Annotated in this window: 46 protein-coding genes, 2 tRNA genes and 4 rRNA genes (1 of these 52 running past the window's edge); 30 read left to right on the top strand and 22 right to left on the bottom strand. The window is 59.5% G+C overall.

All coding sequences use genetic code 11. The annotated features are described in order from the left end of the window. Nucleotides 1-152: 152 nt before the first annotated feature. Genes HU773_RS01590 through HU773_RS01575 form a run of 4 tightly spaced genes read left to right on the top strand, consistent with a single transcriptional unit; the run spans nucleotide 153 to nucleotide 5,737 of the window. Nucleotides 153-923, top strand: coding sequence for a DUF3050 domain-containing protein (locus HU773_RS01590; RefSeq protein WP_057957929.1), 771 nt, complete (start codon nucleotides 153-155; stop codon nucleotides 921-923). Beyond that, on the top strand, nucleotides 920-1,867 hold the full coding sequence (locus HU773_RS01585) for a diiron oxygenase (RefSeq protein WP_120731171.1): 948 nt from the start codon (nucleotides 920-922) through the stop codon (nucleotides 1,865-1,867). Before HU773_RS01590 ends, HU773_RS01585 begins: the two co-directional genes overlap by 4 nt. Further along, nucleotides 1,864-5,253, top strand: a complete 3,390-nt coding sequence (locus tag HU773_RS01580) for an amino acid adenylation domain-containing protein (protein ID WP_186626322.1) — start codon at nucleotides 1,864-1,866, stop codon at nucleotides 5,251-5,253. Before HU773_RS01585 ends, HU773_RS01580 begins: the two co-directional genes overlap by 4 nt. 22 nt (nucleotides 5,254-5,275) lie before the next feature. Further along, entirely contained in the window at nucleotides 5,276-5,737 is a 462-nt protein-coding gene (locus HU773_RS01575; protein WP_057957926.1) for an SRPBCC family protein, read from the top strand. Nucleotides 5,738-5,788: 51 nt separating this feature from the next. On the opposite strand, the gene HU773_RS01570 is transcribed toward HU773_RS01575, so the two are convergent. The 9 genes from HU773_RS01570 to HU773_RS01530 all read right to left on the bottom strand — a co-directional run bounded on the left by HU773_RS01570 (nucleotide 5,789) and on the right by HU773_RS01530 (nucleotide 16,446). Beyond that, the gene (locus HU773_RS01570; protein ID WP_057441336.1) at nucleotides 5,789-7,669 is read right to left on the bottom strand and encodes a methyl-accepting chemotaxis protein; all 1,881 of its coding nucleotides are present in this window, start codon (nucleotides 7,667-7,669) and stop codon (nucleotides 5,789-5,791) included. A 263-nt stretch (nucleotides 7,670-7,932) separates the two neighbouring features. Continuing rightward, nucleotides 7,933-8,048, bottom strand: a 5S ribosomal RNA gene (gene rrf, locus HU773_RS01565). A 109-nt stretch (nucleotides 8,049-8,157) separates the two neighbouring features. Beyond that, nucleotides 8,158-8,273, bottom strand: a 5S ribosomal RNA gene (rrf, locus tag HU773_RS01560). Between the two features lie 172 nt (nucleotides 8,274-8,445). Further along, a 23S ribosomal RNA gene (locus HU773_RS01555) occupies nucleotides 8,446-11,339 on the bottom strand. A 238-nt stretch (nucleotides 11,340-11,577) separates the two neighbouring features. Then, nucleotides 11,578-11,653: transfer RNA gene (locus HU773_RS01550), tRNA-Ala, on the bottom strand. A gap of 10 nt (nucleotides 11,654-11,663) precedes the next feature. Next, nucleotides 11,664-11,740: transfer RNA gene (locus HU773_RS01545), tRNA-Ile, on the bottom strand. 122 nt (nucleotides 11,741-11,862) lie between these two features. Next, nucleotides 11,863-13,399: ribosomal RNA gene (locus tag HU773_RS01540) — 16S ribosomal RNA — on the bottom strand. The 16S, 23S and 5S rRNA genes sit together here with 2 tRNA genes alongside, the layout of an rRNA operon. A 631-nt stretch (nucleotides 13,400-14,030) precedes the next feature. Further along, a complete protein-coding gene (locus tag HU773_RS01535) occupies nucleotides 14,031-15,251 on the bottom strand; it encodes a CaiB/BaiF CoA transferase family protein (RefSeq protein ID WP_169960476.1) in 1,221 nt (406 codons plus the stop codon). A gap of 13 nt (nucleotides 15,252-15,264) precedes the next feature. Further along, complete coding sequence (locus tag HU773_RS01530; RefSeq protein WP_029290432.1) at nucleotides 15,265-16,446, bottom strand: acyl-CoA dehydrogenase; 1,182 nt, start codon at nucleotides 16,444-16,446, stop codon at nucleotides 15,265-15,267. A gap of 157 nt (nucleotides 16,447-16,603) precedes the next feature. Between HU773_RS01530 and HU773_RS01525 the strand changes: the two genes are divergently transcribed. The 19 genes from HU773_RS01525 to HU773_RS01435 all read left to right on the top strand — a co-directional run bounded on the left by HU773_RS01525 (nucleotide 16,604) and on the right by HU773_RS01435 (nucleotide 36,937). Then, nucleotides 16,604-17,503 carry a LysR family transcriptional regulator gene (locus HU773_RS01525; RefSeq protein ID WP_057442148.1) on the top strand — a complete coding sequence of 300 codons (900 nt, stop codon included), beginning with the start codon at nucleotides 16,604-16,606 and terminating at the stop codon, nucleotides 17,501-17,503. 449 nt (nucleotides 17,504-17,952) lie between these two features. Continuing rightward, nucleotides 17,953-19,074, top strand: coding sequence for a Re/Si-specific NAD(P)(+) transhydrogenase subunit alpha (locus HU773_RS01520; RefSeq protein WP_120731164.1), 1,122 nt, complete (start codon nucleotides 17,953-17,955; stop codon nucleotides 19,072-19,074). A gap of 15 nt (nucleotides 19,075-19,089) precedes the next feature. Next, nucleotides 19,090-19,410: an NAD(P) transhydrogenase subunit alpha part 2 gene (locus HU773_RS01515; RefSeq protein WP_003233786.1), complete on the top strand. Its 321-nt coding sequence runs from the start codon at nucleotides 19,090-19,092 to the stop codon at nucleotides 19,408-19,410. After that, a complete protein-coding gene (locus HU773_RS01510) occupies nucleotides 19,410-20,846 on the top strand; it encodes an NAD(P)(+) transhydrogenase (Re/Si-specific) subunit beta (RefSeq protein ID WP_057957922.1) in 1,437 nt (478 codons plus the stop codon). The genes HU773_RS01515 and HU773_RS01510 overlap by 1 nt, the downstream gene beginning before the upstream one ends. 180 nt (nucleotides 20,847-21,026) lie before the next feature. After that, nucleotides 21,027-22,520 carry a succinyl-CoA:acetate CoA-transferase ScpC gene (scpC, locus tag HU773_RS01505; RefSeq protein ID WP_057957921.1) on the top strand — a complete coding sequence of 498 codons (1,494 nt, stop codon included), beginning with the start codon at nucleotides 21,027-21,029 and terminating at the stop codon, nucleotides 22,518-22,520. Between the two features lie 317 nt (nucleotides 22,521-22,837). Further along, nucleotides 22,838-23,053: a DUF1127 domain-containing protein gene (locus HU773_RS01500; RefSeq protein WP_007911656.1), complete on the top strand. Its 216-nt coding sequence runs from the start codon at nucleotides 22,838-22,840 to the stop codon at nucleotides 23,051-23,053. Nucleotides 23,054-23,357: 304 nt separating this feature from the next. After that, nucleotides 23,358-23,678 (top strand): DUF2388 domain-containing protein, encoded by a 321-nt coding sequence (locus HU773_RS01495; protein ID WP_057442142.1) that lies wholly within the window; start codon nucleotides 23,358-23,360, stop codon nucleotides 23,676-23,678. A 113-nt stretch (nucleotides 23,679-23,791) separates the two neighbouring features. Beyond that, a complete protein-coding gene (locus tag HU773_RS01490; RefSeq protein ID WP_186625928.1) occupies nucleotides 23,792-24,100 on the top strand; it encodes a DUF2388 domain-containing protein in 309 nt (102 codons plus the stop codon). Nucleotides 24,101-24,126: 26 nt separating this feature from the next. Then, entirely contained in the window at nucleotides 24,127-24,447 is a 321-nt protein-coding gene (locus HU773_RS01485) for a DUF2388 domain-containing protein (protein WP_057442137.1), read from the top strand. Then, the gene (locus HU773_RS01480) at nucleotides 24,444-26,405 is read left to right on the top strand and encodes a DUF7844 domain-containing protein (RefSeq protein WP_186625927.1); all 1,962 of its coding nucleotides are present in this window, start codon (nucleotides 24,444-24,446) and stop codon (nucleotides 26,403-26,405) included. The genes HU773_RS01485 and HU773_RS01480 overlap by 4 nt, the downstream gene beginning before the upstream one ends. A 336-nt stretch (nucleotides 26,406-26,741) precedes the next feature. After that, nucleotides 26,742-28,049 carry a CitMHS family transporter gene (locus HU773_RS01475; protein WP_057442133.1) on the top strand — a complete coding sequence of 436 codons (1,308 nt, stop codon included), beginning with the start codon at nucleotides 26,742-26,744 and terminating at the stop codon, nucleotides 28,047-28,049. Nucleotides 28,050-28,114: 65 nt separating this feature from the next. Further along, on the top strand, nucleotides 28,115-28,882 hold the full coding sequence (locus tag HU773_RS01470) for a TerC family protein (protein ID WP_057442131.1): 768 nt from the start codon (nucleotides 28,115-28,117) through the stop codon (nucleotides 28,880-28,882). Between the two features lie 211 nt (nucleotides 28,883-29,093). Next, the gene (locus tag HU773_RS01465; protein WP_186625926.1) at nucleotides 29,094-30,752 is read left to right on the top strand and encodes a Na/Pi cotransporter family protein; all 1,659 of its coding nucleotides are present in this window, start codon (nucleotides 29,094-29,096) and stop codon (nucleotides 30,750-30,752) included. A 146-nt stretch (nucleotides 30,753-30,898) separates the two neighbouring features. Then, on the top strand, nucleotides 30,899-32,281 hold the full coding sequence (locus HU773_RS01460) for a M16 family metallopeptidase (protein WP_057957917.1): 1,383 nt from the start codon (nucleotides 30,899-30,901) through the stop codon (nucleotides 32,279-32,281). Between the two features lie 72 nt (nucleotides 32,282-32,353). After that, nucleotides 32,354-33,385: a DUF5924 family protein gene (locus tag HU773_RS01455; RefSeq protein WP_169989900.1), complete on the top strand. Its 1,032-nt coding sequence runs from the start codon at nucleotides 32,354-32,356 to the stop codon at nucleotides 33,383-33,385. Nucleotides 33,386-33,440: 55 nt separating this feature from the next. Beyond that, a complete protein-coding gene (locus tag HU773_RS01450) occupies nucleotides 33,441-34,589 on the top strand; it encodes an ABC transporter permease (protein ID WP_057957915.1) in 1,149 nt (382 codons plus the stop codon). Then, nucleotides 34,586-35,389 carry an ABC transporter ATP-binding protein gene (locus HU773_RS01445; protein ID WP_057439238.1) on the top strand — a complete coding sequence of 268 codons (804 nt, stop codon included), beginning with the start codon at nucleotides 34,586-34,588 and terminating at the stop codon, nucleotides 35,387-35,389. Before HU773_RS01450 ends, HU773_RS01445 begins: the two co-directional genes overlap by 4 nt. Before the next feature lies 1 nt (nucleotide 35,390). After that, nucleotides 35,391-36,329, top strand: coding sequence for an MlaD family protein (locus HU773_RS01440; protein ID WP_057439239.1), 939 nt, complete (start codon nucleotides 35,391-35,393; stop codon nucleotides 36,327-36,329). Further along, nucleotides 36,326-36,937 (top strand): ABC-type transport auxiliary lipoprotein family protein, encoded by a 612-nt coding sequence (locus tag HU773_RS01435; protein ID WP_057957913.1) that lies wholly within the window; start codon nucleotides 36,326-36,328, stop codon nucleotides 36,935-36,937. The genes HU773_RS01440 and HU773_RS01435 overlap by 4 nt, the downstream gene beginning before the upstream one ends. A gap of 92 nt (nucleotides 36,938-37,029) precedes the next feature. Here the strand turns inward: HU773_RS01435 and HU773_RS01430 are convergent, their stop codons facing one another. From HU773_RS01430 to HU773_RS01410, 5 genes are all read right to left on the bottom strand, one after another. After that, nucleotides 37,030-38,259 carry a nucleoside recognition domain-containing protein gene (locus tag HU773_RS01430; protein WP_057957912.1) on the bottom strand — a complete coding sequence of 410 codons (1,230 nt, stop codon included), beginning with the start codon at nucleotides 38,257-38,259 and terminating at the stop codon, nucleotides 37,030-37,032. Nucleotides 38,260-38,354: 95 nt separating this feature from the next. Further along, nucleotides 38,355-39,686, bottom strand: coding sequence for a glutamate/aspartate:proton symporter GltP (gene gltP / locus HU773_RS01425; protein WP_057957911.1), 1,332 nt, complete (start codon nucleotides 39,684-39,686; stop codon nucleotides 38,355-38,357). Nucleotides 39,687-40,394: 708 nt separating this feature from the next. Then, a complete protein-coding gene (locus tag HU773_RS01420; RefSeq protein ID WP_120731152.1) occupies nucleotides 40,395-40,862 on the bottom strand; it encodes an inhibitor of vertebrate lysozyme family protein in 468 nt (155 codons plus the stop codon). Nucleotides 40,863-40,864: 2 nt separating this feature from the next. Further along, nucleotides 40,865-41,029, bottom strand: a complete 165-nt coding sequence (locus tag HU773_RS01415; protein WP_003170804.1) for a DUF1328 domain-containing protein — start codon at nucleotides 41,027-41,029, stop codon at nucleotides 40,865-40,867. 80 nt (nucleotides 41,030-41,109) lie between these two features. Beyond that, entirely contained in the window at nucleotides 41,110-41,394 is a 285-nt protein-coding gene (locus HU773_RS01410; RefSeq protein WP_186625925.1) for a hypothetical protein, read from the bottom strand. 394 nt (nucleotides 41,395-41,788) lie between these two features. Here HU773_RS01410 and algB point away from each other — a divergent pair, with 394 nt between their 5' ends. Continuing rightward, nucleotides 41,789-43,135, top strand: a complete 1,347-nt coding sequence (gene algB, locus HU773_RS01405; RefSeq protein WP_032862658.1) for a sigma-54-dependent response regulator transcription factor AlgB — start codon at nucleotides 41,789-41,791, stop codon at nucleotides 43,133-43,135. A 10-nt stretch (nucleotides 43,136-43,145) separates the two neighbouring features. Further along, a complete protein-coding gene (locus HU773_RS01400; protein WP_057957908.1) occupies nucleotides 43,146-44,933 on the top strand; it encodes a KinB sensor domain-containing domain in 1,788 nt (595 codons plus the stop codon). Between the two features lie 90 nt (nucleotides 44,934-45,023). Here HU773_RS01400 and HU773_RS01395 read toward each other — a convergent pair whose 3' ends face one another. The 6 genes from HU773_RS01395 to HU773_RS01370 form a co-directional block, all read right to left on the bottom strand. Then, nucleotides 45,024-45,800, bottom strand: a complete 777-nt coding sequence (locus HU773_RS01395) for an N-acetylmuramoyl-L-alanine amidase (protein ID WP_057957907.1) — start codon at nucleotides 45,798-45,800, stop codon at nucleotides 45,024-45,026. A gap of 90 nt (nucleotides 45,801-45,890) precedes the next feature. Beyond that, on the bottom strand, nucleotides 45,891-47,966 hold the full coding sequence (locus HU773_RS01390) for a GGDEF domain-containing protein (protein WP_057957906.1): 2,076 nt from the start codon (nucleotides 47,964-47,966) through the stop codon (nucleotides 45,891-45,893). Then, a complete protein-coding gene (locus HU773_RS01385) occupies nucleotides 47,963-48,841 on the bottom strand; it encodes an endonuclease/exonuclease/phosphatase family protein (protein WP_057439246.1) in 879 nt (292 codons plus the stop codon). The genes HU773_RS01390 and HU773_RS01385 overlap by 4 nt, the downstream gene beginning before the upstream one ends. A 10-nt stretch (nucleotides 48,842-48,851) precedes the next feature. Continuing rightward, the gene (gene dsbA, locus HU773_RS01380) at nucleotides 48,852-49,487 is read right to left on the bottom strand and encodes a thiol:disulfide interchange protein DsbA (protein WP_057439247.1); all 636 of its coding nucleotides are present in this window, start codon (nucleotides 49,485-49,487) and stop codon (nucleotides 48,852-48,854) included. A gap of 189 nt (nucleotides 49,488-49,676) precedes the next feature. Then, nucleotides 49,677-50,291 (bottom strand): c-type cytochrome, encoded by a 615-nt coding sequence (locus HU773_RS01375; protein ID WP_057439248.1) that lies wholly within the window; start codon nucleotides 50,289-50,291, stop codon nucleotides 49,677-49,679. A 46-nt stretch (nucleotides 50,292-50,337) separates the two neighbouring features. Further along, nucleotides 50,338-50,628 carry a c-type cytochrome gene (locus HU773_RS01370; RefSeq protein ID WP_057439249.1) on the bottom strand — a complete coding sequence of 97 codons (291 nt, stop codon included), beginning with the start codon at nucleotides 50,626-50,628 and terminating at the stop codon, nucleotides 50,338-50,340. A 192-nt stretch (nucleotides 50,629-50,820) separates the two neighbouring features. Between HU773_RS01370 and yihA the strand changes: the two genes are divergently transcribed. Next, nucleotides 50,821-51,462 carry a ribosome biogenesis GTP-binding protein YihA/YsxC gene (yihA, locus tag HU773_RS01365; protein WP_032862650.1) on the top strand — a complete coding sequence of 214 codons (642 nt, stop codon included), beginning with the start codon at nucleotides 50,821-50,823 and terminating at the stop codon, nucleotides 51,460-51,462. Between the two features lie 267 nt (nucleotides 51,463-51,729). On the opposite strand, the gene polA is transcribed toward yihA, so the two are convergent. Continuing rightward, nucleotides 51,730-54,525 carry a DNA polymerase I gene (polA, locus tag HU773_RS01360; protein ID WP_057957905.1) on the bottom strand — a complete coding sequence of 932 codons (2,796 nt, stop codon included), beginning with the start codon at nucleotides 54,523-54,525 and terminating at the stop codon, nucleotides 51,730-51,732. Nucleotides 54,526-54,599: 74 nt separating this feature from the next. Here polA and HU773_RS01355 point away from each other — a divergent pair, with 74 nt between their 5' ends. Both HU773_RS01355 and HU773_RS01350 read left to right on the top strand, forming a co-directional pair. Next, the gene (locus HU773_RS01355; protein ID WP_169960467.1) at nucleotides 54,600-54,890 is read left to right on the top strand and encodes a DUF2782 domain-containing protein; all 291 of its coding nucleotides are present in this window, start codon (nucleotides 54,600-54,602) and stop codon (nucleotides 54,888-54,890) included. 56 nt (nucleotides 54,891-54,946) lie between these two features. Then, nucleotides 54,947-55,900 carry a homoserine kinase gene (locus HU773_RS01350; protein WP_057439250.1) on the top strand — a complete coding sequence of 318 codons (954 nt, stop codon included), beginning with the start codon at nucleotides 54,947-54,949 and terminating at the stop codon, nucleotides 55,898-55,900. 125 nt (nucleotides 55,901-56,025) lie between these two features. Here the strand turns inward: HU773_RS01350 and HU773_RS01345 are convergent, their stop codons facing one another. Then, a complete protein-coding gene (locus tag HU773_RS01345) occupies nucleotides 56,026-56,955 on the bottom strand; it encodes a zinc ABC transporter substrate-binding protein ZnuA (RefSeq protein ID WP_057439251.1) in 930 nt (309 codons plus the stop codon). A gap of 58 nt (nucleotides 56,956-57,013) precedes the next feature. Here HU773_RS01345 and zur point away from each other — a divergent pair, with 58 nt between their 5' ends. Together zur and znuC are read left to right on the top strand one after the other, a co-directional pair. Then, complete coding sequence (zur, locus tag HU773_RS01340) at nucleotides 57,014-57,496, top strand: zinc uptake transcriptional repressor Zur (protein ID WP_029290345.1); 483 nt, start codon at nucleotides 57,014-57,016, stop codon at nucleotides 57,494-57,496. Continuing rightward, a protein-coding gene (gene znuC, locus HU773_RS01335) for a zinc ABC transporter ATP-binding protein ZnuC (protein ID WP_057444838.1) crosses the window boundary here: on the top strand, nucleotides 57,496-57,671 show its beginning. The gene runs 610 nt beyond the window's last position; the window shows 176 of its 786 coding nt (coding positions 1-176); the start codon lies at nucleotides 57,496-57,498; its stop codon lies off the right edge, out of view. Before zur ends, znuC begins: the two co-directional genes overlap by 1 nt.

The raw sequence follows: 57,671 nt of genomic DNA, 5'->3' as shown, positions 1-57,671 counted from the left end.
GCATAGCTGTGGACGACGCGCGCTCCAACAAGAATAGGATGCTTTGTCACTACCTGTTGCTTGCCGGGCAACGAAGTACTCGCCAACAACCCACGCTTGGTTCTAAACAAACTTTTTATTTGAGTCGACATAACGACTTATAGGCATTAACCATGTTTCAACTACAAGAACTACTTAGACATAAAAAACAACAACTACATGAACATCCGATATTCCTGGAAATCAATTCTTTCCCGCAACTACAACACTTTATGCAAAACCATGTGTTCGCCGTCTGGGACTTCATGACCCTGACCAAACGCCTGCAACAGGACCTGACCTGCATCCGCCTGCCCTGGCTGCCGCCGACAGACCCACAGGCCGCGCGGCTGATCAACGAAATTGTCCTGGACGAGGAATCAGACCAGCGCCAGGGCGTCGGGCACAGCAGTCACTTCGAACTGTATCTGGAGGCCATGCGCGAGGTGGGAGCCTGCACCATCACCATCGAACGATTCATCGCGTTGCAGCGTGAGGGAGCAAGCGTCGACAGCGCCTTGGCACAGATCACCATTGATCCTGCGGTAGAGCGCTTTGTGCGGCACACCCTGGACGTCGCCTTGAACGCACCGACCCATTGTGTCGCCGCGACCTTCCTGCATGGCCGCGAAAGTGTCATCCCGGCGATGTTCAAGCGCCTCCTGGAAGGCTGCGATGTCGCTCATCGGCAAGCCCCCAGCTTGTGCTATTACCTGCAGCGGCACATCGAGCTGGACGCCCAGGGTCATGAACCGGCCGCAGAACACCTGCTACAGCGGCTGATCCAGGCAGATCCCCTGCGCGAACAACAGGCCTGGAATGCTGCCATCAGCGCCGTAGAGAGCCGCATCGCCCTGTGGGACGGCCTGCGCCGGCACGCAGGATGCCAGGAGGTGAGCCTGTGACCGCTGCCGACTACCGCTCATTCGCGACCGACTGGGAGCAGCAGGCGACCATCCGTACTCGCCCGCGTCGCCTGCTGGAAGATGACGACAAGTTGATCTATCCCCTATGTCGTCAACCGTTGGTGCTCAGTGCAGGCTTTCTGGAGCATTGTCCGCAGTGGCGCGAGTTTGTCCTGGTGCAGACGTTCTACAAATTCATCAACGACGTGGTGATCTTTGAAACCGAGATCGTCGATAAAACCGCGAGGAGCATCGCCAAGAATCGCTTTTCAATCCCCTTCCCTGTGGCCTGCCGCTACGCCGCCATGACCGTGGTGGTCGATGAGGATTACCACGCCCTCGTTGCCCTGGACTTCATGCAGCAAACGCAGGAGAAGACGGGTATTGCGCCGCTGGCGCTACCTGCGGCCATCGAGTTGAGCCGTGCCATACCCAGCGCGCAGGCCCGCGTACCGGCACATCTGCGTGATGCCGTGGAGCTGATCGGCGTGGCGATTGCCGAGAACACAGTCACCCATGACGTGGCGGCGTTTGCCAAGGATGACAGCGTCAAACAGTCGGTAAGGGGGTTGATGGCCGACCATCTGGCTGATGAGGGCCGCCACGCCAGCTTCTGGACCGGCCTGGTGCGGCTCTACTGGCAAACGGCAAGCGAAGCAGACCGCCACTGTCTCGCCCAGATGCTGCCGATCTTCCTGCAGCACTATTTGACCAGTGACCTGCAAAGGGACTTCGACCTGCTGTTGATCGACCATCTGGATATCAGTCCCTCCGTCCGCGAAGCTTTGCGGGTCGAGGTAAATGCCCTGGCCTTTCCCATCACCCGCCAGCACCCGCTGATCAGCAACATCATGGGTTTCCTGCGCCGCAGCGGGCTGCTGCAAACACCCTGCGTCGCCCAGGCGATGAGCGCGTATCTGCCCGTATCCGGGAGCCCGTCATGAGACGCCTAGGGATTAGGCCGGTCGGTACCAGTACGGCCTTGCACGAGCTGACGCAGGCACTGGAACCCTATGGTCATGACCTTGGTGCGCAGGAGCCGGCCATCGACTTGCTGATTGAAGACGGCACTCAGCCCGTCGCCCAGGATTCGCCCGGCATGGTCGTGATGAGCCTGCGCCTGGCCATCGGCCCCTTGAGCGAGTGCGGCCTGCCGGCCCTGCAAATACGCTGCTATGACCGCGTATCGCAACTGCTGGCCGTGCTGGATGTAGCACCGCCAGCCTGCGGCAACGGTCAACAACTGCGACGCCAGGCGGTGACACAGTTGGTCGAGTGGATTGTGCGGCAGGTCAGCGGCTTCGCGCGCAACCCCGGACATTTTGCCCAACGTGCGAGCGCCTCCCCCCTTCCAGAGCAAAGCCTGCAAGGCCTGGAGGGGCTGGCCTACCTGCATCGCCTTAACCGGACCGATGAGCCGGCGCTGCTGCAAAAAGCCCGGACGCCGCTGGTCAAACAGTTGGAGCACAGCTTGCGGGTCTTCGCCGATAGGCCGGCCCTGGAGATCGCCGGCCTCAGCCTGAGTTATCGACGCCTGTTGCGGCACAGCCTGGCGATCCAGCAGGTTTTGCGGCCGTTGCTCGGGCCTGGGCAGGTGCCCGTGGTCGGTATTTGCCTGGGCAAGTCGGTTGAGTTGTATGCCAGCATTCTGGCGATTCTTGGCTGCGGCGCGGTCTATCTGCCATTGGAGCCGGGCCATCCGCTGCCGCGCCAGCGGGCCATGCTGGAGAATGCAGGGGCCACGGTGTTGCTCGATGACGGCCAACATCCGTTGCGCGAGCATTTCACTGGGGTGGATGTCAGCGGCATAGACAGCCGGCACATGGACGAGCGCTGCCCCCTGGCCCTGACGTTACCCTCGATTGATAGCGCCAGCATGGTGCTCTACACCTCCGGCACCACCGGCCAGCCCAAGGGCGTTTTGCTCAGCCAGCAGAACCTGGCCCATTTCTCGGCGTGGTACAGCCAGTATGTCGAGCTCAGTGAGCACAGCCGCGTACTGCAATTTTCTTCCTTGAGTTTTGACTCTTCACTGATCGACCTTTTTCCGGCCCTGAGCCAGGGCGCGACCCTGATTGTTCCCAGCGAAGAACAGCGTCGCGACCCTCGCCAGTTGGTGGAACTGATCCGGCAACGGCGCATCACCCATGCCTTCCTGCCACCTGCGCTGTTGAGCCTGCTGCCGATGGATCGGCCGCTGGGCCTGGAGCACCTGCTGACCGGCGGTGATATCTGTGAGCCCCATGTCATTGAGCAAATGGCCGGGCAATGCGCCCTGCACAACCTGTATGGCCCGACAGAGGCCACGGTGCTGGTCAGCTGCCGGCGGATGCGGGCTGACGACAGCAATCTCAACCTCGGCATGCCCATCGCCAACAGTCAGGTGCTGATCCTCGACGAGCAGCGCCGACCGGTTGAGGATCAGGTGGTTGGCGAGCTGTACATCGCAGGCCCTGGAGTAAGCCTTGGGTATGTGAACCAGCCACGGCAGACCGCCGAGCACTTTGTGCACCTTGCGCTGCCTGATGGCCGAACCCTGCGCACCTATCGCACGGGAGACATGGCGAAATGGACTGCAGAGGGCATCGAACTGGTCGGGCGCCAGGACCAGCAGGTGAAGATCCGCGGTTTTCGGGTCGAACCCCAGGAGATTGAGCAGTGTTTGCGCGCCAGCCAGTTGTTTCGCCAGGTGGCGGTGGTGATTAACCGTGAGCGAAGAATTCTCGTGTTCGTGGCACACGCTGATCCCAGCTATTCGGGCGCGGCCCTGGCAGCGCTCAAGCAACACGCCAGGCAAACGCTGCCGGACTATATGCAGCCGACCGTATTCACTGAGTTGACGAGCCTGCCCTATGGCAGCAATGGCAAAGTTGATCGCCAGGCATTACAGGCACTGGTCGTGCAGGCCGTCTCGGATAACCCCCATTGCCTCCCCCAAACGCCGGTGGAAGCGCAATTGCTGGACCTGTGGAGTGAGCTGCTGGGGTTGCCGGTCAACGAGATCTCGACTGACGACAGTTTTTTCCATCTCGGCGGTCACTCCATTCTGCTTTCGACCATGCTCCTGCGGATTCGCGAGTTGTACGGACGCAGCCTGCCCCTCAACCGGTTTATCGAAGCGCCAACGGTGCAGACACTCGCGGCGTTGATGGGCGACAGCGCGCCGGGGACGGCGCCCACCGCCCGGGCGATAAGCGATGCACTACGCCCGCTGGATATCCCCGTGCTGCCAGGGGCGCGTGCCGGTGATCGCCACAAGGCTATCGTGACCGGCGCCAACAGCTTTTTGGGTATACATATCGTCGAAGCCTTGCTGGTGGCCGGAGCGACAGAAGTCGCCTGCCTGGTTCGCGAAAACCCAGGACAATCGGCCGCCATACGGTTTGCCGACGCCATGCGTGAATACCGCCTGGAACACCTGGACCTGAGCCGCGTACGGGTATACACCGCTGACCTGCGCCAACCTCGTTTAGGCCTGGAGGCACAGGTCTATGAACGCCTCGCCCGCCAGTTCGGGGTGCTGGTACACAGCGCGGCCCACGTCAATCACGTCATGGACTACGCATCGCTGGCCAAGGACAACGTGGAGCCGGTCATTGAATGCCTGCGCCTGTGCGAAACCCATTGCAAGAAAGTGCTCAATTTCGTCTCCACACTATCCGCGTCGAGTAGCGTTGGGGCCGACGGGCAAGTGCTTGAAGCGCCGGCGGCAAGCACCCCACCGCTGTACATCAAGAACGGCTACAACCTGTCCAAATGGGTGGCCGAACGTCTATTGGGGCGTGCCGCCGGACAAGGTGCCTGGATCAATATCTATCGACCCGGGAACATCAGTTTCAATAGCCACAACGGTGTCTGCCAACCCCACAAGAACCGCCTGCTGCTGATGCTCAAGGGATCGCTGCAGCTGGGCCGGGTGCCACGCCTGGGCTTGAACTTCGACCTGATGCCGGTGGATTTCCTGGCACGGTTCATTGCCTTCCACAGTGGCAACTACGTTGCCGAGCGTAGCGTCTTCAACCTGCACAATCCGCAGCCCCTGAGGTGGGAAACCTACGTGGAGTCGTTTCGCCAGGCAGGTCATGCGTTCGAGTTGGTGAGCGTCGCGGATTGGCAGCACCATCTGCGCGAAGTAGGTCGCGAGAATGCCCTTTTCGGTGTGCTCGGGTTCTACCTCAATGGGCTGGGAGAAGACATCGGCGATATTTCGATGATTCGCCATGAGAACGCACGCCATGGCGTCGAACAAATGGGTGTGCAGTATCCCGAAAAAGCACCCGAGTTATTACGCAGAGGATGCCAATACCTCAATGCCATCGGCTTTCTGTGACCCCCGCCTTCAGGAAATACTTATGAGACAGCTGCAACCCGATACGTTGATCAAAAACCCCCTGGGCAGGCCTGTGGTGTCATCTGTGGTGATTGCCTGCAGCGCCGATGAGCTATGGGCGGTCGTGGGGCGTTTCGAGGGATTTGACGCGTTCATTCCTGCCCTCGCCCGTATCAGCATGACGGGCAGCGGGGTGGGATCGCTACGCAAGAAATGGTTCCACGATGGCAATATCGTCGTGGAACAGCTCAACAGCCACGATGCGCGGACGATGCACATGACGTGGACGACGATCTATAACACCTTGGGCGTGGCCCGACTGTGGGCGGCAATGGCTGTTGAGTCGCTTGAGGGGCAACAAGCGCGGGCGACCTGGACCATCATCGCCGAGCCCGTTGATGCCCGCGATAAAAAGGGGTTTGAACAGTTTATCCAGGACTTCGCCGACAGTGCGCTGGATAACGTACGCCGGTTGCTTGGCTGAAAAAAATGGCGCAGTGCACTGCTGCACTGCGCCACATTTACCCCGTGGTGATCAGATCTTGAAACTGTCGACCAACTGCTTCAAGCGATTGGCTTGTTGTGACAGCGCGTCACAGTCTTTCAAGGTCTCGTTGAGGTTGGCCACACCTTGCTGGTTCAGCAGGTTGATCTGGTTGATATCAACATTGAGGGTTTCCACCACGGCAGTCTGTTCCTCAGTGGCTGCCGCCACCGATTGGTTCATGCCATCAATCTCGACGATTCGCTGGGTCACGCTGATCAAGCGCTCACCGGCCTGGTTGGCAACCTCGACACTTTCTTCGCTGGACACCTGACTGGCGTTCATTGTGGTGACCGCTTCGCGTGAACCGATCTGCAACGAGGTGATCATCTTGTGGATCTCCTCCGCCGATTCCTGGGTACGGTGAGCCAGGTTGCGCACCTCGTCGGCGACCACGGCAAAGCCACGGCCGGCTTCACCGGCACGGGCCGCTTCAATGGCGGCATTGAGGGCCAGCAGGTTGGTTTGCTGAGAGATGCCTTTGATCACATCAAGAATGTGGCCAATGTTGTCGGTACTGGCATTCAAGGTTTCGATCTGCGTGCAGGACAAGCTGATCTTCTGCGACAGCTCGGACATCGCCAGGATGGTTTTCTCTACCACCTGGCGACCGTCATCGGCTTGCTCGCTGGCGCCACTGGCGTGTTGCGAGGCGTCAGCGGCGTTACGGGCGATTTCCTGGGTGGCGGCACCCAGTTCGTTAATGGCCGCAGCAACGCTGTTGGTACGGGCGCTCTGTTCGTCGGAGCCGATGATCGAGGCGTTGGACGATGCCATCACGCGCTGGGAAAGATCGTGTACATGCCTGGTCGCCGAGGACACTTCGCTGATCGAGGCATGGATACGCTCGACAAACTGGTTGAACGCACTACCCAGCTCGCCGAATTCATCTTTGCTTTCCACGACCAGGCGGCGGGTCAGGTCACCCTCGCCTTGAGCAATGTCCTGCATCGCGCGGCCCATGGTGGTCAGTGGGCGCATCAGCACCTGGATCAACAGGCTCAGCAACACGGCAATCGCTGTGACGGCAATAAACATCGCGATCAAAGCGGAGGTGCGGAATTTACCCAGGGGGGCGTAGGCTTTGTCTTTGTCGATCGACAGGCCTATGTACCAATCTGCACCCGGCAAGCCGCTGATCGGGGTGAAGGACAGGATGCGGTCCTGACCATTGAGGACGACATCCTGATTAACCTTCTCAATCCGGACACCGCTGCCTGGATAGATATCCTTGAGGTTTTTCATTACCTGCTCTTGGTCAGGGCTGACGATTACCTGCCCATCGCCGCTGACCAGGAACGCGTGGCCAATCCCGCCGAAGTCCACCGAGTTGATGATTTTCACCAGGGTTTGCAGGCTCAAGTCACCACCCACTACACCCAGCAGCTCACCATTTTTCTTGACCGGCATCGCGATGGTGACGATCAAACCACCGACGGCGGCCATATAAGGCGGCGTCAGCATGGGTTTGTCGGCAGCGACCGCTTGCTTGTACCACGGGCGCTGACGCGGATCGTAGCCTTCAGGCATTTTCGCGTCAGGACGCTGAGTGAAGACACCGTTGGTTGAGCCAACGTAGGTGAACTGGAAGTTCGAGGTGAACGCCGGTTGATCAACCAGGCCGGGGAGGTCGGCGTTGGCGCCTTGATGAGCAACGTTCTGCGCGAGATTCTCCAGGACCAGTATCCGGCCACTGAGCCAGTTCTGCACACTGCTGGCAGTCAGGTCACCCGACTGCTCAATAGATGACTCCAGATTTTGCCTGATGGTGTTGCGCTGCAGGTAGTCGTTGTACAACGTAAACAGCGCGAAGGCCAAAACCACAACGCCTGACGCGGCCAACAGAATTTTATGACTGAACTTGAGATTCATTTCATCGACTTCTTTTTGCCAAAAGGGGGTGAGCGTGCCGAATGCAACGTTCCATGTACGGTATAGGCGGACTCTACGACCGCTCTATTTCGGTGCACGCATGGCTCATCAGGCTTTCGGCCAAGGTTGGATAAATCTTAGGAATTTGTGGGATACATCTTCTTTTTATGCAGGAAACTGACAGGCGGTCAGCAGAGGACACATAAGCCCCCAAAACGACAAAACCCCCGTCTGCGTTAACAGACGGGGGTTTCGGAATTTGATCTTGACGATGACCTACTCTCACATGGGGAAACCCCACACTACCATCGGCGATGCATCGTTTCACTGCTGAGTTCGGGATGGGATCAGGTGGTTCCAATGCTCTATGGTCGTCAAGAAATTCTGTGTACCAGAGCGTTGCACTAGCAACGGTTCGGTGAAATTCATGGACTTCTACATAAACAAAACCCCTGTTTGCGTTAGCAAACAGGGGTTTCGGAATTTAATCTTGACGATGACCTACTCTCACATGGGGAAACCCCACACTACCATCGGCGATGCATCGTTTCACTACTGAGTTCGGGATGGGATCAGGTGGTTCCAATGCTCTATGGTCGTCAAGAAATTCGGGTACTGAGTCGTGACCAGATGGTCTCGCTTCAGCAAATTGGGTATGTGACAGCTTTCGGTATTTTGTGAGATTCGAACTTTCGGTTCATTTCGTCTTCACACACCGCAATCTGATGCTTTTGCTTGTTTCCAAGTCAAGAGTAGTCAAATTGCTTGGGTGTTATATGGTCAAGCCTCACGGGCAATTAGTATTGGTTAGCTCAACGCCTCACAGCGCTTACACACCCAACCTATCAACGTCGTAGTCTTCGACGGCCCTTTAGGGAACTCAAGGTTCCAGTGAGATCTCATCTTGAGGCTAGTTTCCCGCTTAGATGCTTTCAGCGGTTATCTATTCCGAACATAGCTACCCGGCAATGCCACTGGCGTGACAACCGGAACACCAGAGGTTCGTCCACTCCGGTCCTCTCGTACTAGGAGCAGCCCCTCTCAAATCTCAAACGTCCACGGCAGATAGGGACCGAACTGTCTCACGACGTTCTAAACCCAGCTCGCGTACCACTTTAAATGGCGAACAGCCATACCCTTGGGACCGGCTTCAGCCCCAGGATGTGATGAGCCGACATCGAGGTGCCAAACACCGCCGTCGATATGAACTCTTGGGCGGTATCAGCCTGTTATCCCCGGAGTACCTTTTATCCGTTGAGCGATGGCCCTTCCATACAGAACCACCGGATCACTAAGACCTACTTTCGTACCTGCTCGACGTGTCTGTCTCGCAGTCAAGCGCGCTTTTGCCTTTATACTCTACGACCGATTTCCGACCGGTCTGAGCGCACCTTCGTACTCCTCCGTTACTCTTTAGGAGGAGACCGCCCCAGTCAAACTACCCACCATACACTGTCCTCGATCCGGATAACGGACCTGAGTTAGAACCTCAAAGTTGCCAGGGTGGTATTTCAAGGTTGGCTCCACGCGAACTGGCGTCCACGCTTCAAAGCCTCCCACCTATCCTACACAAGCAAATTCAAAGTCCAGTGCAAAGCTATAGTAAAGGTTCACGGGGTCTTTCCGTCTAGCCGCGGATACACTGCATCTTCACAGCGATTTCAATTTCACTGAGTCTCGGGTGGAGACAGCGCCGCCATCGTTACGCCATTCGTGCAGGTCGGAACTTACCCGACAAGGAATTTCGCTACCTTAGGACCGTTATAGTTACGGCCGCCGTTTACCGGGGCTTCGATCAAGAGCTTCGCGTTAGCTAACCCCATCAATTAACCTTCCGGCACCGGGCAGGCGTCACACCCTATACGTCCACTTTCGTGTTTGCAGAGTGCTGTGTTTTTAATAAACAGTCGCAGCGGCCTGGTATCTTCGACCGGCATGAGCTTACGGAGCAAGTCCTTCACCCTCACCGGCGCACCTTCTCCCGAAGTTACGGTGCCATTTTGCCTAGTTCCTTCACCCGAGTTCTCTCAAGCGCCTTGGTATTCTCTACCCAACCACCTGTGTCGGTTTGGGGTACGGTTCCTGGTTACCTGAAGCTTAGAAGCTTTTCTTGGAAGCATGGCATCAACCACTTCGTCATCTAAAAGATGACTCGTCATCAGCTCTCGGCCTTAGAATCCCGGATTTACCTAAGATTCCAGCCTACCACCTTAAACTTGGACAACCAACGCCAAGCTGGCCTAGCCTTCTCCGTCCCTCCATCGCAATAACCAGAAGTACAGGAATATTAACCTGTTTTCCATCGACTACGCTTTTCAGCCTCGCCTTAGGGACCGACTAACCCTGCGTCGATTAACGTTGCGCAGGAAACCTTGGTCTTTCGGCGTGGGTGTTTTTCACACCCATTGTCGTTACTCATGTCAGCATTCGCACTTCTGATACCTCCAGCAAGCTTCTCAACTCACCTTCACAGGCTTACAGAACGCTCCTCTACCGCATCACCCGAAGGTGATACCCGTAGCTTCGGTGTATGGTTTGAGCCCCGTTACATCTTCCGCGCAGGCCGACTCGACTAGTGAGCTATTACGCTTTCTTTAAAGGGTGGCTGCTTCTAAGCCAACCTCCTAGCTGTCTAAGCCTTCCCACATCGTTTCCCACTTAACCATAACTTTGGGACCTTAGCTGACGGTCTGGGTTGTTTCCCTTTTCACGACGGACGTTAGCACCCGCCGTGTGTCTCCCATGCTCGGCACTTGTAGGTATTCGGAGTTTGCATCGGTTTGGTAAGTCGGGATGACCCCCTAGCCGAAACAGTGCTCTACCCCCTACAGTGATACATGAGGCGCTACCTAAATAGCTTTCGAGGAGAACCAGCTATCTCCGAGCTTGATTAGCCTTTCACTCCGATCCACAGGTCATCCGCTAACTTTTCAACGGTAGTCGGTTCGGTCCTCCAGTTAGTGTTACCCAACCTTCAACCTGCCCATGGATAGATCGCCCGGTTTCGGGTCTATTCCCAGCGACTAGACGCCCTATTAAGACTCGCTTTCGCTACGCCTCCCCTATTCGGTTAAGCTCGCCACTGAAAATAAGTCGCTGACCCATTATACAAAAGGTACGCAGTCACCCAACAAAGTGGGCTCCCACTGCTTGTACGCATACGGTTTCAGGATCTATTTCACTCCCCTCTCCGGGGTTCTTTTCGCCTTTCCCTCACGGTACTAGTTCACTATCGGTCAGTCAGTAGTATTTAGCCTTGGAGGATGGTCCCCCCATATTCAGACAAAGTTTCTCGTGCTCCGTCCTACTCGATTTCATGACTAAGAGATTTTCGCGTACAGGGCTATCACCCACTATGGCCGCACTTTCCAGAGCGTTCCGCTAATCTCAAAGCCACTTAAGGGCTAGTCCCCGTTCGCTCGCCACTACTAAGGGAATCTCGGTTGATTTCTTTTCCTCAGGGTACTTAGATGTTTCAGTTCCCCTGGTTCGCCTCTTAAGCCTATGTATTCAGCTTAAGATAACCATCTTATGATGGCTGGGTTCCCCCATTCAGACATCTCCGGATCAAAGTCTGTTTGCCGACTCCCCGAAGCTTTTCGCAGGCTACCACGTCTTTCATCGCCTCTGACTGCCAAGGCATCCACCGTATGCGCTTCTTCACTTGACCATATAACCCCAAGCAATCTGGTTATACTGTGAAGACGACATTCGCCGAAAATTCGATAATACTCAATTTGAGTAACTCACAAATTTTACCTTAGCCTGATCCGTTACCAGTGAAAGTAACGTTCAGTCTATCTTTCTATCACATACCCAAATTTTTAAAGAACGATCTAATCAAAGACTAGAAATCAATATTCATTACCGAATATTCATTTCTAAACTCTAACAGCAGAAGCAGTTAATGGTGGAGCCAAGCGGGATCGAACCGCTGACCTCCTGCGTGCAAGGCAGGCGCTCTCCCAGCTGAGCTATGGCCCCATAACAAAATTGGTGGGTCTGGGCAGATTCGAACTGCCGACCTCACCCTTATCAGGGGTGCGCTCTAACCAACTGAGCTACAGACCCAATTTCGAGCGCAACTGATTAGCTAAGAGCTATCAGCTTGGAGCTTAAAGCTGCTTCTATCGTCTTCTTCAATGAATCAAGCAATTCGTGTGGGAACTTATGGAGCAGCTGATGTCGTCGATTAAGGAGGTGATCCAGCCGCAGGTTCCCCTACGGCTACCTTGTTACGACTTCACCCCAGTCATGAATCACACCGTGGTAACCGTCCTCCCGAAGGTTAGACTAGCTACTTCTGGTGCAACCCACTCCCATGGTGTGACGGGCGGTGTGTACAAGGCCCGGGAACGTATTCACCGCGACATTCTGATTCGCGATTACTAGCGATTCCGACTTCACGCAGTCGAGTTGCAGACTGCGATCCGGACTACGATCGGTTTTGTGGGATTAGCTCCACCTCGCGGCTTGGCAACCCTCTGTACCGACCATTGTAGCACGTGTGTAGCCCAGGCCGTAAGGGCCATGATGACTTGACGTCATCCCCACCTTCCTCCGGTTTGTCACCGGCAGTCTCCTTAGAGTGCCCACCATTACGTGCTGGTAACTAAGGACAAGGGTTGCGCTCGTTACGGGACTTAACCCAACATCTCACGACACGAGCTGACGACAGCCATGCAGCACCTGTCTCAATGTTCCCGAAGGCACCAATCTATCTCTAGAAAGTTCATTGGATGTCAAGGCCTGGTAAGGTTCTTCGCGTTGCTTCGAATTAAACCACATGCTCCACCGCTTGTGCGGGCCCCCGTCAATTCATTTGAGTTTTAACCTTGCGGCCGTACTCCCCAGGCGGTCAACTTAATGCGTTAGCTGCGCCACTAAGAGCTCAAGGCTCCCAACGGCTAGTTGACATCGTTTACGGCGTGGACTACCAGGGTATCTAATCCTGTTTGCTCCCCACGCTTTCGCACCTCAGTGTCAGTATCAGTCCAGGTGGTCGCCTTCGCCACTGGTGTTCCTTCCTATATCTACGCATTTCACCGCTACACAGGAAATTCCACCACCCTCTACCATACTCTAGTCAGTCAGTTTTGAATGCAGTTCCCAGGTTGAGCCCGGGGATTTCACATCCAACTTAACTAACCACCTACGCGCGCTTTACGCCCAGTAATTCCGATTAACGCTTGCACCCTCTGTATTACCGCGGCTGCTGGCACAGAGTTAGCCGGTGCTTATTCTGTCGGTAACGTCAAAATTGCAGAGTATTAATCTACAACCCTTCCTCCCAACTTAAAGTGCTTTACAATCCGAAGACCTTCTTCACACACGCGGCATGGCTGGATCAGGCTTTCGCCCATTGTCCAATATTCCCCACTGCTGCCTCCCGTAGGAGTCTGGACCGTGTCTCAGTTCCAGTGTGACTGATCATCCTCTCAGACCAGTTACGGATCGTCGCCTTGGTGAGCCATTACCCCACCAACTAGCTAATCCGACCTAGGCTCATCTGATAGCGCAAGGCCCGAAGGTCCCCTGCTTTCTCCCGTAGGACGTATGCGGTATTAGCGTCCGTTTCCGAACGTTATCCCCCACTACCAGGCAGATTCCTAGGCATTACTCACCCGTCCGCCGCTCTCAAGAGAAGCAAGCTTCTCTCTACCGCTCGACTTGCATGTGTTAGGCCTGCCGCCAGCGTTCAATCTGAGCCATGATCAAACTCTTCAGTTCAAACATCTTTGGGTTTTTAAGAAACCCTAAACTTGGCTCAGCAATCGTTGGTTACATCTTTGATTTCTCGCGGAGTAACTTGTGATGCTGATAATCTTGTTGACTATCAGTCTGACTCCACAAGCACCCACACGAATTGCTTGATTCAGTTGTTAAAGAGCGGTTGGTTAAGATCTTTCGTCTCAACCGAGGCGCGCATTCTACAGCAGCCTCATTTGCTGTCAAGTGATTATTTTCAGAAGTTTTCGAGGATTTCCTCAACAACTTCAACCACTTGCGCTTCCGATCTCTCGTTAGCGGGAGGCGAATTCTACAGCGTTACACGCTGCTGTCAACACCTCTTTTTCTCCGCTTTCGACCGAGAGGATCGAAACGTTAATAGAGCCAAACAACACTGCTCTACCAACTCCTTCTGGGCTTCGATGATCTGAAGCAACTCGCTGTCGAATTCTGCGTAACTCTTTGTTTACCAAGGAGTTTTCCGTTTCGACTGCGCCGGAAGTGGGGCGAATTATAGACTTCCAGAATCTGCCGTCAACCCTTAATTTTGCTTTTCTATCAATTAGTTACGATCGTTTAAAAAACAACCAACCTTTCTATATAGAAACCCCCTCTATATAGAAGAAACACCTCAAATGACCCCCGCCTCCTTTAAAGCCGCCACATGGGCCGCCCCCAATCCCAGTACCTGGCTTAGCACCTGAGCCGTATGTTCGCCCAGCAGAGGCGGCGCACTGCGATACTCCACCGGCGTCTTGGACAGCCGCATAGGGCTCCCCACCTGCGGCACCTTGCCTGCCAGCGGATGCGGCAACTCTATAGCCAACCCGCGCGCCTGCACTTGAGGATCGGCAAACACCTGCGCCAGATCATTGATCGGCCCACAGGGCACACCGACCTGCTCCAGTTGGCTCACCCACTCGGCGGTGGTCTTGAACACTGTGGCCTGGCGAATCAATGGAATGAGCACCGCCCGATTGGCCACCCGCAGCTTATTAGTAGCAAACCGCGGATCATCAGCCCACTGTGGCTGCCCGGCAACCTGGGCAAACTTGCGAAACTGACTGTCGTTACCCACGGTCAGGATGAAATCGCCGTCAGCGGTGGGAAAGTCCTGATACGGCACGATATTCGGATGTGCATTGCCCAGCCGCTTGGGCGATACACCCGTCGTCAGGTAATTCATCGCCTGATTAGCCAGGCAAGCCACCTGGACATCCAGCAACGCCATATCAATATGCTGGCCGCCACCATCATGGTCGCGGTGCGCCAACGCCGCCAGAATCGCCACCGTAGAGTAAAGCCCGGTCAAAATGTCGGTCAGTGCCACACCCACCTTGACCGGACCTTCGCCCTCATCACCCTCGGGACGCCCCGTCAGACTCATCAGCCCGCCCAACCCCTGGATCATAAAGTCATAGCCCGCGCGCGCCGCATACGGCCCGGTCTGGCCAAACCCTGTGATAGAGCAGTAGATCAGCTCCGGGTTGAGCTCCTTGAGCGACTCATAGTCCAGGCCATACGCCGCCAAACCGCCAACCTTGAAATTCTCGATCAAGATATCCGACTTCGCCGCGAGGTCCCGGACCAGCTTCTGCCCCTCCGGCCGGGTGAAGTCGATAGTCACCGACTCCTTATTACGGTTGGCCGATAAGTAGTAGGACGCCTCAGTGGTGTTCTCACCATAAGCGTCCTTAAGGAACGGCGGCCCCCAGGCGCGCGTATCGTCGCCACTGCCAGGTCGCTCGACCTTGATCACCTCGGCCCCGAGATCCGCAAGAATCTGCCCGGCCCAGGGCCCTGCCAGCACCCGTGACAAATCCAGTACCCGCAGATGCGATAGCGCGCCCATGGTCACACTCCTATTAATAGAACGCCTGGATACCAGTCTGTGCACGTCCGAGGATCAGCGCATGGACGTCATGCGTGCCTTCGTAGGTATTCACCACTTCCAGGTTGACCAGGTGCCGGGCGATCCCGAACTCATCGGAGATACCGTTGCCACCCAGCATGTCACGAGCCATACGGGCGATATCCAGGGATTTGCCGCAGGAGTTACGCTTCATGATCGAAGTGATCTCCACCGCCGCCGTTCCTTCATCCTTCATCCGCCCCAGACGCAGGCAACCCTGCAGGGCGAGAGTGATCTCGGTCTGCATATCGGCGAGCTTTTTCTGGATCAATTGTGTGGCAGCCAATGGACGCCCGAACTGCTGGCGATCAAGGGTGTACTGGCGCGCCGTGTGCCAGCAGAACTCCGCTGCCCCCAACGCGCCCCAGGAGATGCCGTAGCGCGCCGAGTTCAAGCAGGTGAACGGCCCTTTCAAGCCGCGCACATCGGGGAAGATGTTTTCTTCGGGAACGAACACGTTATCCATGACGATTTCGCCGGTGATCGAAGCGCGCAGGCCGACCTTGCCGTGAATCGCCGGGGCACTCAGGCCTTTCCAGCCCTTCTCCAGGACAAAACCACGGATATCGCCGGCGTCGTCCTTGCCCCAGACCACAAACACATCGGCAATCGGGCTGTTGGTGATCCACATCTTGCTGCCGGTAAGGCTGTAGCCGCCATCCACCTTGCGCGCACGGGTAATCATCGCGCCCGGGTCCGAACCGTGGTTGGGCTCGGTCAGGCCGAAACAACCAATCCACTCACCCGAGGCCAGCTTGGGCAGGTACTTCTGTTTTTGCGCCTCAGTACCGAACTCATTGATCGGCACCATGACGAGGGACGACTGCACGCTCATCATCGAGCGGTAGCCGGAGTCGACACGCTCCACTTCACGGGCAATCAAGCCGTAGCTGACGTAGTTCAAGCCACTGCCACCGTACTGCTCGGGGATCATCGCGCCGAGCAGGCCGGTCTCGCCCATTTCACGGAAAATTGCAGGATCGGTCTTTTCATGACGGAAGGCTTCCAGCACACGCGGTGCCAGCTTGTCCTGGGCAAATTGCTCAGCGCTGTCGCGCACCATGCGCTCTTCTTCTGTGAGCTGTTGATCCAGCAGCAGTGGATCGATCCAGTTGAAGCTTGCCTTACCGCCCATGAGTGAGTCCTCGCGAAGTAAATCAAAAGTCGTGCATGGAGCCTAGGCCGGACAGGCGAGGAGGGCAAACGAGGTTTTTGCATAGGCTTGTGCTAATTTCTCACTTCGTAATGATTGAAAAGGGCAAAACTGCTCTTTATTAGTGAGGCGACGGTACATGCGCAGGAAGATCCCCAGCACCACGGCCCTGGTCAGTTTTGAAGCGGCAGCCCGCCACGAGAGCTTTACCAAGGCCGCGCAGGAGCTATCCATTACCCAGGGCGCAATCTGCCGACAGATCGCCAGCCTCGAGGAGTTTTTGAGTGTCGAACTGTTTCGACGCTCGCGACGTGGTGTAAAGCTCACGGAAGCCGGGCTTTCCTATAGCCGGCGGGTCGCGACGCAACTAGATGCCGTGGAGCGCGACACTCTCTCAGTGATGGGCCAGCAGGGCGCCAATGTCATCGAGCTGGCAGTAGTGCCCACGTTCGGCACGCAGTGGCTGATCCCGCGCCTCAAGGACTTCCAGCAGCAACACCCCGAAGTCACGGTGAACCTGACCAACCGCACCCGCCCATTCCTGTTTGCCGATACGCAATTCGATGCCGCGGTCTATTTCGGCGATGCCGACTGGTCCGGGACCGAATCCCACCGACTGATGGGCGAAAACCCGGTTCCCGTTTGTAGCCCGCGATTGCTGGAGAACCGCTCGCACTTCAGCGCAGAGGAAATCGCCGAACTGCCGCTGCTACAGCAAACCACACGGCCCTACGCCTGGCGCCAGTGGTTCAACGCCCAGCAACTGAATATCCCCCGGGACATGACAGGCCCGCGTTACGAACTATTCTCCATGCTGTCCCAGGCGGCCATGCATGACATGGGCATTGCGCTGATCCCACCGTTCCTTATTCAACGCGAACTGGGCGAGAAGCAATTGGTGATCGCCAACCCGCAGGCGCTGACCAGCAGCAAGGCTTATTACTTGATGATTCCCGAGAGAAAGGTCGAATCCGCGTCGCTGCGCGCCTTTCGAGACTGGCTGGTTGATCAGGCACAACGCTACAGCCACCAGTTCTAGACGCCCGTGATATTTACTGACCTTGTAGTCAGATAATTTATAGCACTACAGATATAAATATATGTCGCCTTTAGACAGACTGTACCGATCAATGCAAAAATGACCTGAAAGCCAATAGCTATCAGCGCTACAGGGGTTATTCACCCCCCATGACCCGCTATTCATGACGACAATTGCAAAAATTGTCTTTTTTCGCCCGAAGCCTTTAAACACCTGTATTCAAAGAGGTTATTTCGGCACGTTGCGACAATCAGTCACAGGGTGACTTGTAGTTAATTTTTCGTCACCCGTCATAATCCCTTGAAGGCCGTAAAGTTCGCCTGCAAAATGCCGCGCCCTGCTGTCATTTCAGCGGGGTCGTGCTGATCGGCCGCCCCAGTTGCGCCACTCGCGGTGCACTGGCCTTTTTACAAAAATCAAAAGCAAAAAGATCATGCAGGAGATTTGACGTGCACATTGGTGTTCCTCTCGAAACCCAGACCGGTGAAACGCGGGTTGCTGCAACCCCGGAAACCATCAAGAAGCTGATCGGCCAGGGCCATAAGGTCACTGTACAAAGCGGCGCAGGCATCAATGCCAGCGTCGTCGACAGTACCTATGAAGCGGCAGGCGCAACCATTGGCAGTGCCAGCGACGCGTTTGGCGCCGAGCTGATTCTCAAGGTGGTCGCCCCCAGCGACAGCGAACTGACGCTGATTAAAAGCGGCACCGTGTTGGTGGGCATGCTCAATCCGTTCAGCAACGAAACCATCACCCGCCTGGCCGAACATGGCATCACTGCCTTCGCCCTGGAGGCCGCCCCGCGCACCTCCCGTGCGCAGAGCCTGGATGTGCTGTCGTCCCAGGCCAACATTGCCGGCTACAAGGCGGTGTTGCTCGCGGCCCATCACTACCCGCGCTTCATGCCGATGCTGATGACTGCCGCCGGTACGGTGAAAGCCGCCCGTGTGCTGATCCTCGGTGCTGGTGTGGCCGGCCTGCAGGCCATCGCTACGGCGAAACGCCTGGGTGCCGTCATCGAAGCGTCCGACGTCCGTCCGGCCGTGAAGGAACAGATCGAATCCCTCGGCGCCAAGTTCGTCGACGTGCCCTACGAGACCGATGAAGAGCGCGAATGCGCCGTCGGTGTCGGCGGCTACGCACGCCCCATGCCCACCAGTTGGATGCAGCGTCAGGCCCTGGCCGTGCATGAGCGCGCCAAGCAAGCCGACATCGTCATCACCACCGCCCTGATCCCGGGTCGCAAGGCCCCGACGTTGCTGAGCGCCGAAACCGTCGCCCAGATGAAGCCAGGCTCCGTGGTGATCGACCTGGCCGCCGCCCAAGGTGGCAACTGCCCACTGACCGTCGCCGACCAGGTGGTGGTGGAGAACGGCGTGACCATTTGCGGCCCGACCAACCTTGCCGGTGCCGTCGCTGCCGACGCTTCAGCCCTTTACGCGCGCAACCTGCTGGACTTCCTGAAGCTGGTCTTCACCAAGGAAGGGCAGTTTGAAATCAACCTCGAAGACGACATCGTCGCCGCGTGCCTGATGTGCCGCGACGGCCAAGTCATCCGCAAAAACGCCTAAGCAGGGATTCAGACGATGGAAGAGCTTATCTCCCCCGGTATCTACAACCTGATCATCTTCGTGCTGGCGATTTATGTCGGTTACCACGTGGTCTGGAACGTCACCCCCGCGCTGCATACGCCGTTGATGGCCGTGACCAATGCAATCTCGGCGATTGTGATCGTCGGCGCCATGCTCGCCGCCGCACTCACCGTCACGCCACTGGGCAAGACCATGGGCACCCTGGCCGTGGCCCTGGCTGCCGTTAACGTGTTCGGCGGCTTCCTGGTTACCCGTAGGATGCTTGAGATGTTCAAGAAGAAAGCGCCCAAGGCTAAAGAAGAGGTGCAGAAGTAATGAGCATGAACCTCGTCACGACGCTCTACCTGATCGCGTCGATCTGCTTCATCCAGGCCCTCAAAGGCCTGTCGCACCCAACCACGTCCCGACGCGGCAACCTGTTCGGCATGCTGGGCATGGCGCTGGCGGTACTCACCACCGTTGGCCTCATCTATAAGCTCGGTGCAGAACTTGCCACTGCCGGCATCGGCTACGTGATTGTCGGCCTGCTGGTCGGCGGTACCGCCGGCTCGATCATGGCCAAGCGCGTAGAAATGACCAAGATGCCGGAACTGGTCGCCTTCATGCACAGCATGATCGGCCTGGCAGCGGTGTTTATTGCGATCGCCGCAGTGGTCGAGCCGCAATCCCTGGGGATCGTCAAGCAACTGGGCGATGCGATTCCTGCGGGCAACCGCCTGGAGCTGTTCCTCGGTGCCGCTATCGGTGCCATTACCTTCTCCGGTTCGGTGATTGCCTTCGGCAAGCTGTCAGGCAAGTACAAGTTCCGTCTATTCCAGGGCGCACCGGTACAGTTTGGCGGCCAGCATAAATTGAACCTGGTGTTGGGCCTGACCACCCTGGGTCTGGGCCTGGTGTTTATGTTCACCGGCAACCTCAGCGCCTTTGCCCTGATGCTGGCCCTGGCCTTCGTGCTGGGCGTGCTGATCATCATCCCGATTGGCGGCGCGGATATGCCGGTAGTCGTGTCGATGCTCAACAGCTACTCCGGCTGGGCTGCGGCGGGTATCGGCTTCTCGCTGAACAACTCGATGCTGATCATTGCCGGCTCCCTGGTAGGTTCGAGCGGCGCGATCCTCTCGTACATCATGTGCAAGGCGATGAACCGCTCGTTCTTCAACGTGCTGCTCGGCGGTTTCGGCAATACGCCGGATGCGGCAGGGCCGGCCGGTTCGAAAGAGGCGCGCCCGGTGAAGTCCGGTTCGGCTGACGACGCCACCTTCCTGCTGACCAACGCCGACACCGTGATCATCGTCCCAGGCTATGGCCTGGCGGTAGCGCGGGCGCAGCATGCACTTAAAGAACTGACCGAGAAGCTGACCCATCGCGGCGTCACCGTGAAATACGCGATCCACCCGGTCGCCGGGCGCATGCCTGGTCACATGAACGTGCTGCTGGCCGAGGCCGAAGTGCCGTATGACCAGGTGTTCGAGATGGAAGACATCAACTCCGAGTTCGGCCAGGCCGACGTGGTGCTGGTGCTCGGCGCCAACGACGTGGTCAACCCGGCCGCCAAGAACGATCCGAAATCGCCGATCGCCGGCATGCCGATTCTCGAAGCCTTCAAGGCCAAGACGATCATCGTCAACAAGCGCTCGATGGCCAGTGGTTATGCCGGCCTGGATAACGAACTGTTCTACCTGGACAAGACCATGATGGTCTTCGGCGACGCGAAGAAGGTCATTGAAGACATGGTCAAGGCTGTCGAATAAACACTGCTCCAGCGCAATACCCAAAACCCCGGCCTCCCGTAGGCTGGGGTTTTTTATTAACGGGAAAAACCCGACCAAAGGCTCTAAATCGCCACCTGGCATTCGACCATGGTAGCGGGACGAACGCCTTTGAAATCACTAGACTGCCCACCTTGCCTCCGTTGCCCGAGATAACAATCCATGTACCGTGATCGTATTCGCTTGCCTTCGCTGTTGAACAAGGTCATGAGCGCCGCCGATGCTGCCGCCCTGATCGAGGACGGTATGACCGTCGGCATGAGCGGCTTTACCCGCGCCGGTGAAGCCAAGGCTGTGCCCCACGCCCTGGCAGAACGCGCCAAGACCTCGCCCCTGAAAATCACCCTGATGACCGGCGCCAGCCTGGGCAACGACCTGGACAAGCAACTTACCGAAGCCGGCGTGCTGTCGCGCCGCATGCCGTTCCAGGTCGATAGCACGCTGCGCAAGGCGATCAATGCCGGCGAAGTAATGTTTATCGACCAGCATCTGTCGGAAACCGTCGAACAACTGCGTAACAACCAGCTCAAGCTGCCGGACATCGCAGTGATTGAAGCCGTGGCCATCACCGAGCAAGGCCATATCGTGCCCACCACCTCCGTGGGCAACTCGGCCAGTTTCGCGATTTTTGCCAAGCAGGTGATCATCGAGATCAACCTGGCGCACAATCCGAACCTCGAAGGCCTGCACGACATCTATATCCCGACCTACCGCCCGACCCGCACCCCGATCCCGCTGGTCAAGGTGGATGATCGCATCGGCAGCACCGCGATCCCGATCCCGCCAGAGAAGATCGTCGCCATCGTCATCACCAACCAGGCCGATTCCGCCTCCACGGTCACGCCGCCCGACAGCGACACCCAGTGGATCGCCAATCACCTGATCAACTTCCTCAAGCAGGAAGTGGACGCCGGGCGCATGACCAACAAGCTCGGCCCACTGCAGGCCGGTATCGGCAATATCGCCAACGCGGTGATGTGCGGCCTGATCGAATCGCCGTTCGAAGACCTGACTATGTACTCCGAAGTCCTCCAGGACTCGACCTTCGACCTGATTGACGCCGGCAAGCTGAGCTTTGCCTCCGGCAGTTCGATCACCTTGTCAGAGCGGCGCAATGCCGACGTGTTCGGCAACCTGGAGCGCTACAAAGACAAGCTGGTGCTGCGCCCGCAGGAAATCTCCAACCACCCGGAAGTGGTGCGGCGCCTGGGCATAATCGGCATCAACACGGCGCTGGAGTTCGACATCTACGGCAACGTCAACTCCACCCACATCTGCGGCACGCGGATGATGAACGGCATTGGCGGCTCGGGGGATTTCGCCCGCAACGCGCACCTGGCGATCTTTGTTACCAAATCCATTGCCAAGGGCGGGGCGATTTCCAGCGTGGTGCCGATGGTCAGCCATGTCGACCATACCGAGCATGACGTCGATATCCTCGTGACCGAGATCGGCCTGGCTGACCTGCGTGGCCTGGCGCCACGGGAGCGGGCACGGGTGATCATCGATAACTGCGTGCACCCGGACTACCGTGACGCCCTCAATAACTACTTCAACGCCGCCTGCGCCATCGGCGGGCATACCCCGCACATCCTGCGCGAAGCCTTGAGCTGGCACATCAACCTGGAAGAAACCGGGCACATGCTCAAAGGTTGATCAATACAGATCCGGGCGGATGCAAACACAGTTGCATTCGCTCGGAACTGAGCGCGGCATCTTTTAAAAAACTGTACTACTGTACCGGTCATTTCCTACCGAAAAACCCTACACCCCCTCTCCAAAATGCCTAAAACGCACCAAATAAGTGCCGACAGGTACAGTTGCCCCATTTCCGTACAGTACAGCCGCTATAAACAGTTAACTGGCCCCTCACAATACAGGTGAACTGTATCTAGAGAGTCTTGCGCCGGAGGAGGATCATTGGCATCAGTTAAACCACTACCTAATCCCGCCACAAGCGGAAGGATGTCATCATGGAACGTACACTCAGTTCCGAACTGTTCTTCGAAGATAAAGCTGTAAACACCCAGGCTTCCCTGCCTCTGCGCGTTATCGCCAACCTGATGTTGTGGCAGCGCCGCATCTCCAGCCGCCATCAACTGGCTCGTCTGGACTCGCGTCTGCTGGCCGATGCCGGGATCAGCGAAGCTCAACGCTACGAAGAGCTGAGCAAGCCGTTCTGGCGCTGATTTAGCGCCCGCTGGCCCTGACCTAACAGGTCCACAGCCAGCAACCCGAATTGTTGTAGCAGAACCCGCCCCGGGTAACCGGAGGCGGGTTTTGTGGTTTCTGGGAGGCTGAAAAATCAGCGCTCAGCCTCGCAACAAGTACAGTTTCATTGATTTAGGAATCGACCAGTACAATTTTATAACGATCGTTTTGTACTACCCCAATAGCCTTTCCGGGCAACGACTTCTCACTGCGTACTACCCGAACAGATAGGCGCCCGCTACTATCGCGTCATTAGTTCGTCCCATACACAGGAGTCACCCCATGTCCCGTCTTCGTTTGCTGAGCGCTGCAGCCCTGCTTGCCGTCGCCGCCAATGCCAGCGCCACCAGCCTGATTGTGACCACCGACTCGATTGTGGGCGCGCTTAAAGCCACGTCCGATGCCAGCTCCGATGCCACATCGTCCCTGCGCGACAACAAGGTCGTACGTGCTGCCCGTGACGATGCCGCCAGCTTCGTCGCCAGTGAAGGCGCGATCCGTGGCGTGAAGCTGGAAAGCGCCCTGGCGCAGATCCGCCAACAGGCGCCACAACTCAATGCGGCCACGGATGTGCAACTGGCCCAGGCGATCCTGGCCATCTGAGCCGGAGCTGTTTTGTAGGAGCCGGCAAGCCAGCTCCTACATAGAGGTGCCCGCGCTGGCTCTCGCCCGGGCATTACGCTAGCCTTGGCGCTCGTTTTCAGTTGTCGAGTCCCATGGCTTTTTCATACCGTTTGTTGATTGTTCCCACAGTGCTTGCCCTGTGCGGGGCCGGGCCTGCCCAGGCCTTTGATGTGTCCACGCAAGGCCTCGTCGCCAGTGCCTATGCCACCAGCAAAGTGACCTCGGCGCCGTTCGACCGTAAATTGCTACTGGCCGCCCAGGATGACGCTGCCGCGTTTATTGCCACTGACGGCCAATGGCGAGGCGCCCGGCTGGAAAGTGCACTGGATTATCTGCGTCGCACCCAACCAAAACTTAAGTCCAGTGACTTTGAACTGGCCCAGGCAATTCTCGTCCAATAATCATCCTTTCTCTTTGGAGTCGTTCCATGCGTCGCCCGTTGATCGCTGCTGTTCTCGGCCTGTTCCTGCTGGCCGATATCGCCCAGGCTCAAACCCTCGTGGCTACCAGTAACATCATTGTTCGTGCCTTCGGCCGCACCATTGATTTCACCTCGGACACAACCACCTCCATCCGTGACTCCAAAGTCGTGCGCGAAGCCCACGACGATGCCGCCAGCTTTGTCGCCAGCAATGGCGATATCCGTGGCGCGCAACTGGAAGCCGCCTTCGACACCCTGCGCACCCGCGTGCCAGAAGCCCGCGACGCCAGCGACCAGGTCCTCGCCGAAGCCATCCTCGCATTGTGAGGCGCTTCACCGCCTGGCTATTGGCTGCGACGGTACTGCTGGCAGGCAGCGCCGCCCAGGCCAGCCTGCAACTACGGCTCAAGACCGACGGCTTGAGCCCAGCCCAACAGCAGGCCAGCCAGGCATTGCTTGATGAAGCCATGCAGGCGCTGCCGCCGCGCTTCATCGAGCAACTGGACCGGCGCATCGACGTCGGCTGGACCGACGAGATGCCCGCCAATGCCTATGGCCAGGCGTCACTGGTCTCGGAACTGGACCTCAACCGCAAGCTGCTGGCCAGCCTCACGGACGGCACCGCCGCCACCCAGCAGACTCAGCGCCCCCATGGCACCGTGCGCCGGGAACTGCTCGCCACCGTGCTGCATGAACTGACCCACATCTATGACCGTGCGCGCCTGTGGCCCAAGGACCAGCGCTCGCTGATCCAGCGCTGCAGCCGCCAGAACAACATCACCGGCCTGATTGGCCTGCCCGATCAATGCCGTGGCCAGAATGACCGCCGTTTCACCCTCAGCGACGACCCGCGCTTGCTCGACCTGGCCGGCTGGCCGCAATACGTCGGCCGCCGTGGCGAGCGCGAGCAACACAATCGGCAAGTGGCCCGTAGTCCGGACCTGTACGAAATCACCAACCCCAAGGAGTTCGTCGCGGTCAACATGGAGTACTTCCTCCTCGACCCGAGCTACGCCTGCCGCCGTCCTGCGCTGTATCGCTACTACCAGGCACACTTCGGCTGGGCCCCGCCGGCCAAGGACACCTGCACCAACACTTTCGCCTTCCTCAATGCCGGTAACGATTTTGCCAAGACGCCCTTGGGCCAGGTCGATCCCGAGCGCGTGTACGCCATCGACTACCTGCTGGCCGAGGCCAACCAGAACCTGGTGAGCCGCTGGGGCCACAGCATGCTGCGCCTGGTGATCTGCGCCCCGGGCCGCCCCCGTGGCCCGGATTGCCGCCTGGACCTGGACCAGCACTTGGTGTTGTCCTACCGCGCATTCGTGGGCGACGTGCAGCTATCGAGTTGGGACGGACTGGTAGGCAAGTACCCCTCACGTCTGTTTGTACTGCCCCTGGCCCAGGTGATCGACGAATACACCAAGACCGAACTGCGCGGCCTGGCGTCGGTGCCCTTGATCCTCACGCGCCAGGAGATCAACGACACCGTCGAACACGCCGCCGAAATGCACTGGAGCTACGACGGCAATTACTACTTCCTCTCCAACAACTGCGCGGTCGAAGGCCTGAAACTGCTGCGCAGCGGCAGCGCCAACCCGCAACTGACCACCCTGGACAACATCACCCCCAACGGTTTGCTCGAAGTGCTCAAGGCCCGTGGGCTGGCCGACACCAGCGTGCTGGATGACCGCCGCGAAGCCTTGCGCCTGGGCTATCACTTCGACTCCTTCCGCGAGCGCTACCAGGCGATGTTCGAGGTGCTGAAGAAACACCTGCCGATCCCGCAGACCCAGGTCGAAGACTGGCTGGCCTTGAGCGCCGAGCAACGCAGGACCTGGTTCGACAAGGCTGACCTGCGCACCAGCGCCGCCTTGCTGCTGCTGGAACAGGCCAGCTTTCGCAAACAGCTGATGCTCGCCCAGGACGAGGTCAAGCAACGCTACCTCGGTGCCCGTGAGCTGAAGAACGGCGGCATGGCCAAGGCCGATGCCACCTTGCAGCAGATCCTCGCCAACAGCGGCTTCCTCAGCCGCCCGGCGGAGCTGCTCGGCAGCGGCGGCTATGGATTGCCCCAACCCAAGGAGTGGCAACGCCTGGAGTCGGAAAGCGCATCACGCCAGAAACAGCTGCAATCGTTGACCGGCGACCTGGACAAAGAGGTGAGGGCACTGCTGGAGCCTTCGCGGGCTGCAGAGATTGCCGCCTGCGAGGCCAATCTCAAGCAGGTGGGCGAACATCTGCGGGCCTTGCACAAGGCGGCCGGTGGCCTGCAACTGCCTTAAGGTCAACAGCATCGCGGGCAAGCCCGCGATAGCGCCCTTACAGACATCAAAACCAGACCAATCCCACGAAGCATCTGTTCATCGCCTGTTTACCCAGCGAAAGCTGGCTGAAAGCTTTCGCGATTAGGATCGCCCTCACTACCGGCAATAGACCGGTTGGCCAACCTGAGCTTTTCTACGCCCAGGGGCCCAATTAACAACAACAATGGTGATTCTGATGTCCGCTCCTACCCGCCTGTTTTTCCCGACTCCCCCCGTACGCCTCGCGCTTTTCGTTCTGCGCTGACCCCAACCCGGTTCGCCATTCCCTAGCCGCGCTACGCCTGGAGTATTCCTATGCTGACTTTCCTTGGCTTTGCCATGGTCATCACGTTCATGTTCCTGATCATGACCAAGCGCCTGTCGGCGCTGATCGCCCTGATCATCGTGCCGATCCTGTTCGCGCTGTTCGGTGGCTTTGCGCCAAAGATCGGCCCGATGATGCTCGAAGGCATCACCAAGCTCGCGCCCACCGGCGTGATGCTGATGTTTGCCATCCTCTACTTTGCCTTGATGATCGACTCTGGCCTGTTTGACCCGGCCGTGCGCAAGATCCTCAAGCTGGTCAAGGGCGACCCGCTTAAAGTCGCCGTCGGTACTGCCGTACTGGCACTGGTGGTGTCCCTGGATGGCGACGGTGCCACCACTTACATGATCTGCGTGGCCGCCATGCTGCCGCTGTACAAGCGCATTGGCATGAGCCCGCGGATCATGGCCGGCCTGATCATCCTCGCCGGTGGCGTGATGAACATGACGCCCTGGGGCGGCCCGACCGCCCGCGCCGCCAGCGCGCTGCACGTGGACCCCTCGGATATTTTCGTACCGATGATCCCGGCCATGGCCGCCGGCGTGGTCGCCATTCTGGTAATCGCCTATATGTACGGCCTGCGCGAGCGTGCTCGTCTGGGTGTGCTGCACTTGCAAGGCGATGAAGTCGACCATAGCGAAATCAGCGTCTCGCAGTTCCCCGATGCCCGTCGCCCGAAACTGATCTGGTTCAACGGCGCCCTGACCCTGGCCCTGATGTGCACCCTGATCGCCGGCCTGTTGCCGCTGCCTGTGCTGTTCATGGTGGCCTTCAGTATCGCGATGATCGTCAACTACCCGTGCCTGCAGCAGCAGAAAGACCGCGTTGCCGCCCACTCGGGCAGCGTGCTGGCAGTGGTCGGCCTGATCTTCGCCGCGGGTATCTTCACCGGCATCCTGTCGGGCACTGGCATGGTCGACGCCATGTCCAAGAGCCTGCTGGCGGTCATCCCTGAGGCTCTGGGCCCGTACCTGGCGGTGATCACCGCGCTGGTGAGCATGCCGTTCACCTTCTTCATGTCCAACGATGCGTTCTACTACGGCGTACTGCCGGTATTGGCCGAAGCCGCCAGCCACTACGGAATCACCGCCGCAGAAATGGGCCGTGCCTCAATCGTTGGCCAGCCGGTACACTTGCTCAGCCCGCTGGTGCCCTCGACTTACCTGTTGGTCGCCCTGGCCGGTATCGAATTTGGCGATCACCAACGCTTCACCCTGAAGTGGGCAGTATTGGTATGCCTGTGCATAATGTTCGCTGCATTGTTGTTGGGCACATTCCCGCTGTTCAGCACTCTATAATCGTAACAACCCACTGCGCCGGTCCTACTGCCGGCGCGGTCTAACACTCGCGCAAAGGAACACATATGGAATGGCTGACCAATCCGGAGATCTGGATTGCCTTCTTCACCTTGACGGCTCTCGAGATCGTCCTGGGCATCGATAACATCATCATGATTTCGATCCTGGTCAGCCGTATGCCCAAGCATATGCAGGCGCGCACCCGGATCTTCGGCCTGGCCCTGGCCATGGTCACGCGGATCCTGTTGCTGCTGTCGATCACCTGGGTCATGCAATTGACCGCCGACTTGTTCACCATTGCAGGCCAGGGTATTTCCGGTCGCGACCTGATCCTGTTCTTCGGCGGCCTGTTCCTCCTGTGGAAAAGCTCCCAGGAGATGTACCACGCCCTGGAAGGTGAAGACGAAACCCACGAAGAGCCGAAAGGCAAGGGTGGCAAGTTCATCTACACCATCATCCAGATCGCGATCATCGACATCGTGTTCTCCCTGGATTCGGTGATTACCGCCGTGGGTATGGTTTCCCACGTTCCGGTCATGGTCGCGGCGATCATCGTAGCGGTACTGGTGATGATGCTGGCAGCTGGCACCATCAGTGAGTTCATCGACAAGCACCCGTCGCTGAAAATGCTCGCGCTGTCGTTCCTGTTGATCGTGGGTACCGTGCTGATCGCTGAATCCTTCGACGTCCACGTGCCAAAAGGCTACGTGTACTTCGCCATGGCGTTCTCCCTGGCGGTAGAAGCGGTCAACATCAAGATGCGTAGCGCCATCGCGAAGAAGAAAAAGCAGCAGGATCCAGTGAAACTGCGCAAGGACATTCCGGGCCAGTAAACCTGCGATGACCGAATGAGGGGCCCCATGCGGGCCCCTTTTTTTCGCCTGCAAAAAGCTGATTTCATGACAGTTTTGTTTCAAAGCCGACTTTAGCTATGCGATGCTGGCGCACAGGCCGTTCGCCAACTACAGCTTAAGTACACAACCCAAAACGGCACGCGGCACTTTTTGCTCCACTTCGAGCACGACTCAATACAGGGGGCCGAGCATGCTGACCCTGCTCAATCTTCTTTCTGCGGTAACCCTGCTGATCTGGGGCACACATATCGTCCGTACTGGCATCCTGCGGGTCTACGGTTCCAACCTGCGCCAAGTCATCGGGCAGAACATGGCCAGGCGCTGGCTGGCGTTCATTGCCGGGATCCTGGTGACCGCCATGGTGCAAAGCAGCAACGCCACGGCGATGCTGGTGACCTCGTTTGTCGGCCAGGGCCTGATGGGCCTGACCCCCGCCCTGGCGACCATGCTCGGTGCCGACGTCGGGACCGCATTGATGGCGCGGGTGCTGACCCTGGATCTGTCGTGGCTGTCGCCGCTGCTGATCTTTCTCGGGGTGATCTTCTTCCTGTCGCGCAAGCAGACACGCGCCGGGCAGATGGGGCGGGTGGGGATCGGCCTGGGCCTGATCATTCTCGCCCTGCAACTGATCGTCGAAGCCGCCGGGCCGATTACCCAGGCCCAGGGCGTCAAAGTGCTGTTCGCCTCGCTGACCGGCGACATTCTGCTCGATGCCCTGGTGGGCGCGCTGTTTGCGATGATTTCCTACTCCAGCCTGGCCGCCGTGCTGCTGACCGCGACCCTGGCCGGCGCCGGGGTGATTGGCCTGCATGTGGCCATCGGCCTGGTGATCGGCGCCAATATCGGCAGCGGCGTGCTGGCCTTCCTCAGCACCAGCATGCAAAACGCCGCCGGCCGCCAAGTGGCCCTGGGCAGCCTGCTGTACAAGCTGATCGGCCTGTTGCTGATCATTCCCGTCCTTGACCCGCTGGTGCAGTGGATGGACACCCTGGACTACAGCGCCCAGGGCATGGTCATCACCTTTCATCTGCTCTACAACGTCACCCGCTGCCTGATTCTGCTGCCGACTATCGGCCCCATGGCACGCCTGTGTGCCTGGCTGCTGCCGGAGCGCCCAGAGGCCAATGGCCTGGCCAAACCCCGCCATCTCGACCCCACGGCGTTGACCACGCCGAGCCTGGCCCTGGCCAATGCCGCGCGGGAAACCCTGCGCCTAGGCGACCTGATCGACAACATGCTGACCGCCACGCTGGAAGTGCTGCGCGGCAAACAAACCGCGATCACCCAGGAAATGCGCAGCCTCAGCGATGATGTCGAGGCGCTCTACAGCGCGATCAAGCTGTACCTGGCGCAAATGCCCCGGGAGGACCTCAGCGAGCACGACAGCCGGCGCTGGGCCGAAATCATCGAGCTGTCGATCAACCTGAAGCTGGCCGGCGACTTGATCGAGCGCATGCTGCGCAAGGTCCAGCAGCAGAAAACCTCCCAGCGTCGCTCGTTTTCCGAAGTCGGGCTGGAGGAACTGGCCGACCTGCACAGCCAGTTGATCTCCAACCTGCGCCTGGGCCTGTCGGTATTCCTCAGCGCCGACCCGGAAAGCGCCCGCCAATTACTGCGCGAGAAGCGCCGCTTTCGCGCCCAGGAACGGCGCCTGGCCCACGCCCACGTCAGCCGCCTGCAACGCAAGATCGTGCAAAGTATCGAGACCAGCTCCCTGCACCTGGAGCTGATTGCCGACATGAAACGCCTGAACTCGTTGTTTTGCAGCAGTGCTTATGTAGTGTTGGAAACCTCCGAGACCGGCGCGCTGGCAGCGGACAATATTGCCGACATCACCCATTCGCCCTGAACGAACCGCACGCCCGGGGAGTCAGTTAAAAACACCGCCCAACCAATGTGGGAGCGGGCTTGCCCGCGATAGCGGTGTGTCAGCAGAAAAATGCATGCCTGACACACTGGCTGCTCCCAAAGTCATCACCCGCCAGGAACCCCGTTATGCGTCGCCTGTTATTCGCCTGCCTGCTCATAGGCTCGGCCCACGCCTTTGCCTTTGACCGCTTGCAGGTCGAAGGCTATCTGTTGCCCAACGGCCTGCAGTTGCTGCTCAAGCCGGGCACCGAACGTGGGCACGTGGCGATCCGCCTGGTGGTCGGTGTAGGCCTGGACGACTTCAGTTGCGCGGACAAGGAACTGCCGCACCTGCTGGAGCACCTGCTATTCAGCGGCATCAATGGCGGCGGCGAGGGCGAACTGGAAGAACAGATGCAGGCCCTGGGCGGGGAGTGGAACGCCTACACCAGCAATGCCGACACCACCTTCGTCATCGAAGCCCCGGCGCGCAACCAGCGCAAGGTGCTGGACCTGCTGATGGCAATCGTGACCCGTACCGAGCTGAGCGACGCCGCAATCAACGCGGCCAAACAGGTGGTGGAGCGCGAAGACGGCGGCCACTCTTCGCACCTGCAACGCCTGCTGGATCGCCAGGACCTGGGCCACAACGCCAGCAATCAACTGGCGGTGGAACTGGGCCTCAAATGCGCCGAGCGTGCCGAAGTCGAGCACCTGACCCGCGCCCAGTTGGAAAAGGTACGCCAGGACTGGTACGCCCCCAACAACATGACCCTGATCATCGTCGGCGACCTCGACAAACTGCTCCCGGCCTATCTGGAACGCACCTATGGCCAGCTCGAGCCGGTAGACCCCAGTGAACACCGGGCCTTACCGCAAACCCTTGAGGCCGCAGCGACCCAGCGTGACCTGGTCCGTGGCTGGGTCGGCGATGGCGCCAAGCTGCACTGGCTGTTTCCCGAGCCGATACTGGACGACCAGCACGACGCGACCTACGACCTGCTCAAGGACTATCTGGATTGGACGTTGTATCGCCAGTTGCGCCTGCAGCATGGCCTGTCCTACGGCCCGCGGAGCGAGCGCGAAGTGCTGGGCGGCGTGGGGTTCATGAGCCTGAACGCCGACCTGGACCGCGACAACCTGCCTGAAGCCGAACACGTCCTCGAAAACCTCAAGGCCAAGCTGCTTGAGGATGGCCTCGACCGAGTCACCTTTAGCCGCCTGCAACAAGCTGCCATCGACCGCCAGGCATGGGCCGTGCAGGGCAACAGTGGCCTGGCCGACTATTACTGGGGCGCCTTGGCCGACTACGCCGATGGCCGCTTCAGCGACCCGGCCAAGCGCATCAAGGCCGTAAGCCTGGCGCAAACCAACCAGGCTATGCGCCAGTTGCTCAACCAGCCCGGCTACTGGCGCATCGAAAAGCCGTTGCTCAGTTACGACGCCCTGGGCTGGATCGCCGCAGGCGTGCTGGGGCTGATTGCCATTGGGCTGATTGGCGTGCTCCGTTATCGCAAAGCAGTTGCGTAATCGCACGCCACTCAGAGGGCTAAGACGTTATTCTGTCTGGGATTTTTTCCTACAAAGACTGCGAACCGCCGAATGCCAAACCTGACCCATCTCATCCAGCGCATCCTCGAACTGATGAAGCGCTACCCAGGGGTGATCGCACTCGGCGGTTTTATCTCGGGGGTGGGCAGCTTTATCCTGGTGGACCGCCAGCAAGGCATGGCCAGCTGGATCGCGATCATCATGCTGGTGAGCTGGCTGTGGCTGATGCTGGAGAACAGCTTCACCCAGTTGTTCAGCAAGGTCTTCAAGCGGGAAATCCCCGAGCCGCTGCTGCGCTACGCCACGCAAATGATCCACCAGGAAAGCCTGTTTTTTGTCCTGCCATTCTTTTTTGTCACCACCACCTGGAACAGCAGCCAGGCAATCTTCACCGGTTTGCTGGGCGCCGCCGCACTCGTCTCGATCACCGACCCGCTGTACTACAAATGGCTGGCACCCAAGCGCTCGCTGTTTCTGGCGCTGCACACCCTGACCCTATTTGCCGCCTTGCTCACCGCGTTGCCGATCATCCTGCACCTGACCACCGCCGAAAGTTACAAACTGGCCCTGGGCGTAGCGATGGCCTTGTCGATCCCCAGCCTGGCAGTAAGCCTGCCACTGCGCAGCGTCAAGGGGTGGCTGATGCTGCTGGGCGTGACGGCGGCGATCGGTTGCGCGGGCTGGTTCCTGCGCAGTTGGGTGCCGCCGGCGACCCTGTGGATGAGCGAAGTGGCAATCAGCACCCAATTGCAGGACCGTACCCCCGGCGATGACCTCAAGGAAGTCAGCGCCAGCCAACTGCGCAGCAGCGGCCTGTACGCCTACACCGCGATCAACGCACCGCGCGGCCTGGACGAGCGCATCTACCATGTGTGGCAGTTCAACGGCAAAGAGGTCGACCGCATTGCCCTGGACATCCATGGCGGGCGCAAGGAAGGCTATCGGGCCTGGACGCACAAGCAGAACTTCCCGGCGAATGCCGCGGGCCGCTGGCAAGTGCGGGTGCTGACCGAAGATGGCCAGGTGATCGGCGTGTTGCGCTTTAAAGTCACGGACACAGCACCAACGGACACGCCAAAGTAGGATGGATCGTGCTATTACATAGCAATTGTGGAATAGCCAAACAAGCTCGGAGCTTATGACCAGTAGCACAACGGCAGGCAATGCCCACCTGGACGCGTCCACCCAACCGCCCCAACTCAGGGTCACCGGGGACTGGACGCTGGCCCACTACAGCGCCCTCAAGCGGTTGTCGGCGAGCCTCGACGGCCAGTACGACGCCAGCACCCGCGTCGACCTCAACGGCCTGGGCGCGCTAGACACTGCCGGCGCCTCGCTGCTCGTGGAACTGTTAGGGCCCGAGCGCATCGAGCACTCCGCCGAACAGTCCGACTGCAGTCTGCCCGCCGCCGACCGCGCGCTGCTCAAGACCGTCTACCGCTCCCTGAATGATTTCTGTGTGCCCGTCAAAGAGCCGCAGGAAAGCGCCGGCATCCAACTGCTGGCGCGCATCGGCGGCGCGGTGGATACCGTCTGGCAAGATGCCATGAAGCTGCTCGGCTTTATCGGCCTGATCCTCGAAACCCTCGCCCGTGGCGTGTTCCGGCCCAAGCGCTGGCGCCTGACGCCGATGGTGGCGCATATCGAACAGACCGGGCTCGACGCCGCGCCTATCGTCGCCTTGCTGACCTTTCTGGTGGGCGCCGTGGTTGCGTTTCTCGGCGCCACGGTGCTGGAAAGTTTCGGCGCAAGTATTTTCACCGTGGACCTGGTGGCGTTCTCCTTCCTGCGGGAGTTTGGCGTCCTTCTCACGGCAATCCTGATGGCCGGCCGTACCGCCAGTGCCTTCACCGCGCAGATCGGCTCGATGAAGGCCAACGAAGAAATCGACGCCATCCGCACACTGGGCCTGGACCCCATGGAGTTGCTGGTGCTGCCCCGCGTTCTCGCGTTGCTGGTGGCGCTGCCGATGCTGACCTTCCTCGCCATGATCTCCGGAATTATCGGCGGCGGCGTGGTGTGCGCCGTGGCCCTGGATATTTCGCCGGCGATGTTCCTCTCGCTGCTGCAATCGGATATTGGCGTCCAGCATTTGCTGGTGGGCCTGGTCAAAGCGCCGTTCTTCGCCTTCCTGATCGCCGCCATTGGCTGCCTGGAAGGCTTCAAGGTCAGCGGCAGCGCCGAATCGGTCGGTGCCCACACCACCTCTGCGGTGGTGCAATCAATTTTTGTGGTGATCGTGCTCGACGCGGTGGCCGCATTGTTCTTTATGGAGATGGGCTGGTGAGCCGTTTACAGCGTGCGCCCAGCGAGGCGGTGATCGAAGTCCGTGGCCTGTGCAACCGCTTTGGCCCGCAAAGCGTGCATGAAAACCTCGACCTGGACCTGTACAAGGGCGAGATCCTCGCCGTGGTCGGCGGCTCGGGCAGCGGCAAGTCGGTGCTGTTGCGCAGCATCGTCGGCCTGCGCCAGCCCAGTGAAGGCCAGGTGCGGGTCTTCGGGCAGAACCTGCCGAGCCTGGCGGAGCACGAGCGTTCCCTGGTGGAGCGGCGTTTCGGCGTGCTGTTCCAGAAGGGCGCGCTGTTTTCTTCGCTGACGGTCACGGAGAACGTCGCCCTGCCATTGATCGAACACGCCGGTCTCAGCCGTGCCGATGCCGAGCACCTGGCAGCGGTGAAGCTGGCCCTGGCCGGGCTGCCGTTGTCGGCGGCCGACAAATACCCGTCGTCACTCTCGGGCGGGATGATCAAACGTGCGGCCCTGGCCCGCGCCCTGGCCCTGGACCCGGACATTCTGTTTCTCGATGAACCGACAGCCGGCCTCGACCCCATTGGCGCAGCAGCCTTCGACCAGTTGATCCTGACCCTGCGCGATGCCTTGGGCCTGAGTGTGCTGCTGATCACCCATGACCTGGACACGCTCTACACCATCACCGACCGCGTGGCGGTGCTGGCGCAGAAAAAGGTATTGGTGGCCGGAGCCATAGATGTTGTTTCGGAAACGGACGACGCCTGGATTCACGAATACTTTCATGGCCCACGGGGCCGTGCGGCACTGGATGCCGCTCAACAGCTTAACGAGGTATGACATGGAAACCCGAGCCCATCATGTGATGATCGGTCTGTTCAGCGTGATCGTTGTGGTCGGCGCCATGCTGTTCGGCTTGTGGCTGGCCAAGTCCAGCGTCGACAGCGCGTTCCAGGATTACGAAGTGATCTTCAACGAAGCGGTCAGCGGCCTGTCCCAGGGCAGTGCGGTGCAGTACAGCGGGATCAAGGTCGGTGATGTCACCAGCCTGCGCCTGGACCCGAAAGACCCACGTCGCGTCCTGGCACGCATCCGCCTGGCCGGGCAGACGCCGATCAAGGAAGACACCCAGGCCAAGCTGGCGCTGACTGGCATCACCGGCACCTCGATCATTCAACTGAGCGGCGGCACCCCGCAAAGCCCCGAACTCAAGGGCAAGAACGGCAACCTGCCGCAGATCACCGCCTCGCCATCGCCCATCGCCCGGCTGCTGAACAACAGCAATGACCTGATGACCAGCATCAACCTGCTGCTGCACAACGCCAACCGCATGTTCTCGCCCGCCAACGTCGATCGCCTGAGCGGCACCCTGGCACACCTGGAGCAGACCACCGGGGCCATCGCCGAGCAACGGGGCGATATCAAGGTGGTGATGCAGCAACTGGCCCAGGTCAGCAAACAGGCCGGTGCCACCCTGGAGCAGACCACCGCGCTGATGCGCAACGCCAACGGCCTGCTCAACGACCAGGGCAAACAGATGTTCGGCAGCGCCGAAGGGGCCATGCGCTCCCTGGAGCAAAGCACCGCGACCATCAACACTTTGTTGAGCGACAACAAAGAGTCCCTGAACAGCGGCATGCAGGGCCTCAATGAACTGGCGCCGGCCGTGCGCGAACTGCGCGATACCCTCGGCTCCCTGCGGGCCATTTCCCGTCGCTTGGAAGCCAACCCCAGCGGGTACCTGCTGGGCAGTGACAAGAACAAGGAGTTCACGCCATGAAGCGTGCTTACCAAATGATCCTGCCGGTGGCCCTGGCCCTGGTCAGCGCCTGCTCGATCCTGCCCAAGGCCGATCCATCCAACGTCTATCGACTACCGGCAGCCCAGGCCACAGCCCATGGCAGCCCGGGCACCTGGTCATTGCGCCTGGCCAAGCCACAGGCCAGTGAGTTCATCGACAGCCCGCGCATTGCCGTGGTCCCCGAGGGCAACTTGATCAGCAGCTATGCCCAGTCGCGCTGGAGCGATCCGGCGCCGGTGTTGTTGCGCAACCGTCTGTTGGACGGTTTCCAGCGCGATGGCCGGGTGGCGTTCCTGAGCACCGATGACACCAACCTGCAGGCGGACTTCGAACTGGGCGGGCAGTTGCAGGCCTTCCAGAGCGAGTACCGGGGCGGGGCAGTGGAGGTGGTGATACGCCTGGACGCGCGACTGGTGCGCGGCAGTGACCAGCGGATCGTGGCGGCCAAGCGCTTTGAAGTGCGCCAGCCAGTGAGTGATACCCAGGTGCCGGCGGTGGTGGCCGGGTTTGGGTTGGCGGGGGATCAGTTGAACAAGCAGGTGGTGGATTGGGTGGTGGCGCAGGGCAATGCAGCGCCGAAACGCTGAGGGCCTCATCGCAGGCAAGCCAGCGCCCACATTCTGATGCGTAAACACCTTCAGATGTGGGAGCTGGCTTGCCTGCGATAGCGATCTAAGCCTTAGCCAAAGAACCAGTAGCAAACGGTAATCGCCGCCACCACACCGGCCAATTCCGCGAGCAACGCACACCCCACCGCGTGCCGCGCCCGCTGGATACCCACCGAGCCAAAGTACACCGCCAGCACATAGAAGGTGGTCTCGGTACTGCCCTGGATCGTCGCCGCCACCAGCGCCGCGAAGCTGTCCACTCCCTGGGTCTGCATGGTCTCGATCAGCATCGCCCGCGCCGCGCTGCCGGAGAAGGGCTTGACCATCGCCGTAGGCAAGGCGTCGACAAAACGCGTGTCCAGGCCGGCCCAGGCCACCAGGTGGCGAATGCCTTCCAGGCCAAACTCCAGCGCCCCGGAAGCACGCAGCACGCCGACCGCACACAACATCGCCACCAGGTACGGCAGCAGGTTCTTGGCAACGTCGAAGCCCTCTTTGGCACCTTCGACAAACGCTTCGTAGACCTTGACCTTGCGCAGCGCGCCGATCAGCAAGAACAGCATGATCAGGCCAAACAGCGTGAGGTTGCCGAGGATCGAGGACAAGCCTGCCAGGGCCGTCGCCGACATCGTGGCCAGCAAGGCCATAAAGCCACCCAGTACCAGCGCACCGGGGATCAGGTACGCCAGCACCACCGGGTCCCACAGGCGCAGGCGTTGCATCAGTGCTACCGACAGCAGGCCCACCAGGGTCGAGGCGCTGGTGGCCAGCAGGATCGGCAGGAACACCAGGGTCGGGTCGGGCGCGCCTTGCTGGGCGCGGTACATGAAGATCGTCACCGGCAGCAGGGTCAGGGAGGACGCGTTGAGCACCAGGAACAGGATCTGCGCGTTGGTCGCGGTGTTGGGGATCGGGTTGAGCTCTTGCAGCGCCTTCATGGCCTTGAGGCCGATCGGCGTCGCCGCGTTATCCAGGCCCAGGCCGTTGGCGGCAAAGTTGAGGGTGATCAGGCCGATGGCCGGGTGACCGGCCGGCACTTCCGGCATCAGCCGCAGGAACAGCGGGCCCAGAGCCTTGGCCAGCCACTCGACGATCCCGGCCTTCTCGGCGATGCGCAGAAAGCCCAGCCAGAGGGTCAGGGTACCGAACAGCAGCACCATCACTTCGACCGACAGCTTGGCCATGGCGAAGATACTCTCCACCATCGCCGCAAAGATCCCGGCATTGCCGCCCACCAGCCATTGCGCCAACGCCGATACCATTGCCACGACAAAGAAGCCAAGCCACAGGCCATTAAGCATCAGTCACACCCCTTTAAATATGTGGCGAATGATAGCGGGGCTGGCAGAAACGACAAACCCCGGATTTACCGGGGTTTGTGCGAATCAGGCAGGGATCAGCCGTGGCTGGTCTCGCCAGCCGGCAGCGCGGTCTTGGTGCGCCAGTGTGGCAGGGAGTTCCAGTAGCGCTCGCCCTTGGCATCGTCGTACATGCCTTCCCAGCGCGCGATGACCAACACGGCCAGGGCGTTGCCGATCACGTTCAGGGCGGTACGCGCCATGTCCATGATGCGGTCGACACCGGCGATGAACGCCAGGCCTTCCAATGGAATGCCCACGCTGCCCAGGGTTGCCAGCAGTACCACGAAGGACACGCCCGGCACACCGGCGATGCCTTTGGAGGTGACCATCAGGGTCAGTACCAGCATCAGTTGCTGGCCAACCGACAGGTCGATGCCATACAGCTGAGCAATGAAGATTGCCGCGATGCTCTGGTACAGGGTCGAACCGTCGAGGTTGAACGAGTAACCGGTAGGTACCACAAAGCTGCAAATGGCTTTCGGCGCACCGTAGGCTTCCATCTTCTCGATCACGCGCGGCAGCACGGTCTCGGAGCTGGCGGTGGAGTAGGCCAGTACCAGCTCATCTTTGAAGATGCGCATCAGCTTGATCACCGAGAAGCCAAACAGGCGAGCGATCAGGCCAAGAATCACAAAGGCAAAGAACAGGATGGCGACGTAAACCAGGATCACCAGCTTGGCCAATGGCAGCAGCGAGGCGAAGCCGAAGTTGGCCACGGTCACCGCGATCAGGGCGAATACACCGATAGGGGCGTACTTCATGATCATGTGGGTGACTTTGAACATGCTCTCGGACACGCCCTGGAACATGGTTACCAGGGGTTCGCGCAGGTCTGGCTTGAGGCTCGACAAGCCCAGGCCGAACAGCACGGAGAAGAAGATGATCGGCAGCATCTCGCCACGGGCTACGGCGGCAAAGATGTTAGACGGGATCAGGTTGAGGATGGTCTCGATGAACGCATGTTCATGCTGCACCTCGGCGGCGGTCGCCTGGTACTTGGAGATATCCACGGTACCCAGGGTACTCATGTCGATCCCGGCACCGGGGTGGAACAGGTTGGCCAGCAGCAGACCGACCACAATCGCAATGGTAGTGACCACTTCGAAGTAAACGATGGTCTTCACACCGATCCGACCGAGCTTTTTCGCATCCCCTACACCGGCGATTCCGACAATCAGCGACGAAATCACGATCGGGATCACGATCATCTTGATCAGGCGGATAAAGATATCGCCCGCCGGCTGCAACACGTTGCTGATCCACCAGGCTTTTTCGGCACTGAAGTGGTTGAGTACAGCACCGATTGCAATCCCTAGCACCAGACCGATGAGGATCTGCCAGGCGAGGCTTAGTTTTGCCTTCTTCATGTCATTACCCTTGTTTCAAGTGGACTCAGGCAGATGCGCCAGCTGGAACGCCCGGGAGCGAAAAAGTGTGAGCATCAGCCTCCGTAGAAGGTCACCGCAGATGGCCGATATGGCTTACTGGCAAGCGAAAAAAGGCGCAACTATTCCGATGCGGGGGGGCATAGTCTAATGCCGTAAACGCCTACCCTATGCCGAATCGGCATGGGTTTTTGCAAATAAAACTGTCTGTTTGGTCAGTTCGAATGCGACATTCTGTCAGGCATACATGCCGTGAACCGGCCATTTCAGGCTCGCTCAGGGATTTTCGGTTTTTTTGCCGGGAGGGAAAAACTCTTGAAAATTCCTACGCATACCATCGAAAAACCAGTCTGGCCGAGGCCAAACTTTCTCGATAGATGGTCGCGCAGTAACACTATGAAATGGTTGTGATGTAGCAGAAGGGAATTTTACAGCTATGGGCGGCATAAGCGCCTAGCGATCACTCTCAAGCCCGCCGCAAGTCCATCAGGCCATAACGGCCTGCGGACCTGCGTCGCAGCTTTTCTCCTGACCCGGCCCTTGCGCAGGCACTCCCTGTACCCGTAGGTCACGCCGATCCACCTTGATCAGAGCAACCCGGCCCCCTGGTCATGCATCGCCGTCAGGTGGCGGTGCAAACGGAAACAGGCAGTTGGCCGGTTTCCATGTTGGTGAGGCCCGCAGACGGACCTAGTACCAATTCGGATCTTTCTTCAGTTGCTCCATCAGCAACTTCTGCATGCCTTCATTCGGCTTGCCAAGAAAACGGTAGTCCGCATGCCGTGTCGGTGACTTGTCTGCCGGAAGCCCCGCAGGCACTTCGACCAACATCGCGTAGGCATCGTCCTTATCCATGCTGAAAGCCACGATCAGACGTTTATTCAGGCAGGTATCGGCCGTTTCACACAGCGGCCCGACCAAATAACCATCACCGTCTTCCGTCACCGCATTCATTTGCTCGGCGGTGCCCGAAAGATTGATCACCCATTCAGGCAAACGCTCTTCCTGCTTGACCACGCCCTGCCAGGTTTCGCGATATTGCGGGTCGGTATTGAGCAGGTCATTGGCCCGCGCCTGGCCGTCATTAGCGGCCATGGCCAAGCCACTGCCGCCCAACAGCAGGGCGGCAGCCAGGGTTTTAAAAGACAAGTTGGCCATGTTCAGCCTCGACCGCGACGGCCAAAGAAGAAGGAAGCGATGAACATCACCAGGAAAACGACAAAGAGAATCTTGGCGATACCCGTGGCGGTGCCCGCGATACCACCGAAGCCCAGGACTGCAGCCACAATGGCAATGATCAGGAATGTGATTGCCCAACTCAACATGGTGATTCTCCTTTTGCGTCTATAGAAGTGACTGCTGTGTAGCCATCCTGTCGCGACCCAACGGGGCGGCAGGTTCGTGCCTAGAACACCCAGCGTTCCTGGACAGGTTCGTCGTACAGGGCGATGTCCTGTTCAACGGCCATCATGCGTGGGGTTGTCACGTCGGCGCTGTGGCTGCCAACGGAACGGAAATGGGTCTGCGTCATGGGTGCGCGTTCGAACTGCGGGGTGGACGCCTGGCTCTGCTGCCAATGCTGTAACTGCTGGCCACCGATCAAGGTCACCATCAACGCAAGGCTGGCGAACAGACCCTGTTGAAGGCGCAGCGGCGATACACGCAATGGCTTGAGGCTTTGGCGAGTCATCCTGAATCTCTCCCGCATTTGTTTTGTTCGTTAATCACGCTTGTAAGAGAGATATTGCAGAGTGCGTGCCAGTTTTTTCGCCGAATAAAAACCAATAAAATCAGTAGCTTATAAGATCATTGGTTTTCTTATCAGCAGCATCCTGCACGATGCGCCTATCCTCACCGTGCGAAATGCACGATGGTCGTTGGTCGGATCAAGGGATCAGAACGGGCTGTGGGGCTGCCGAAGCATCAAGAAGGGTCAAAACCCACTGCCCAGGCATATAAGTAGGAAGGGTCTTAGATAGCTGCGCGATAGGGCCTTGAATCAATCAGAATAAACCATGCAACTTGCCCGATTATTCCGGGACTAACCAAGATCAATCATTCTTAATTTAAGGAGCGCGGGACAGATGGAATCAGCCAAGGAACTTCAAGGCCGCATTCTTTTAGTGGACGACGAGTCCGCGATCCTCCGCACCTTCCGCTACTGCCTGGAAGATGAAGGCTATACCGTCGCCACCGCCAACAGCGCGGCCCAGGCCGATGCCTTGTTGCAGCGCCAGGTGTTCGACCTGTGCTTCCTGGACCTGCGCCTGGGCGAAGACAACGGCCTGGATGTGCTGGCGCAAATGCGGATCCAGGCGCCCTGGATGCGCGTGGTGATCGTCACCGCCCACTCAGCCGTCGATACTGCCGTGGATGCGATCCAGGCGGGCGCGGCCGATTACCTGGTCAAGCCGTGCAGCCCGGACCAATTGCGCCTGGCCACCGCCAAGCAACTGGAAGTGCGCCAGCTGTCGGCACGCCTCGAAGCGCTGGAAGGCGAAGTACGCCAGCCCAAGGATGGCCTCGACTCCCATAGCCCGTCGATGATGGTGGTGCTCGAAACCGCCCGCCAAGTGGCCGGCACCGATGCCAATATCCTGATCCTCGGTGAATCCGGTACGGGTAAAGGTGAGCTGGCCAGGGCCATTCATGGCTGGAGTAAAAGGGCGAAAAAATCCTGCGTCACGATCAACTGCCCATCCCTGACCGCCGAACTGATGGAAAGCGAGCTGTTCGGCCACAGTCGCGGGGCCTTTACCGGCGCCAGCGAAAGCACCTTGGGGCGGGTCAATCAGGCGGACGGCGGTACGCTGTTTCTCGACGAGATCGGCGACTTTCCCCTGACGTTGCAACCCAAGTTGCTGCGTTTCATCCAGGACAAGGAATATGAACGGGTCGGCGACCCAGTCACTCGGCGCGCCGATGTGCGCATCCTGGCAGCGACCAACCTGAACCTGGAAGACATGGTGCGCGACGGGCGTTTTCGCGAAGACTTACTGTATCGGCTGAACGTCATCACCTTGCATCTGCCGCCCCTGCGCGAGCGCAGCGAAGATATCCTCGCCCTTGCCGACCGCTTCCTGGCGCGCTTCGTCAAAGAGTATGCGCGGCCGGCTCGCGGCTTCAGCGATGAGGCCCGTGAAGCCCTGCTCAACTACCGTTGGCCGGGCAATATCCGCGAACTGCGCAACGTCGTAGAGCGCGCGAGCATCATCTGCGCCCAGGAGAAAGTCGAAATCAGCCATCTGGGGATGGCCGAGCAACCGACCAACAATTCCCCGCGTATTGGTGCGGCGTTGAGCCTGGATGAATTGGAAAAGGCCCACATCGGCGCCGTCCTGGCCACCAGCGATACCCTGGACCAGGCGGCCAAGACCCTGGGCATTGATGCATCGACGCTGTATCGCAAACGCAAGCAATACAACCTGTGAGCTGCACCTTATGAAGTTGGCGATGAAACTGCGCACGCGGCTGTTCCTGAGTATCTCTGCGCTGATCACCGTGGCCCTGCTTGGGTTGCTGCTGGGGCTGGTGAGTGTCATGCAAATGGCCAAGACCCAGGAGTCCCTGATCCGCAGCAACTTCATTACCCTGGACCTTGGACTCAAGCTGCGCCAGACCCTGGGCGACCAGTTGATCCTGATGCTCAACGACACCCCGGACCCGGTCGCGCTGAATACATCCAAGCAGGAGTATTTCAAGCTGCTGGACCAAGGCATCGCCCATGAGAGAAGTGTGGACCGGATCGGCGGTCTCACTCAGGCCAAGGCCGATTACCTGAGGTTTATCGAAGCCTTCGACGAAAATGAAAGTACGCCGCCGTCCCTGCGCAATAACGCAAAACTTACCGCCAGCTTCAACGCCTTGCGCAATGGGCTGATCAGCGAACACAAAACCGCGCTGGAAAACATCAGCGAAACCGTGCGGCAATCGCGTGAGCGAGCCTTGTGGATCGCCGGCCTGCTCGGGCTGGTGGGGCTGGCAGTGCTGATCATCGGGTTCATCACCGCCCATGGCATCGCCCGGCGCTTTGGCGGGCCGATCGAGGCGCTGGCCAAGGCTGCCGATAAAATCGGCCAAGGCAATTTCGATGTCACGCTGCCTATTTCTTCAGCTGCAGAAATGAACCTGTTGACCCGGCGCTTTGGCATCATGGCCGAAGCCCTGCGTCAGCATCAGGCCACGAACGTCGATGAACTGCTCGCCGGCCAGCAACGCTTGCAGGCCGTGCTCGACAGCATCGACGACGGTTTGCTGATGATCGACCGCCAAGGCCGTCTTGAACACCTCAACCCGGTCGCCCAGCGCCAGTTGGGTTGGGACGAGACCCGCCTGGGAGAGGGCTTGGGCGAAGCGTTACAGCGCCCGGAACTGGATGAGCAACTGCATCTGGTGCTGCGCGGCGGCAACCTGGAGCGCGCGCCTGACGACCTGGAAGTGGAAGTCGAAGGCGAATCACGCCTGCTGACCTACAGCATGACGCCGGTCAGCCACCACCAGGGGCACATCCTCGGCGCGGTGATGGTGTTGCATGACGTGACCGAGCAGCGGGCCTTCGAGCGTGTGCGTAGCGAATTCGTGCTGCGCGCCTCCCATGAACTGCGCACGCCGGTCACCGGTATGCACATGGCATTCGGGCTGTTCCAGGAACGGGCGAAGTTCCCCGCCGAGTCGCGCGAAGCCGACCTGCTGAATACGGTCAATGAAGAAATGCAGCGCTTGATGCAACTGATCAACGACTTGCTTAACTTTTCCCGCTATCAGAACGGCCTGCAAAAACTCACCCTGGCGCCCTGCGACACCAACGATCTGCTCGAACATGCCCGCGCGCGTTTTGCCGAACTGGCGAATGCGCAAAACATCGACCTGGTGATAGAGGCACAGGCGCAACTACCCAGGCTACACGCCGACCGGGCGCAATTGGAGCGAGTCCTCGACAATCTGCTGGGCAATGCCCTGCGCCATACCAGCGAAGGCGGGCAGATTCGCCTGCAAGCGCGGCGCCATGGCGAACGGCTGATCATCAGCGTGGAGGACAACGGCGAAGGCATCGCCTATGGCCAGCAGGGCAGGATTTTCGAACCTTTTGTTCAGGTAGGCCGCAAGAAAGGCGGCGCCGGCCTGGGGCTGGCGCTGTGCAAGGAGATCGTGCAGCTGCACGGCGGCAGGATGGGGGTCTATTCCCGGCCGGGGCAGGGCACGCAGTTCTATATGGCGTTGCCGCTGTAACTATCAGTCAGCGCGCTACTCAAAGGCTGCAACGATCAAAGGAGGGAGCTCGACGACTCCCACATCAATTGCGCGCAGCGCTTAAAGACCTTAGCGGTGGTTCAGTGCCCGCAGGATCGCTGCACTTTGCGCATCCGGCGTACCGTCGAACAACGCCGGCCGGAAGCGCATCTGGAAGGCGGCCAGTACACGCCGTGTCGCCACATCCAATTCACCGGTTTGCGGCGTGGCATACCCCAAGCGTGCCAACTCTTCCTGGAACCAGGTAATGCTCGGCAACTGCCCGGCGTACTCGGCCTGATACCGCGCAACCGCCTGGGCCTCGGGCCAGATCCCCAGACCTTCATCAGCCAGGCGCTTCCAGGGGAACAACGGACCCGGATCGAGTTTGCGGCCAGGCGCGATATCGCTATGACCAATAATGAATCGCGGGTTGATCCGGTTGCGCTGGCTGATGTCCTTGAGCAAGGTCACCAGGGACTGGACCTGCGCCTCGGAGTACGGATACCAGACCCGACCTGTTGGCGTGTCGCGATAACCCGGATTGACGATCTCGATGCCAATGGAGCTGGAGTTGAGCCAGGTACGCCCCATCCACTCGCTCTCTCCGGCGTGCCAGGAGCGCTTGTCTTCATCCACCAGCTTATAGATGGTTGCGCGGGCATCATCGCCAATCAGGTAATGGCTGCTGACCTGGCCTTTGGTCAATAGCGCCAACGAGCTTTGAAGGTTGGTAGCGGTGTAGTGCAGGACGACGAACTGGATACGATGATCGAAGTTCACCGATGGGTGGCTGGTATCCAGCCGCGGGCCACTCGCACAACCGGCGAGGGTGAGGAACAGCAGAGCAGTAACTAGAAATTTCATGGCAACGGGCATTACGCTAAAGACGATAATGCAACAGTGTAACGTACGGTTTGCCGGCCAGCGGCCGGCAATACAAAATGGAACAAATTTTCAGGCCGCCTGCACCTGGTTGCGTCCCGCCGCCTTGGCCCGATACAACGCCTCGTCAGCGCGCTTGAGTGCCAGGTCGCTGCGCTCGCCGGGCTGGAACTGCGCCATGCCGATGGACATCGTAATGGTCACCCGCTCGCCCTTGAAGTGAAACGGGCACGCCTCGATGGCCGCCCGCAGGCGTTCGCCGAGTTCCAGCGCACCGCCCAACGCCGAATCCGGCATCAGCAGCACAAACTCCTCACCGCCAAACCGTGCGATAAAGTCCGTCGGGCGCAGGTGCTTGCTCAATACAGTGGCGATGATTTTCAGCACCTTGTCGCCCGCCAGATGGCCGTAGCTGTCATTGATGCGCTTGAAGTGGTCGAGGTCGAGCATCGCGAGTGACAGGCTGTTGCCCTGTTGATGCCAGGTATTGACCTCGTACTCCAGGCGCTCGCTCCAGGCCGCACGGTTGGGCAATCCAGTGAGCGGGTCGATCAAGGCTTTCTGGCGCTGCACCTCAAGGTGGTCCCGATAGCCCTGGGCCTCCTGCTCCATGCTCGCCACCCGCTCGGCCAAACCCTGCAACCGCGCGGCGACTTCATGTTCACGCTGGTCACGCTGCCTTTGATGCTCATCCATGGCACCCAACAGCCCCTCAAGATGACTTTCCAGCACTTGCTTGAGGTCATCGAGGTCGGCCGCTTCCTGGACACTGCTTTGCAAGCCATCCATCTGTTCACGGATTTGCGTGTCCATCTCGCGCGCGGCGCTGCGGCTGTCGGCGTGCCCGTCGCTGGCCGCCTGCAGGTTGCTCTGGAAGGCTTCCAGCCGCTCGTTGAGATGCTTGAGGTAGGCCTCGAACTCATGCTGGCCGCTATCGGTGATGGCCAGCATCAATACCGCCAGGTCATCGAGGATCGGTAGCAGTTCGTACCAATTCAGCCCCTGGGCCAGGCGTTCGCGCATGGCTTGCGCCTGGGGCCTGTGCCGCTCGGGCAGAGCGAGGTCGCCCAGCAGGCCGAGCAGGGTGTCTTCGATATGTTTGGCGACAGAGCTGTAGGACGGCTCGGGCGAATCGGGCAAGGCGTACAGCGCCTCAGGATCAACTTCAGCCGATTCGTCGTCCAGCACAGGCGGCAATGACAGACTGCCGATCTCGGTCGGTTGCGGCACCAGGGGCAGGACCTCGGGCGCAACTACCACCGCAGCGACAGCCCGTTCAGGCAGCGGGGCAAGGCTCACTTCGACAGGTCGGGGCGGTTCCGGGGTTTCGATGGCGACCGCGAGCGTCTCGACGGGTGATAAGCGAGGAGCGCCAACCTCAGGCACTGATGCCACACACTCATCCACATCAACCCGAGGCGCCACAGGCTGAGGTGCAGGCGCAGGCGCAACTTCAAGTACCGGCTGCTGCGGGGCCTGGGCTTGTGGCGCGAAGGCACGCAGGGCCTGGGCCAGCTCGGGCGCATCCTCAACCACCGGGGTGGCCGGGCTTGCTGCTACCGCAGGGGGTTGCCGGGAAGGCGGAGAAACAGCGGGCTCAACCGGCGCAACCTCTGTACCCGCCTCCTTGCCACCAAACAGGCGCTGCAACAAACCTGGACGAGCAGGTTCGTCATCCGACTCAAGATTACTCAGGGCCTGCCCTTGCAGACCGCTCAACTCACTGAGCAGCAGGGGAATTTCCCGCGCCTGGCCGACTCGGCTATCCAACTGCTTGGCAAAGCTCTTCAGCGGGCGACTGACTTCCCGGGGCAAGGGCAAGGCCTGTAATTGCGAGACCAAGGCGGTCAGCGCCGTACTGATCTGATCCACCCGCGTTTCACGGCGTTGCTCGGAGTCCAGCACGGCCTTTTCCAGGCGTGGCAACAAGGCAGCGAGCGCGGCGTCCATGTCATCGGTGCGCACCACATCGCGCATCTCTTTCATACACTGGTCCACGGCCCGATCCGTGCCTTCGGCCGCCAGCGTGCTGCGCACCAGCCCACGACGCAGCAAGTCGAGGCGCGCAGCCCAACGACGTTCGAGCTTTTCTTGTTGCTCGATGCTTAACAGGTATTTTTCTTTCCAGCGCTGGGCGTCGTCGCTCATGCAAGGGGTCCGCGAGGGCCGGGGCTCAACGCGGGTAATGCATCAGCCGTGAGCGAACCCGGCAGACGAATCTCTACCGCGACCGGCAGGTGATCGGAAATGGGCTGCGCCAGCACCTGCACGCGTTCCAGCGTCAGGGTCGGGCTTAACAGAATGTGATCTAGACAGCGTTGCGGACGCCAACTGGGGAACGTGGCTTCGACCTGCGGCGCCAGCAGCCCGAGGTCGCGCAGCGGAGAATTCTGCAACAGGTCGCTGGCGTGGGTGTTCATGTCCCCCATTAGCACCTGGTGTTTGTAATCGCCAATCAGCTCACGGATGTAGGCCAACTGCAGGGTCCGGGTACGTGCCCCCAGCGCCAGGTGCATCATGACCACCACCAGCGCCTCGGGCCCTTCGCCGAAGCGCACCAGAATCGCCCCACGCCCTTTCGGGCCCGGCAGTGGATGGTCTTCGATCACCGAGGGCTTCAACCGGCTGAGCACGCCATTGCTGTGCTGGCCCAGTCGGCCGAGGTTGCGATTGAGTTGTTGGTACCAGTAGGGGAAAGCACCGAGCTGGGCCAGGTGTTCGACCTGATTGACGTAGCCTGAACGCAGGCTGCCACCGTCGGCCTCCTGCAGGGCCACCAGGTCGAAATCGCCCAGCAGGTCGCCAATCTTCTGCAGATTGCCGGCCCGACCGTTGTGGGGCAGCAGATGCTGCCAGCCCCGGGTCAGGTAGTGGCGGTACTTTTCGGTACTGATGCCTACCTGGATATTGAAGCTCAGTAAGCGCAGCCGGCTATCCGCCGGCAGGCCGGTGGACGTCAGGTGGTGTTCGTTGACCTGCGGATCATGCAGGCCAACCACTCGTTCAGTACCCCAGCGACGCATGGCGAGCCCCTTACTTGGCTGCGCGCTCTTTGGCGATCAACTGGTCGGCAACGTTCAGGGTCGCTTCAGGACCACCTGTGGAGCCCAGGTCAAAGCGGTACTTGCCGTTGACGATCAGGGTTGGAACGCCTTGCACGCCGTACTTCTGCGCAAGATCCTTGGCCTGTTTGATCTGGCCCTTGATGGCAAAGGAATTAAAGGTGGTCAGGAACTTGTCCTTGTCCACGCCCTGGGTGGCGAGGAAGTCAGCCATTTCCTCAGGCTTGGTCAGGCGCTTGCCTTGTTTCTGGATTGCCTCGAACACCGCGTTGTGGACCTTATGCTCCACACCCATGGCTTCCAGGGTCAGGAACATCTGGCCGTGGGCATCCCAAGGGCCGCCGAACATGGCCGGGAGGCGCTTGAAGTTCACGTCCGAAGGCAGCTTCTCGGCCCAAGGGTTGATGGTCGGCTCAAAAGAGTAGCAATGCGGGCAGCCATACCAGAACAGCTCTACGACTTCGATCTTGCCCGGCACGGAAACCGGCACCGGATTGGCCAATTCAACATAAGTCTTGCCCGCTTCAAGCGGCACATCGGCGGCTTGGGCGGTCATGCCGAACAGGCTGGCAGTGACGAGAGCGGCGCTGAGGATCAATTTACGCATGCTTTACTCCTGGACAAATAAAGTCGCCTCGCGCGACCTTTTTTATGACAGGTCTACACGGGCATGAGTTCGTTAGTGTAACGGTAGCGGCCACAAAAAAGGGCGGCCTCAGCCACCCTTTTTATGCTTGCATCGACGGATTAATCGAGCGTTAACGTTACCGCTGATGTACCCCCGGTCTTGCGCACCTTACTTGTGCAGGCCCTGGATGTAGCTGGCTACCGCTGCAATGTCTTCGTCACTCAGTTTGCGCGCAATCGTACGCATGGTCATTGCATCGCCATCGTTGGCACGGCCGGCTTCTTCCTTGCGGAAATCAGTCAGTTGCTTGGCAATGTACTGGGCGTGCTGGCCACCCAGGTGCGGGAAGCCTGCTGCGGCGTTACCCGAGCCATCCGGAGAGTGGCAGCCGGTACAGGCCGGCAGGCCTTTGTCGAGGTCGCCGCCACGGAACAGCTTTTCACCACGTTCGACCAGTTTTGGATCCGCCGCCCCCACGCTGCCTGCCTGGCTGGCGAAATACGCCGCGATATCCGACAGGTCCTGATCGTTGAGATTGGTCAGCATGCCGGTCATTTCCAATACCGTTCGCTTGCCGTCCTTGATGTCGTGCATCTGCTTGGTCAGGTATTTCTCACCCTGGCCCGCCAGTTTTGGAAAGTTGGGTAACGGACTGTTGCCATCCGCTCCATGGCAGGCACCACATACAGCGGCCTTTGTCTGGCCAGCAGTAGCGTCACCTGCAGCATGGGCAACACCAGTGATGCCCAAGGTCAACAGCAGACTCACGATCAATTTGTTCATCAGCTAATCCAATTACGGCTAAAGGTTATAGAGTTATGGACCGGGTCTACTCGCTCATCAAAACAATGATGGCCTGGTAATCCTCGGCACGGCATTCCATGCACAAACCACGCGGCGGCATCGCCTTGAAACCCTGGGTCACATGCTGCACCAGCGTATCCATGCCTTGCGCCAGTCTCGGCGCCCAGGCTGCCTGGTCACCCCGCTTGGGGGCCATTGGCAACTGCCCGGCATGACAAGCCGCACAAACGCGGTTGTACACAGCTTCCGGATCCTGTGTAGCCTGCGCACTGTAAAGTGGTATCAGGACACCGACAGCTAGCAGCCACTGGGTCATACGTCGACCTTTTCAGGGTTTGGAAGCGTTTTGCGTTCTAATGCGCAATAAAGGTCTATCGCTCCCGTGAACTTCATCCTTCGCTGGGACAAAGCACACACAAAATCTGCGGCATTATATACTGGCGCCACTGAAACGGGAACGACACTACTTGCCGCACCCATTCCCGGCACCGCCCACATCGGAAATCCCATGCAACTCAAGAACCCCATCCTCGGTCTGTGCCAACAGTCCACGTTCATGCTCAGCGCCGCCAAAGTCGACCAATGCCCCGACGACGAAGGCTTTGAAGTGGCCTTCGCCGGGCGCTCCAACGCCGGTAAGTCCAGCGCGCTCAACACCCTGACCCATGCCAGCCTGGCTCGCACCTCGAAAACCCCGGGCCGCACACAGCTGCTCAACTTCTTCAAGCTAGACGATGATCGGCGTCTGGTCGACCTGCCGGGCTACGGTTACGCAAAAGTACCTATCCCATTGAAGCTGCACTGGCAGCGTCACCTGGAAGCCTATCTGGGTGGCCGCGAAAGTCTGAAAGGGCTGATCCTGATGATGGATATCCGTCATCCAATGACCGATTTCGACCTGTTGATGCTCGATTGGGCGGTCGCCAGTGGCATGCCAATGCATATTTTGCTGACCAAGGCCGACAAATTGACCTACGGCGCAGCCAAGAACACCTTGCTCAAAGTGCAGGCCGAAATCCGTAAGGGTTGGGGTGATGCGATCACTATCCAGCTGTTCTCGGCGCCCAAGCGCATGGGCCTGGAAGACGCCTATACCGTGCTGGCAGGCTGGATGGAGCTGGCGGACAAGGGCGCGGAAATCGCCGAGTAACTTTTCTGCAGGCAAAAAAAACCCCGGACTTCGTATGGGGAGGGGAAGTTCGGGGTCCAAGTTCCGGACCGCTAGGGCGGGGTCCAGATATCTGCCAACACTTAACACAACATAGGAGCATTGAAGGGCTTCACCACCCATTCAGTAACTCTGAGTGACTTTTCATGGGTTAAGTTCCGGCGCCCGGAAAAACTATTGGAAATAACTCTCGGAGCTTTCCGATCTATAGGCAGTGCTGCGACGTCATGCCGCAGCACTGCCAGATGATCAGTGCGCCTGGTCCCAGTTATCGCCCACCCCGACTTCCACCAGCAGTGGCACATCCAGGCTCGCCGCACCGCTCATGTGCTCGCGAATCTTCTCGCTGACCTCAGCCACCAGGTCTTCGCGGACCTCCAGTACCAATTCATCGTGTACCTGCAGGATGACCTTGGCGTCCAACCCCGACTCCGTCAGCCAGTTGTCGACCTTGACCATGGCTTTCTTGATGATATCGGCGGCAGTGCCCTGCATCGGCGCGTTGATCGCGGTACGCTCTGCGCCCGCGCGCTCCTGGGGCTTGTTGGAGTGGATATCCGGCAGATACAGGCGGCGCCCGAACAGGGTTTCCACATAGCCCTGGTCGGATGCCTGGGCACGGGTGCGCTCCATGTACTCGCGCACCCCTGGGTAGCGGGCAAAGTACACATCGATGTAGGCCTTGGCCGTCTTGGTATCGACGCCAATATCCTTGCCCAGCTTCTGCGCGCCCATGCCGTAGATCAGGCCGAAGTTGATCGCCTTGGCGCTACGGCGCTGGTCGGACGTGACCTCACCCAGCTCGACCTTGAACACCTCGGCCGCCGTGGCCGTGTGTACATCCAGGTTGTCGCGGAAGGCGTTGAGCAAGCCCTCGTCCTTGGACAGGTGCGCCATGATCCGCAGTTCGATCTGCGAGTAGTCCGCCGCCAGCAGCTTGTAGCCCTTGGGCGCAACGAACGCCTGGCGGATCCGCCGGCCTTCGGCGGTGCGCACCGGGATGTTCTGCAGGTTCGGATCACTGGACGACAAACGCCCGGTAGCGGCCACGGCCTGATGATAAGAGGTGTGGATCCGCCCCGTGCGCGGGTTGATCTGCTCGGGCAAACGGTCGGTGTAGGTGCTTTTGAGTTTGCTCATGCTGCGGTACTGCATCAGCACCTTAGGCAATGGATAGTCATCTTCGGCCAGCTTGGCCAGCACTTCCTCGGCGGTAGAGGCCTGGCCCTTGCCAGTCTTCTTCAACACCGGCAGCCCGAGTTTTTCGTAGAGGATTGCCCCCAATTGCTTGGGCGAACCCAGGTTGAACTCCTCGCCGGCGATTTCATACGCCTGACGCTCCAGTTCCACCATCTTGTTGCCCAGCTCGATGCTCTGCACGCCGAGCAGCGCGGCATCTACCAGGGCACCCTGGCGCTCGATCCGCGCCAGTACCGGCACCAATGGCATCTCGATATCCGTCAGCACACTGGCCAGACTCGGCAGGGCGCAGAGTTGTTCGTAAAGGGCCAGGTGCAGGCGCAGGGTCACATCGGCATCTTCAGCAGCGTAGGGACCGGCCTGCTCCAGGGCAATCTGGTCGAAGGTCAGCTGTTTGGCGCCTTTGCCGGCGATGTCCTGAAAGCTGACGGTGTCATGCTCCAAGTACTTCTTCGCCAGGCTGTCCATGTCGTGCCGGGTCGCGGTGGAGTTCAGCACGTAGGATTCGAGCATGGTGTCGAAGGCGATGCCGCGCACGGTGATGCCGTGCGCCGGGTCGCCGCCAATGGCGCAATTGGCCAGGATATTCATGTCGAACTTGGCGTGCTGACCGACCTTGAGCTTGTTCGGGTCTTCCAGCAGCGGCTTGAGAGCCAACAACACCGTATCGCGGTCCAGTTGCTCGGGCACGCCGATGTAGGAATGGGTGAGCGGGATGTAGGCCGCTTCATTGGCCTGCACCGCAAATGAAACCCCCACCAGTTGCGCCTGCTGGGCGTCGACACCGGTGGTTTCGGTATCAAAGGCAAACAACTTCGCGTCATTGAGTTTTTTCAACCAGACGTCAAAGCGGGCCTGGTCGAGGATGGTCTCGTACTGCGCTTCGACCGGGGCCACAGGCGCTTGGGCCGCAACTGCAACCTGAGCCGGTGCAACGTCAGCGGCAGCCTTGAGCTCGACCCGCTTGGCATCACGCTGAATCTCATCGATCCAGCTCTTGAACTCCAGCAGGGTGTACAGCTCAAGCAGCTTCTCGCGATCCGGCTCGATCAGGTGCAAGTCTTCCAGGCCAACATCCAGGGGCACATCGACCTTGATGGTCGCCAACTGGTAGGACAGGAACGCCATCTCTTTGTGCTCTTCCAGCTTGGCCGGCAGGGTCTTGGCCCCACGGATCGGCAAGCTCGGGACAATATCGAGCTGCTCGTAGAGCTCTTTCAATCCGCCGTTCACACCGACCAGCAGTCCCGAAGCGGTCTTAGGACCGATACCGGGAACACCCGGGATGTTGTCGGAGGAATCGCCCATCAACGCCAGATAGTCGATGATCTGCTCGGGAGCGACACCAAATTTCTCCTTTACGCCGTCCACATCCATGGCGCTACCGGTCATGGTGTTGACCAAGGTAATGTGCCCATCGACCAACTGCGCCATGTCCTTGTCACCCGTGGAGATCACCACCGGGCGGTCGGCAGCCGCACTGCTGCGGGCCAGGGTGCCGATCACGTCGTCGGCCTCGACACCTTCGACACACAGCAGCGGGAAGCCCAGGGCGATCACGCTCTGGTGCAGCGGCTCGATCTGCACGCGCATGTCATCGGGCATGCTCGGGCGGTTGGCCTTGTATTCGGCGTACATGTCATCGCGAAATGTCCCGCCCTTGGCGTCGAACACTACCGCGAACGGACTGTCCGGGTACTGCTTGCGCAGGCTTTTGAGCATGTTCAACACGCCCTTGACCGCACCGGTCGGCAGGCCTTTGGACGTAGTCAGCGGCGGCAGCGCGTGGAAGGCGCGGTACAGATATGAAGAACCGTCCACCAGGACGAGGGGGGCTTGGCTCATGAGCAGGATCAACCTTTTCGGCGGGTCTGGCGCTAGAATAGCCGGACCATTGACAACAAAGGGACAAGGTTATCATGCGCACATTCAATCGCCTGCTGTTGACCGGCCTGATTGCACTCGCTCCGATGGCTGCCATAGCGGCAGACGATGCTCCTTCGGGCGATCCGGAAGTCACCATTCGCACGGAAGGCGACAAGACCATCCAGGAATTCCGCCAAAACGGCTTCCTGTACGCAATCAAGGTAACGCCCAAGGGCGGCAAACCGTATTTTCTGGTGCGCGCGGACGGAACCGATGCGAACTTCATCCGCTCGGACCAGCCGGATATGCTGATCCCGTCATGGAAGATCTTCGAATGGAAATGATTTCTTAATTTTAATCGGCGCTGCGGCCCGCGGCGCCCGTACTGGCAGTTTTAACCATGTCTGTGTTCACCCCCCTGGCTCGGCCCGAGCTGGAAACCTTTCTCGCCCCTTACGGGCTCGGCCGCCTGCTCGATTTCCAGGGGATTGCCGCTGGTAGCGAAAACACCAACTTCTTTATCAGCCTGGAACAGGGCGAATTTGTCCTGACCCTGGTTGAACGCGGCCCCGTGGACGAAATGCCGTTCTTCATCGAACTGCTCGACGTACTCCACGACGCCGACCTGCCCGTGCCTTACGCCCTGCGCACCACCGACGGCGTGGCCCTGCGCGAATTGGCAGGCAAGCCGGCGCTGCTGCAACCGCGCCTGGCGGGCAAGCACATCCAGGACGCCAACGCCCAGCATTGCGTGCAAGTAGGCGAGTTGCTTGGCCACTTGCACCTGGCCACACAGGGCGACAAGGTGCTGGAGCGCAAGACCGATCGTGGGTTGGATTGGATGCTCGAGGAGGGCGCGCAGCTGATTTCGCACCTCGACGCCCACCAGCAGCAGCTGTTGCAAACGGCACTGGATGAAATCCAGCAACACAAGGAACAGATCCTCACGCTGCCCCGCGCCAACCTCCACGCCGACCTGTTTCGCGACAACGCGATGTTCGAAGGCACCCACCTGACCGGGTTGATCGACTTCTACAACGCGTGCTCCGGGCCGATGCTGTACGACGTGGCAATTGCCCTGAATGACTGGTGCTCGGACGCCGCCGGGGTGATCGACGGCCATCGCGCCCGCGCACTGCTGGGCGCCTACGCGGCACTGCGGCCGTTCAGCGCCAAGGAAGCCGAGCTGTGGCCGACCATGTTGCGCGTGGCGTGTGTGCGGTTTTGGCTGTCACGGCTGATTGCTGCCGAGTCATTTGCCGGGCAGGACGTGCTGATTCACGATCCAGTGGAGTTCCAGCAACGACTGGAGCAGCGCCAGCAGGCCACTCTCCAACTGCCGTTCGCCCTCTGACGCTGTGGGAGCGGGCTTGCCCGCGATGAGGGCGTGTCAGTCGCCTATCAGCGCCTGATACACCGCTATCGCGGGCAAGCCCGCTCCCACACAAGCCTGCTCCCACAGGGGTTCTATGTCGTCGGTTACAACGACTCCAGGCACCCTGCCAAATCGTTACCCAGTTTCTCCAGCAACTGCTCATACCCCTGGCCCGTGGCCGGGGTGTAGCCGCCCAGGGCATCCAGTTCCGCCAGTTTCACCGGCAGGCCAGCCACCAGGGTCTCGGCCAGGCGGGGGCGCAAGGGTGGCTCGCTGAACACGCAGGTCTTGCCCACTTCCTGCAGGCGCGTGCGCATCGCCGCCACATGCTGGGCACCGGGTTGTACCTCGGCGGCCACGCTGAACACGCCGGTGTGCTTGAGGCCGTAGGCATCTTCAAAGTAATCGAAGGCTTCGTGGAAGACGAAGTAAGGCTTGCCGGCGATCCCCGTCAGGCGCGCTTTCAAACGCAGGTCCAAGGCATCCAGGCGCCCGTTGAACGCTTGCAGGTTGCTCTGGTAGCGCTCTGCGTTGGCGGGGTCAGCCGCGCTCAAGTCCGCCGCCATCCTGGCCGCAATCACCCGCGCATTCACCGGCGACAACCACAAGTGGGCATCCAGGCTGCCGGGGCGATGGTCGTGATCATGATCGTCGGCTTCTTCGCCATGGGAGTGATGATCTTCGGCGAAATGCCGCAGCTTCAGGCCCGGCAGTTCCTGCACGGCCACTGTGGGCAAGTTGCGACCCTTGAGGACCCGTGGCAGGAAGCCTTCCATGTCCGGACCGATCCAATACAGCAGATCCACCGACTGCACACGCCGTACGTCGGATGGGCGCAATGCGTAGTTATGCGGCGAGGCTCCCGGAGGCAGCAACACCTCTGGAACCGCCACGCCGTCCTGCACAGCGGCGGCAATCAGCTGTAAGGGTTTGATGCTGGTGAGCACCCGAACCTCGGCCTGGGCAGCCCCGGCAATCAATAAACTGGTGACAAATACGACAAAAACGGCAAAAAGTCGGGACACGATAAGCACTCAAGTCAGCAGGAACGGGTAACATAATAACGTCTCTCACAAATATCTGTCGCCGCTCATGCCTAAAACACCGCTTGCCAGCCGTCCCCACGACCACTCTCACTGCGTGCACAACGCACTGTCGGAGGCCGATGCCCTGTGCGCACGCCAAGGCCTGCGCCTGACCGCCCTGCGTCGGCGGGTGCTGGAACTGGTGTGGCAGAGCCACAAGCCACTGGGTGCCTACGACATTCTCGGCGTGCTCAGCGAGCAGGACGGTCGCCGCGCCGCGCCGCCCACGGTGTACCGTGCGCTGGACTTCCTGCTGGAAAATGGCCTGGTGCACCGCATCGCCTCGTTGAACGCGTTTGTCGGCTGCAACCACCCGGAACACGCGCATCAGGGCCAGTTCCTGATCTGCCGCGAATGCCACGCCGCCATCGAGCTTGAACAAAAAAGCATCAGCGACGCGATTATCAAGAGTGCCGGCGATGTCGGCTTCCGAGTCGAAGGGCAGACCGTCGAAGTGGTTGGCATCTGCTCGGGCTGCCAGGGGGCTTGATGAGCACTGCGCTGATCCGCCTGGAACAGGTCGGCGTCACGTTCGCCGACCAGAACGTGCTGGACAACATTGACCTGAGCGTCGAGCCGGGGCAGATCGTCACCCTGATCGGCCCCAACGGCGCCGGCAAGACCACCCTCGTACGCGCGGTACTGGGGCTGCTCAAGCCCGATAG

The sequence above is a fragment of the Pseudomonas shahriarae genome, assembly GCF_014268455.2.
In the GTDB taxonomy this organism is placed as follows: domain Bacteria; phylum Pseudomonadota; class Gammaproteobacteria; order Pseudomonadales; family Pseudomonadaceae; genus Aquipseudomonas; species Aquipseudomonas shahriarae.
Note: the sequence above shows the minus strand (reverse complement) of the source record. Positions and strands in the feature narration are given on the sequence as shown.

What these genes read in the sequence shown, in the direction of transcription:
- HU773_RS01570 (WP_057441336.1), bottom strand. Translation starts at nt 7,669, where the DNA reads ATGAATCTCAAGTTCAGTCATAAAATTCTGTTGGCCGCGTCAGGCGTT.
- HU773_RS01415 (WP_003170804.1), bottom strand. Translation starts at nt 41,029, where the DNA reads ATGTTGAGTTGGGCAATCACATTCCTGATCATTGCCATTGTGGCTGCA.
- HU773_RS01390 (WP_057957906.1), bottom strand. Translation starts at nt 47,966, where the DNA reads ATGAGCGACGACGCCCAGCGCTGGAAAGAAAAATACCTGTTAAGCATC.
- zur (WP_029290345.1), top strand. Translation starts at nt 57,014, where the DNA reads ATGCCTAAAACACCGCTTGCCAGCCGTCCCCACGACCACTCTCACTGC.
- HU773_RS01510 (WP_057957922.1), top strand. Translation starts at nt 19,410, where the DNA reads ATGAGCATGAACCTCGTCACGACGCTCTACCTGATCGCGTCGATCTGC.
- polA (WP_057957905.1), bottom strand. Translation starts at nt 54,525, where the DNA reads ATGAGCCAAGCCCCCCTCGTCCTGGTGGACGGTTCTTCATATCTGTAC.
- HU773_RS01465 (WP_186625926.1), top strand. Translation starts at nt 29,094, where the DNA reads ATGCTGACCCTGCTCAATCTTCTTTCTGCGGTAACCCTGCTGATCTGG.
- HU773_RS01530 (WP_029290432.1), bottom strand. Translation starts at nt 16,446, where the DNA reads ATGGGCGGTAAGGCAAGCTTCAACTGGATCGATCCACTGCTGCTGGAT.
- HU773_RS01470 (WP_057442131.1), top strand. Translation starts at nt 28,115, where the DNA reads ATGGAATGGCTGACCAATCCGGAGATCTGGATTGCCTTCTTCACCTTG.
- HU773_RS01435 (WP_057957913.1), top strand. Translation starts at nt 36,326, where the DNA reads ATGAAGCGTGCTTACCAAATGATCCTGCCGGTGGCCCTGGCCCTGGTC.
- yihA (WP_032862650.1), top strand. Translation starts at nt 50,821, where the DNA reads ATGCAACTCAAGAACCCCATCCTCGGTCTGTGCCAACAGTCCACGTTC.
- HU773_RS01495 (WP_057442142.1), top strand. Translation starts at nt 23,358, where the DNA reads ATGTCCCGTCTTCGTTTGCTGAGCGCTGCAGCCCTGCTTGCCGTCGCC.
- HU773_RS01455 (WP_169989900.1), top strand. Translation starts at nt 32,354, where the DNA reads ATGCCAAACCTGACCCATCTCATCCAGCGCATCCTCGAACTGATGAAG.
- HU773_RS01350 (WP_057439250.1), top strand. Translation starts at nt 54,947, where the DNA reads ATGTCTGTGTTCACCCCCCTGGCTCGGCCCGAGCTGGAAACCTTTCTC.
- scpC (WP_057957921.1), top strand. Translation starts at nt 21,027, where the DNA reads ATGTACCGTGATCGTATTCGCTTGCCTTCGCTGTTGAACAAGGTCATG.
- HU773_RS01575 (WP_057957926.1), top strand. Translation starts at nt 5,276, where the DNA reads ATGAGACAGCTGCAACCCGATACGTTGATCAAAAACCCCCTGGGCAGG.
- HU773_RS01395 (WP_057957907.1), bottom strand. Translation starts at nt 45,800, where the DNA reads ATGAAATTTCTAGTTACTGCTCTGCTGTTCCTCACCCTCGCCGGTTGT.
- dsbA (WP_057439247.1), bottom strand. Translation starts at nt 49,487, where the DNA reads ATGCGTAAATTGATCCTCAGCGCCGCTCTCGTCACTGCCAGCCTGTTC.
- HU773_RS01370 (WP_057439249.1), bottom strand. Translation starts at nt 50,628, where the DNA reads ATGACCCAGTGGCTGCTAGCTGTCGGTGTCCTGATACCACTTTACAGT.
- HU773_RS01385 (WP_057439246.1), bottom strand. Translation starts at nt 48,841, where the DNA reads ATGCGTCGCTGGGGTACTGAACGAGTGGTTGGCCTGCATGATCCGCAG.
- HU773_RS01485 (WP_057442137.1), top strand. Translation starts at nt 24,127, where the DNA reads ATGCGTCGCCCGTTGATCGCTGCTGTTCTCGGCCTGTTCCTGCTGGCC.
- HU773_RS01460 (WP_057957917.1), top strand. Translation starts at nt 30,899, where the DNA reads ATGCGTCGCCTGTTATTCGCCTGCCTGCTCATAGGCTCGGCCCACGCC.
- HU773_RS01490 (WP_186625928.1), top strand. Translation starts at nt 23,792, where the DNA reads ATGGCTTTTTCATACCGTTTGTTGATTGTTCCCACAGTGCTTGCCCTG.
- HU773_RS01400 (WP_057957908.1), top strand. Translation starts at nt 43,146, where the DNA reads ATGAAGTTGGCGATGAAACTGCGCACGCGGCTGTTCCTGAGTATCTCT.
- HU773_RS01500 (WP_007911656.1), top strand. Translation starts at nt 22,838, where the DNA reads ATGGAACGTACACTCAGTTCCGAACTGTTCTTCGAAGATAAAGCTGTA.
- HU773_RS01515 (WP_003233786.1), top strand. Translation starts at nt 19,090, where the DNA reads ATGGAAGAGCTTATCTCCCCCGGTATCTACAACCTGATCATCTTCGTG.
- HU773_RS01580 (WP_186626322.1), top strand. Translation starts at nt 1,864, where the DNA reads ATGAGACGCCTAGGGATTAGGCCGGTCGGTACCAGTACGGCCTTGCAC.
- gltP (WP_057957911.1), bottom strand. Translation starts at nt 39,686, where the DNA reads ATGAAGAAGGCAAAACTAAGCCTCGCCTGGCAGATCCTCATCGGTCTG.
- HU773_RS01375 (WP_057439248.1), bottom strand. Translation starts at nt 50,291, where the DNA reads ATGAACAAATTGATCGTGAGTCTGCTGTTGACCTTGGGCATCACTGGT.
- HU773_RS01410 (WP_186625925.1), bottom strand. Translation starts at nt 41,394, where the DNA reads ATGACTCGCCAAAGCCTCAAGCCATTGCGTGTATCGCCGCTGCGCCTT.
- HU773_RS01450 (WP_057957915.1), top strand. Translation starts at nt 33,441, where the DNA reads ATGACCAGTAGCACAACGGCAGGCAATGCCCACCTGGACGCGTCCACC.
- HU773_RS01420 (WP_120731152.1), bottom strand. Translation starts at nt 40,862, where the DNA reads ATGGCCAACTTGTCTTTTAAAACCCTGGCTGCCGCCCTGCTGTTGGGC.
- HU773_RS01535 (WP_169960476.1), bottom strand. Translation starts at nt 15,251, where the DNA reads ATGGGCGCGCTATCGCATCTGCGGGTACTGGATTTGTCACGGGTGCTG.
- HU773_RS01355 (WP_169960467.1), top strand. Translation starts at nt 54,600, where the DNA reads ATGCGCACATTCAATCGCCTGCTGTTGACCGGCCTGATTGCACTCGCT.
- HU773_RS01430 (WP_057957912.1), bottom strand. Translation starts at nt 38,259, where the DNA reads ATGCTTAATGGCCTGTGGCTTGGCTTCTTTGTCGTGGCAATGGTATCG.
- algB (WP_032862658.1), top strand. Translation starts at nt 41,789, where the DNA reads ATGGAATCAGCCAAGGAACTTCAAGGCCGCATTCTTTTAGTGGACGAC.
- HU773_RS01525 (WP_057442148.1), top strand. Translation starts at nt 16,604, where the DNA reads ATGCGCAGGAAGATCCCCAGCACCACGGCCCTGGTCAGTTTTGAAGCG.
- HU773_RS01440 (WP_057439239.1), top strand. Translation starts at nt 35,391, where the DNA reads ATGGAAACCCGAGCCCATCATGTGATGATCGGTCTGTTCAGCGTGATC.
- HU773_RS01475 (WP_057442133.1), top strand. Translation starts at nt 26,742, where the DNA reads ATGCTGACTTTCCTTGGCTTTGCCATGGTCATCACGTTCATGTTCCTG.
- HU773_RS01590 (WP_057957929.1), top strand. Translation starts at nt 153, where the DNA reads ATGTTTCAACTACAAGAACTACTTAGACATAAAAAACAACAACTACAT.